Annotated in this window: 46 protein-coding genes, 1 tRNA gene and 1 pseudogene (1 of these 48 only partly in view); 30 read left to right on the top strand and 18 right to left on the bottom strand. The window is 73.0% G+C overall.

Translation table 11 applies throughout. The annotated features are described in order from the left end of the window. Positions 1 to 59: 59 nt before the first annotated feature. The 9 genes from AC07DW_RS08925 (at position 60) to AC07DW_RS08885 (ending at position 6454) form a co-directional block, all read left to right on the top strand. Complete coding sequence (locus AC07DW_RS08925; RefSeq protein ID WP_478856938.1) at positions 60 to 776, top strand: vWA domain-containing protein; 717 nt, start codon at positions 60 to 62, stop codon at positions 774 to 776. A gap of 52 nt (positions 777 to 828) precedes the next feature. Next, positions 829 to 1386 (top strand): HutD/Ves family protein, encoded by a 558-nt coding sequence (locus AC07DW_RS08920; protein WP_478856937.1) that lies wholly within the window; start codon positions 829 to 831, stop codon positions 1384 to 1386. Positions 1387 to 1481: 95 nt separating this feature from the next. Next, positions 1482 to 1916, top strand: coding sequence for a hypothetical protein (locus tag AC07DW_RS08915; RefSeq protein WP_478856936.1), 435 nt, complete (start codon positions 1482 to 1484; stop codon positions 1914 to 1916). Positions 1917 to 2024: 108 nt separating this feature from the next. After that, the gene (locus AC07DW_RS08910; RefSeq protein WP_478856935.1) at positions 2025 to 2504 is read left to right on the top strand and encodes a pyridoxamine 5'-phosphate oxidase family protein; all 480 of its coding nucleotides are present in this window, start codon (positions 2025 to 2027) and stop codon (positions 2502 to 2504) included. 178 nt (positions 2505 to 2682) lie between these two features. Further along, a complete protein-coding gene (locus AC07DW_RS08905) occupies positions 2683 to 2886 on the top strand; it encodes a cold-shock protein (protein WP_005318814.1) in 204 nt (67 codons plus the stop codon). Between the two features lie 104 nt (positions 2887 to 2990). Continuing rightward, positions 2991 to 4622: a DEAD/DEAH box helicase gene (locus AC07DW_RS08900; RefSeq protein WP_478856934.1), complete on the top strand. Its 1632-nt coding sequence runs from the start codon at positions 2991 to 2993 to the stop codon at positions 4620 to 4622. Positions 4623 to 4921: 299 nt separating this feature from the next. Next, positions 4922 to 5683, top strand: a complete 762-nt coding sequence (locus tag AC07DW_RS08895; RefSeq protein WP_478856933.1) for an MBL fold metallo-hydrolase — start codon at positions 4922 to 4924, stop codon at positions 5681 to 5683. 80 nt (positions 5684 to 5763) lie between these two features. Then, the gene (locus tag AC07DW_RS08890) at positions 5764 to 6159 is read left to right on the top strand and encodes a ribonuclease domain-containing protein (protein ID WP_478856932.1); all 396 of its coding nucleotides are present in this window, start codon (positions 5764 to 5766) and stop codon (positions 6157 to 6159) included. A 13-nt stretch (positions 6160 to 6172) separates the two neighbouring features. Then, a complete protein-coding gene (locus AC07DW_RS08885; protein ID WP_478856931.1) occupies positions 6173 to 6454 on the top strand; it encodes a barstar family protein in 282 nt (93 codons plus the stop codon). A gap of 124 nt (positions 6455 to 6578) precedes the next feature. Here the strand turns inward: AC07DW_RS08885 and AC07DW_RS08880 are convergent, their stop codons facing one another. Further along, complete coding sequence (locus tag AC07DW_RS08880) at positions 6579 to 8057, bottom strand: ankyrin repeat domain-containing protein (protein ID WP_478856930.1); 1479 nt, start codon at positions 8055 to 8057, stop codon at positions 6579 to 6581. A 57-nt stretch (positions 8058 to 8114) separates the two neighbouring features. Further along, positions 8115 to 9008: a hypothetical protein gene (locus AC07DW_RS08875; RefSeq protein ID WP_478856929.1), complete on the bottom strand. Its 894-nt coding sequence runs from the start codon at positions 9006 to 9008 to the stop codon at positions 8115 to 8117. Positions 9009 to 9236: 228 nt separating this feature from the next. Here AC07DW_RS08875 and AC07DW_RS08870 point away from each other — a divergent pair, with 228 nt between their 5' ends. Further along, positions 9237 to 10010 carry a S1 family peptidase gene (locus AC07DW_RS08870; RefSeq protein ID WP_478856928.1) on the top strand — a complete coding sequence of 258 codons (774 nt, stop codon included), beginning with the start codon at positions 9237 to 9239 and terminating at the stop codon, positions 10008 to 10010. Between the two features lie 117 nt (positions 10011 to 10127). Here AC07DW_RS08870 and AC07DW_RS08865 read toward each other — a convergent pair whose 3' ends face one another. Beyond that, positions 10128 to 11894 carry a glycoside hydrolase family 35 protein gene (locus tag AC07DW_RS08865; RefSeq protein WP_478856927.1) on the bottom strand — a complete coding sequence of 589 codons (1767 nt, stop codon included), beginning with the start codon at positions 11892 to 11894 and terminating at the stop codon, positions 10128 to 10130. 221 nt (positions 11895 to 12115) lie between these two features. Between AC07DW_RS08865 and AC07DW_RS08860 the strand changes: the two genes are divergently transcribed. From AC07DW_RS08860 to AC07DW_RS08840, 5 genes are all read left to right on the top strand, one after another. Then, entirely contained in the window at positions 12116 to 13003 is an 888-nt protein-coding gene (locus AC07DW_RS08860; protein ID WP_478856926.1) for a helix-turn-helix domain-containing protein, read from the top strand. A gap of 11 nt (positions 13004 to 13014) precedes the next feature. Beyond that, entirely contained in the window at positions 13015 to 13332 is a 318-nt protein-coding gene (locus AC07DW_RS08855; protein WP_478856925.1) for a chorismate mutase, read from the top strand. 207 nt (positions 13333 to 13539) lie between these two features. Further along, complete coding sequence (pepN, locus tag AC07DW_RS08850; protein WP_478856924.1) at positions 13540 to 16023, top strand: aminopeptidase N; 2484 nt, start codon at positions 13540 to 13542, stop codon at positions 16021 to 16023. Between the two features lie 242 nt (positions 16024 to 16265). Next, on the top strand, positions 16266 to 17690 hold the full coding sequence (locus AC07DW_RS08845; protein ID WP_478856923.1) for a pyridoxal phosphate-dependent decarboxylase family protein: 1425 nt from the start codon (positions 16266 to 16268) through the stop codon (positions 17688 to 17690). Then, complete coding sequence (locus AC07DW_RS08840) at positions 17687 to 19102, top strand: lysine N(6)-hydroxylase/L-ornithine N(5)-oxygenase family protein (RefSeq protein WP_478856922.1); 1416 nt, start codon at positions 17687 to 17689, stop codon at positions 19100 to 19102. The genes AC07DW_RS08845 and AC07DW_RS08840 overlap by 4 nt, the downstream gene beginning before the upstream one ends. On the opposite strand, the gene AC07DW_RS08835 is transcribed toward AC07DW_RS08840, so the two are convergent. Next, positions 19099 to 20886 carry a bifunctional metallophosphatase/5'-nucleotidase gene (locus AC07DW_RS08835; RefSeq protein WP_478856921.1) on the bottom strand — a complete coding sequence of 596 codons (1788 nt, stop codon included), beginning with the start codon at positions 20884 to 20886 and terminating at the stop codon, positions 19099 to 19101. The two genes, AC07DW_RS08840 and AC07DW_RS08835, sit on opposite strands and share 4 nt — an antisense overlap. A gap of 134 nt (positions 20887 to 21020) precedes the next feature. Between AC07DW_RS08835 and AC07DW_RS08830 the strand changes: the two genes are divergently transcribed. Both AC07DW_RS08830 and pyk read left to right on the top strand, forming a co-directional pair. Then, positions 21021 to 21716: an SIMPL domain-containing protein gene (locus tag AC07DW_RS08830; protein WP_478856920.1), complete on the top strand. Its 696-nt coding sequence runs from the start codon at positions 21021 to 21023 to the stop codon at positions 21714 to 21716. Positions 21717 to 21835: 119 nt separating this feature from the next. Beyond that, positions 21836 to 23266: a pyruvate kinase gene (pyk, locus tag AC07DW_RS08825; protein ID WP_478856919.1), complete on the top strand. Its 1431-nt coding sequence runs from the start codon at positions 21836 to 21838 to the stop codon at positions 23264 to 23266. A 227-nt stretch (positions 23267 to 23493) separates the two neighbouring features. Here pyk and AC07DW_RS08820 read toward each other — a convergent pair. Continuing rightward, positions 23494 to 23566, bottom strand: a tRNA-Leu gene (locus AC07DW_RS08820). Positions 23567 to 23669: 103 nt separating this feature from the next. Between AC07DW_RS08820 and AC07DW_RS08815 the strand changes: the two genes are divergently transcribed. Then, positions 23670 to 24326, top strand: coding sequence for an ANTAR domain-containing response regulator (locus tag AC07DW_RS08815; protein ID WP_478856918.1), 657 nt, complete (start codon positions 23670 to 23672; stop codon positions 24324 to 24326). 62 nt (positions 24327 to 24388) lie between these two features. Here AC07DW_RS08815 and AC07DW_RS08810 read toward each other — a convergent pair whose 3' ends face one another. From AC07DW_RS08810 to AC07DW_RS08775, 8 genes are all read right to left on the bottom strand, one after another. Next, positions 24389 to 25105, bottom strand: coding sequence for an ABC transporter ATP-binding protein (locus AC07DW_RS08810; RefSeq protein ID WP_478856917.1), 717 nt, complete (start codon positions 25103 to 25105; stop codon positions 24389 to 24391). After that, entirely contained in the window at positions 25102 to 26208 is a 1107-nt protein-coding gene (locus AC07DW_RS08805) for an ABC transporter ATP-binding protein (protein ID WP_478856916.1), read from the bottom strand. Before AC07DW_RS08805 ends, AC07DW_RS08810 begins: the two co-directional genes overlap by 4 nt. A 2-nt stretch (positions 26209 to 26210) precedes the next feature. Then, a complete protein-coding gene (locus AC07DW_RS08800; protein WP_478856915.1) occupies positions 26211 to 28037 on the bottom strand; it encodes a branched-chain amino acid ABC transporter permease in 1827 nt (608 codons plus the stop codon). Positions 28038 to 28044: 7 nt separating this feature from the next. Beyond that, complete coding sequence (locus AC07DW_RS08795) at positions 28045 to 28974, bottom strand: branched-chain amino acid ABC transporter permease (protein ID WP_336318498.1); 930 nt, start codon at positions 28972 to 28974, stop codon at positions 28045 to 28047. Positions 28975 to 29068: 94 nt separating this feature from the next. Further along, positions 29069 to 30301 carry a branched-chain amino acid ABC transporter substrate-binding protein gene (locus AC07DW_RS08790; RefSeq protein ID WP_478856914.1) on the bottom strand — a complete coding sequence of 411 codons (1233 nt, stop codon included), beginning with the start codon at positions 30299 to 30301 and terminating at the stop codon, positions 29069 to 29071. A gap of 434 nt (positions 30302 to 30735) precedes the next feature. Beyond that, positions 30736 to 31131, bottom strand: a complete 396-nt coding sequence (locus AC07DW_RS08785) for a hypothetical protein (RefSeq protein WP_478856913.1) — start codon at positions 31129 to 31131, stop codon at positions 30736 to 30738. A gap of 964 nt (positions 31132 to 32095) precedes the next feature. Next, a complete protein-coding gene (locus AC07DW_RS08780; protein ID WP_478856912.1) occupies positions 32096 to 32602 on the bottom strand; it encodes a PaaI family thioesterase in 507 nt (168 codons plus the stop codon). A 63-nt stretch (positions 32603 to 32665) separates the two neighbouring features. Further along, positions 32666 to 34948, bottom strand: a complete 2283-nt coding sequence (locus tag AC07DW_RS08775) for an FdhF/YdeP family oxidoreductase (protein WP_478856911.1) — start codon at positions 34946 to 34948, stop codon at positions 32666 to 32668. Between the two features lie 198 nt (positions 34949 to 35146). On the opposite strand from AC07DW_RS08775, the gene polA reads away from it, so the two are divergent. Further along, positions 35147 to 37801, top strand: a complete 2655-nt coding sequence (polA, locus tag AC07DW_RS08770; RefSeq protein WP_478857021.1) for a DNA polymerase I — start codon at positions 35147 to 35149, stop codon at positions 37799 to 37801. 64 nt (positions 37802 to 37865) lie between these two features. On the opposite strand, the gene AC07DW_RS08765 is transcribed toward polA, so the two are convergent. Beyond that, positions 37866 to 38675, bottom strand: a complete 810-nt coding sequence (locus AC07DW_RS08765; protein WP_478856910.1) for a DUF4184 family protein — start codon at positions 38673 to 38675, stop codon at positions 37866 to 37868. A gap of 208 nt (positions 38676 to 38883) precedes the next feature. On the opposite strand from AC07DW_RS08765, the gene AC07DW_RS08760 reads away from it, so the two are divergent. Further along, positions 38884 to 40644 carry a lytic transglycosylase domain-containing protein gene (locus AC07DW_RS08760; RefSeq protein ID WP_478856909.1) on the top strand — a complete coding sequence of 587 codons (1761 nt, stop codon included), beginning with the start codon at positions 38884 to 38886 and terminating at the stop codon, positions 40642 to 40644. 136 nt (positions 40645 to 40780) lie between these two features. On the opposite strand, the gene hrpB is transcribed toward AC07DW_RS08760, so the two are convergent. Then, positions 40781 to 43297 (bottom strand): ATP-dependent helicase HrpB, encoded by a 2517-nt coding sequence (gene hrpB, locus AC07DW_RS08755; RefSeq protein ID WP_478856908.1) that lies wholly within the window; start codon positions 43295 to 43297, stop codon positions 40781 to 40783. Beyond that, positions 43297 to 44091 carry a class I SAM-dependent methyltransferase gene (locus AC07DW_RS08750; protein ID WP_478856907.1) on the bottom strand — a complete coding sequence of 265 codons (795 nt, stop codon included), beginning with the start codon at positions 44089 to 44091 and terminating at the stop codon, positions 43297 to 43299. The genes hrpB and AC07DW_RS08750 overlap by 1 nt, the downstream gene beginning before the upstream one ends. A gap of 350 nt (positions 44092 to 44441) precedes the next feature. Between AC07DW_RS08750 and rpsA the strand changes: the two genes are divergently transcribed. Next, positions 44442 to 45944, top strand: coding sequence for a 30S ribosomal protein S1 (gene rpsA, locus AC07DW_RS08745; protein ID WP_478856906.1), 1503 nt, complete (start codon positions 44442 to 44444; stop codon positions 45942 to 45944). 147 nt (positions 45945 to 46091) lie between these two features. Here the strand turns inward: rpsA and AC07DW_RS08740 are convergent. Beyond that, a pseudogene (locus AC07DW_RS08740) lies at positions 46092 to 47086 on the bottom strand (right-handed parallel beta-helix repeat-containing protein). Positions 47087 to 47340: 254 nt separating this feature from the next. Between AC07DW_RS08740 and AC07DW_RS08735 the strand changes: the two are divergent. The 3 genes from AC07DW_RS08735 to AC07DW_RS08725 all read left to right on the top strand — a co-directional run bounded on the left by AC07DW_RS08735 (position 47341) and on the right by AC07DW_RS08725 (position 49490). Continuing rightward, positions 47341 to 48279, top strand: a complete 939-nt coding sequence (locus AC07DW_RS08735) for a PAC2 family protein (RefSeq protein WP_478856905.1) — start codon at positions 47341 to 47343, stop codon at positions 48277 to 48279. Positions 48280 to 48378: 99 nt separating this feature from the next. Next, a complete protein-coding gene (gene coaE, locus AC07DW_RS08730; protein WP_478856904.1) occupies positions 48379 to 49002 on the top strand; it encodes a dephospho-CoA kinase in 624 nt (207 codons plus the stop codon). Between the two features lie 95 nt (positions 49003 to 49097). Continuing rightward, on the top strand, positions 49098 to 49490 hold the full coding sequence (locus tag AC07DW_RS08725) for a tetratricopeptide repeat protein (protein ID WP_478856903.1): 393 nt from the start codon (positions 49098 to 49100) through the stop codon (positions 49488 to 49490). A gap of 103 nt (positions 49491 to 49593) precedes the next feature. Here the strand turns inward: AC07DW_RS08725 and AC07DW_RS08720 are convergent, their stop codons facing one another. Beyond that, positions 49594 to 49866, bottom strand: coding sequence for a DUF6343 family protein (locus AC07DW_RS08720; protein WP_478857020.1), 273 nt, complete (start codon positions 49864 to 49866; stop codon positions 49594 to 49596). A gap of 122 nt (positions 49867 to 49988) precedes the next feature. Here AC07DW_RS08720 and AC07DW_RS08715 point away from each other — a divergent pair, with 122 nt between their 5' ends. The 6 genes from AC07DW_RS08715 to AC07DW_RS08690 all read left to right on the top strand — a co-directional run. Next, positions 49989 to 50684: a class I SAM-dependent methyltransferase gene (locus AC07DW_RS08715; protein WP_478856902.1), complete on the top strand. Its 696-nt coding sequence runs from the start codon at positions 49989 to 49991 to the stop codon at positions 50682 to 50684. Between the two features lie 85 nt (positions 50685 to 50769). Beyond that, the gene (locus AC07DW_RS08710; RefSeq protein WP_478856901.1) at positions 50770 to 51234 is read left to right on the top strand and encodes a DoxX family protein; all 465 of its coding nucleotides are present in this window, start codon (positions 50770 to 50772) and stop codon (positions 51232 to 51234) included. Between the two features lie 188 nt (positions 51235 to 51422). Further along, positions 51423 to 52772, top strand: coding sequence for a carboxylesterase/lipase family protein (locus tag AC07DW_RS08705; protein ID WP_478857019.1), 1350 nt, complete (start codon positions 51423 to 51425; stop codon positions 52770 to 52772). A 92-nt stretch (positions 52773 to 52864) separates the two neighbouring features. Beyond that, positions 52865 to 55747 (top strand): DEAD/DEAH box helicase, encoded by a 2883-nt coding sequence (locus AC07DW_RS08700; protein WP_478856900.1) that lies wholly within the window; start codon positions 52865 to 52867, stop codon positions 55745 to 55747. After that, positions 55744 to 57018 (top strand): SWIM zinc finger family protein, encoded by a 1275-nt coding sequence (locus AC07DW_RS08695; protein ID WP_478856899.1) that lies wholly within the window; start codon positions 55744 to 55746, stop codon positions 57016 to 57018. The genes AC07DW_RS08700 and AC07DW_RS08695 overlap by 4 nt, the downstream gene beginning before the upstream one ends. Positions 57019 to 57187: 169 nt before the next feature. Beyond that, positions 57188 to 57671, top strand: the 5' portion of a protein-coding gene (locus AC07DW_RS08690; RefSeq protein WP_478856898.1) for a chaplin. The gene runs 278 nt beyond the window's last position; 484 of the gene's 762 nt are visible here — the first part of the coding sequence; the start codon lies at positions 57188 to 57190; its stop codon lies beyond the right edge, outside the window.

The raw sequence follows: 57671 nt of genomic DNA, 5'->3' as shown, positions 1-57671 counted from the left end.
CCGGGGGAGCCCCGTCTCCCGCTCGGTGAAGGACCGCGACGGTCGCCTAGGCTCACCGTATGCCGATCAGCCTGGAGAAGCTCGAGGAGACCGCCCCCGCCCTGGTCGATCTCTACAAGAGCGCGGGCGTCTCGCTGCGCAAGCACGGGCTGGACGGCGAGCGGGCCGCCGTGTACCTGGTGATCGACCACTCGGGGTCGATGAAGCCGTACTACAAGGACGGCTCCGTCCAGGCGCTCGCCGACCGGGTGCTGGGCCTGTCGGCGAACCTCGACGACGACGGGCGCGTCCCGGTGGTCCTCTTCTCGACGGACATCGACGCCGAGGCCGAGATCGCGCCGGCGAATCACCGGGGACGGATGGACCGGATCGTGGCGGACCTCGATCACATGGGCCGGACGAACTACCACGTGGCCATGGACGCGGTCGTCGACCACTACCTCGACAGCGGCGCCACCGACCCGGCCTTCGTGGTCTTCCAGACCGACGGGGGTCCGAGCAGCAGGCTCGCCGCCGAGCGCTACTTGTGCAAGGCCGCCAGGCTGCCGCTGTTCTGGCAGTTCATCGGCTTCGGCGACCCGGACAGCCGCCAGTTCGAGTTCCTCCGCAAGCTCGACGAGCTGGCCGTCCCCGCGAAGCGCCCCGTCGACAACGCGGGCTTCTTCCACGCCGGCACCGACCCGCGCCGCGTCCCCGACGCCGAGCTGTACGACCGCCTGGTCGCCGAGTTCCCCGCCTGGCTCGCCGCCGCCCGCGCCCAGGGCATCGTGCGGTGACGTAGGTGACGAACGTGGTGGAGGTGGTGGCGAGGTGGTGGAGGGGACCGGTGTGACGGAGGTGCGCGTGCTGCGGGCGGCCGGACGGACGGCGGTGCCGTGGAAGAACGGTGGCGGCGTCACCCGGCAGATCGCCGCCGGTCCCGAGGGCGCCGGCACGGAGGGCTTCGACTGGCGGGTCAGCCTCGCGGACGTCGGCGCGGACGGGCCGTTCTCCGCGTTCCCCGGTACGGAGCGGATCCTGACGGTCGTCGACGGCACGGGCATGGACCTCGACGTCGGCGGGCGGCACCTGCTCGCCGAGCGATACGTGCCCTGCCCCTTCCCGGGCGACGTCCCGACCGGCGGGCGGCTCCTCGGCGGGCCGGTCGTCAACCTCAACGTGATGCACCGGCGCGGGGTGGTCGCGGCGGCCGTCACGGTGGTACGCGGCGGGCCGGCCGCCACCGCCGCGCCGGACGCGACGGTGCTGGTCGTCGCCCTCGACGGGCCGGCCGAGGCGGCGGGCGTGCGACTGGCGCGGTACGACGCGGTGTTGTGCCCGGCCCCGCGGGCGGCGGTGCGCACCGCCGGGTGGGCGGCGGTCGTCGCGTTCCGCCGAACGGGGTGAGCCGGCCGTGTGATGGTCCCCGTCCCGTCGTGACGGGCCACCACCGGCGGGTAGGGCTGCACCTCGGGGGCGGCCACCGGACAGGAGACACTCATATGCGCCGTGCAGGTTTCACCCTCGCCGCCACGACCGCGTTCACGCTCGCCGCCGCCGGGCAGGGCTGGGCGACCACGACCAGTGGCGACATCACCGCCAGTTGGGGCGACCGCACCCGGATCCAGGTGACCTGGGTCGACCGGAACTCCTTCCGGGACGGCACGCTCGCCGTCGCCGACCAGACCTGCGACGAGCGGACCGTCTACGCCACCCTGACCGTCAGGACGGGCTCCGGCACCACGCTCGCGTCGGACGACAAGCACAACACCCGCGGCTGCGGTACGACGGCCGACTTCCGCGGCTTCCGGGCCACGCACCCCGGCGGCATCAAGAGCGTCACGATGACGCTGTGCCGCCGGACGGCCGGGGCGCCCGACCAGTGCGAGACCCGGTACACCGCCTTCAACCCGTACAACCCCTCCGTCGCGTTCTGAGACCCGCGTCCCGAGACCGCGTCCTGACCCGGGTTCTGGAACCCGCGGTCGGCGATCCGGCGCCGATACCCGACAGACGATGTCGGGTATCGGCGTTCTCATGAGGTCATGACACTTCCCTCATGCGGCTGGGCGGACTTCCGCGCGGCCGAACCGGACTTCGCCGAGACGTCGCGGCAGCGCTTCGAGGCGTACCCCCACCACGTCCTGGCCACCCTGCGCAAGGACGGCTCCCCGCGCCTCACGGGCCTGGAGGTGACGTTCCGCTCCGGCGAGCTGTGGCTCGGCATGATGTCCGGCTCCCGCAAGGCCCGGGACCTGACGCGCGACCCCCGGTTCGCCCTCCATGCCAACCCGGGCAGCGGTACCGGCATGGGAGGCGGTGACGTACGGATCGGTGGCCGGGCCGTCGAGGTGTCCGACCCGGACACGGTGGCGCGCTTCGCGGCGGAGGCGGGCGCGCCGCAGCCGTTCCACCTCTTCCGGGCGGAGCTCACCGAGGTGGTGCGCACCTGCGTCGAGGGTGACCGGCTCGTCATCCGGTCCTGGCGCCCGGGCGGGCCGGTGCGCACCTTCAGCCGCGCGTAGGCCGGCACCGTGGCGAGTCCTGTTGCGCACGGGGCGCGCGGATGGTGTGCTACGGTTGTCCACGTTGCAGTTTTGGTACCCATGAACTTTATGTGCGCCTGACGGGAATGTTCCTCAGGCGCATTATTGTTTTACCGGCTTTCTCCGGATGGGGCCCCGACACCATCAGGAGATAATTATGGCCACCGGTACCGTGAAGTGGTTCAACTCGGAAAAGGGCTTCGGCTTCATCGAGCAGGACGGCGGCGGCGCCGACGTCTTCGCCCACTACTCCAACATCGCCACCTCGGGCTTCCGTGAGCTCCAGGAAGGCCAGAAGGTGACGTTCGACGTCACGCAGGGCCAGAAGGGCCCGCAGGCGGAGAACATCCTCCCCGCCTGATCACCGGTCACGCAGTACCGGTATCCCGCAGCCGGGATCCGCACCATGCAGTCGCAGGTGCGGGTCCCGGCTTGCGCTGTGCTCAGGCCCAAGGAAGGCAATGTATGACGACGACTCGACCCGAACGCCCCGCCCGTAAGCGCCCCCCGAGGACCGGCAACGCGAGTTCCGCGCGATCCGGGAACGGCAACGCGCCCGCCCGTGGCGCGGTCGGCCGCGCCCCCGTCGCGCCCCCGCGCGACTTCGCCCTGCCGGAGAGCGCCACGCCCGCGCTGCCCCCGGTCGCGGCCTTCGACGACCTCGACATGCCGGCCGCCCTCCTCAAGACGCTCACCGCGCAGGGCGTCACCGAGCCGTTCCCGATCCAGGGTGCGACCCTGCCGAACTCCCTCGCCGGCCGCGACATCCTCGGCCGCGGGCGCACCGGCTCGGGCAAGACCCTCGCCTTCGGTCTCGCACTGCTCGCCCGCACGGCCGGCCGGCGCGCCGAGCCGAAGGCCCCGCTCGGGATGGTCCTGGTCCCCACGCGCGAGCTGGCGCAGCAGGTGACCGACGCCCTCACCCCGTACGCGACCTCCGTGCAGCTGCGGATCGCCACCGTCGTCGGCGGCATGTCGATCAGCCGCCAGGCGGGCGCGCTGCGCCGCGGCGCCGAGATCCTCGTCGCCACCCCCGGCCGCCTCAAGGACCTGATCGAGCGCGGCGACTGCCGGCTGGACCAGGTGTCGGTCACCGTCCTGGACGAGGCCGACCAGATGGCCGACATGGGCTTCCTCCCGCAGGTCACCGCGCTGCTGAAGCAGGTCGAGCAGGACGGCCAGCGCATGCTGTTCTCCGCCACGCTCGACAAGAACATCGACCGGCTGGTGCGGATGTTCCTCACGGACCCGGTCGTCCACTCGGTCGACCCGTCGGCCGGCGCGGTCTCCACCATGGAGCACCACCTGCTGTACGTCGCCGACGAGACCGACAAGAAGGCCGTCACCGCCCGCATCGCGGCCCGCGACGGCCGGGTGATCCTCTTCCTGGACACCAAGCGCTCGGTGGACCGGCTGGTCAAGCGGCTCCTCGCCAGCGGGGTGCGCGCCGCCGGCCTGCACGGCGGCCGTTCGCAGCCGCAGCGCAACCGGACCCTGGACCAGTTCAAGACCGGCCAGGTCACCGCGCTGGTGGCGACCAACGTGGCGGCTCGCGGCATCCACGTCGACGACCTCGACCTCGTCGTGAACGTCGACCCGCCCACCGACCACAAGGACTATCTGCACCGCGGTGGCCGCACCGCCCGCGCGGGCGAGTCCGGCAGCGTCGTCACCCTCGTCCTGCCCGAGCAGAAGCGCGAGATGAGCCGGCTGATGTCCCACGCGGGCATCACGCCGCGCAGCGCCCGCGTCAAGTCCTCCGACGAGGAGCTGGCCCGCCTCACCGGTGCCCGCGAGCCGTCCGGCATACCGGTCGTCATCGAGGTCCCGCAGCCGGCCCAGCCCGCCGCGCAGAACGACGGCAAGCCCGGCCGCCGCCGGCGCCCCCGCCGCAGCGGCCAGGGTGGCGGCGCAGGCGCGCCGACCGCGTCCGGAACCGGCAACGGCGCCCAGGCGGGCACTTCCCGCCGTCGGACCCCCGCCGCCGGCGCCACCCGCACGTCCGGCGGCACGGGCCGCTCGGGCGCCACGGGACGCGCCTCCGGCACCGGCCGCCCGGGCGGCTCGGGTCGCGGCGGTCGCCGCACCGCCGCCTAGCGGCAGCACCGCTCGCACGGCAGGGCCCGGAACACCGCGACGCGCGGTGTTCCGGGCCCTCACGCCATCAGGCCGGCCCCCGGCCCCGGACAGCCGCTGCGTTCACCGGCCGTGGCCCCCCGCGTCCACCGGCCCCCGGCCTTGCCCAGCCGCCGCGTTCACCGGCCCCGGCCACCCGCTCCGGCCCCCCCGCCATGGCCCCCCGCGTCCAGCCGCCCCGGACACCCGCTCCGATCGCCCGCGCCCTTGCCGGGCCTGCGCCTCCGGCCGCCGGCGCCCCGGTCCGTATCCTCGGCGCCATGACGATCACGCTCACGGTTCTCGGTACCGCCTCCCCGCACCCCGCTCCCGGGCGCCCGTGTTCCGGGTACCTCGTGTCCGGGGGTGGCGCCCGGGTGTGGGTGGACGCGGGGCCCGGGACGTTCGGCGAGGTCCAGCGGCACACCGACCCGGCGCGGCTCGACGCCATCTGGATCTCCCACCTGCACGCCGACCACAGCGTGGACCTGCTCGCCGCGCTGTACGCCTTCGCCTACGGCGGCCTGACCCCGCCCGCGCCCGTGCCGGTGTACGCACCCGCCGGGTGCGCGCGGCGGATCGCCGCCTTTCTCGGACGCCCGGACCCGGCGCCGCTCGCCGCCGTGTTCGACTTCCGTGACCTGTACGACGGTCACGTCGCCCACCACGGCGGGCTGAGCCTGACCGCCCGGGCCGTGGCACACGACACGGAGGCGTACGGGCTGCGCGTGGAGGCCGGGGGCGCGGCCCTCGCGTACTCCGGCGACAGCGGGCCCTGCCCGGCGCTGGGCGAACTCGCGGCGGGGGCCGGTCTGTTGCTGTGCGAGGCCGATGTCGACCGGCACGGCGCGGAGGGTACGCCGGTCCACCTGACCCCCGAGGACGCCGGCCGGCTCGCGCGGGACGCGGGCGTGGGGCGCCTGCTGGTCACCCACGTCGGACCGGGCCTCACCCGCGAGGCGGCGACGGAACGGGCCGCGGTGGTCTACGGGGGCCGGACGGACACGGCGTACGAGGGAGACGTTCACCGTCTCGCCCCCTGAGTGGCGGACGCGTCAACATCCGGAAAACGTCCGCCACTTGACGTTGACGTGCCCACGTCTACACGCGTCATCATCGGCGTATGCGAATCCCCCCACGCTTCTCCCTGCTCGGCGGCGCCGCCGCGCTGCTGTCCACCCTGTTCGCCGGACCGGCCACCGCCGCCCCGGCCGCCCCGGCGGCCATCACGGCGGTCGGGCACATCTGCTCCTCCGAGCTGCCCGCCCAGGCGCACGACACCCTCGACCTCATCGAGGCCGGCGGCCCCTACCCCTTCCCCCAGGACGGCACCGTCTTCCGGAACCGCGAAGGCATCCTGCCGAGCCGGACGACCGGCTACTACCACGAGTTCACGGTCATCACCCCCGGCTCCGACACCCGCGGCGCCCGCCGCGTCGTCACCGGCGACGCCGACCGGGAGGACTACTACACCGCCGACCACTACGCGTCCTTCGACCTCGTCGACCACGGTTGCTGACCCGGTCGCCGGCATGACGACCGTGTACGTCATCGAGGGCCGCCGGGTCGCCGGACCCGCCGGCTTCTGGCGTGCCGTCGGCGAGGCCGTGAACGGACCCGGCGGCTACTTCGGCGGCAACCGCGACGCGTTCGCGGACTGCCTGAGCGGTGGCTTCGGCACACCGGAGGACGGCGACTTCGTCATCGAATGGCGCGACCACGACGTCTCGCGCCGCGCCCTCGGTCCGGCCTTCTTCGACGAACTCGTGGACATCATCGACGAACGGGCCCCGGGCACACTGCGCCTGCGCTGACCCTGTCGCCGCCCCCGCCCGGTGCTGCCGCCGACCTCGCGTCACCGCACGGCACGCCGCGCCGGGCGGTCACCGGCGGCTGCTCCGGCGGCGATCGCCGCGCGGGCGTCCCGCCGCCGGGCGGTCACCGGCGGCGGGGGAGGGTGTGTTCCAGGCGCCGCCTGTCGCGGGGATCCTCGATGTGGACCAGGGCGGCCTCGGCGATGCCGCGTGCCCGGCTGCCCGGCGCCTCGGCGGCGAGGATGCGCGCCAGCGCCTGCGCGGCACGGTCGTCCCGGCGCTTGGCCAGGCCCCGCGCGGCCTCGGCGGCCGTGTCGGCGTCGGGGTCGTCGAGCCGGGCGGCCAGCGCCTCGCGGAGGGCGGGGGAGTCGTCCGGCACCTCCGCGAGCGCCAGGGTCGCCCAGTCGCGCACCTCCGCGTCCGCGTCGCGGCTCAGCCCGATCAGCGCCTCCACACCCTCCCGGTGGCCGGCGGGCACCAGCCCGGTGAGCGCCACGGCGACCCCGCGCCGTACGCCGGGGTCGGGGTGCGCGGCGTGCCGCAGGACCTCCGGCAGCGCGGCCGGGTCGCCGAGCCGGCCGAGCGCGCCGACCGCCGCCGCCACCGGTCCGGCGTCCCGCGCCGTCCGCGCCAGCTCCCGCAGGACCGGCAGGGTCCGCTCCGCGCCGGCGCCGAGCCCGCCGAGGACGTCCGCCGCCAGCGCCCGGCGCAGCGGGTCGTCGCTCGCCGCCCAGCCGAGCGCGGCGCCGAACGTCTCCTCGTCGCCGCGCCCGCACAGCGCCCGCACCGCCTCGGTCCAGTCGTCCCGCGCCGGGTCGCCGCCGCTCAGGGCCCGCCCCGCCAACTCATCCGGGTCGGTGCGTACGCCCAGCGCGACCTCCAGGAGCGTGGCGATCGCCGCGTGGCCCGTCTGCCGCTCGGCGCCCGCGCCGGGCACGCCGTCGCGCAGCAGCTCGACCACCACGGTCACCCCGCCGTCCTCCGGCACCCGGTGGGTCACCACCTCGTAGCCGTCCGGCCCGTACGCCTCGGCCAGGTCCCGCCGCAGCGCCGACGCCATGTCCGTACCGATCCACCGCCCCGCCTCGCGCAGGGCGTCCCGACGGCCCGGCGCGCCGCGCTCCAGCAGCGCCCGCACCACCGAGGGGGAGCCGCGCCGGGCGGCGGTGACCAGCGGCAGCTCGTGGCCGGGTCCCGGTCCCGGCAGGCCGGGGTCGGCCCCGTACTCGAGCAGGGCCTCCACGGTGTCGGTGAACCCCTGGCCCACCGCCCACCCCAGCGCGGTGAACCCGAACTCCTCGCGCCGGTCCACCTCCGCCCCGGCGGCGAGCAGGGCCCGCACCACCGCGGTGTGCCCGTGGCACGCGGCGCCGCACAGCGGCAGCTCCCCGGCGCCCTCCCCGCTCGCCCGCCCGGGGTCCGCCCCGGCGGCCAGCAGCAGCCGGACGGTCCCCGCGCGGCCGTTCACCGCGGCCGTGTACAGGGCGGTCACCCCCTCGTCGTCGGCCGCCCCGGCCGGGACCCCCGCCCGCAGCAGCCGGACCACCGCGTCCTCGTCGTCGCCGTGCACGGCTTCGAAGAGGTCCTCCATGTCCTTGGTCATGGTCCGACCTTCACCCGCCCGCGCCCGGCCCGCCAAACCGTTTCCGTCCGGCGCGCCTCAGGTGTCGCATTCGAGCACCGTGCGGCACAGCCCGCACCGCGCCCGTACCCGTCCCCGTACCGGGATCCGGATGCGCTGGTGGCAGGTGGGGCACGGGAAGGAGACCCGCAGCCCGGCGTCCGGGCCGCCGCCCTCGAAGGCGTACGGCAGTCCGGTCGCGGACCCGGGGTGCTCCCGCGCCTGGCGGCGGTCCTTGGCGTACCGGTGCCGGCCCGCCCACCCCGCCGCGGTCAGCGGGGGCTGCCGACCGTCGTGCAGCGCCACGTTCCGGCCGTCGGTGTAGGCGGTGTACGCCTGCGCGCTGGTGAACCACGGCGACGGGTCCTCCCCGAACGTCAGCGCCCGCTTGGCCAGGACGTACCCGAACTCCTCCGGAGTGAGGTAGCCCAGTTTCTGGCTCGTCGCCCCGTCCTCGCGGTAGGCGTCCAGCAGCAGCCAGCCGGCCCCGAGGTACGTCGTCACCGTGTCGGTCAGGATCTCGTTGTCCCGCGTCCCGGGGAAGCTCAGCCCGAGCCGGTGCAGCAGCACATGGGTGATCTCGTGCGCGAGGGCCGCCCCGATGTCCCGGCGATGGGTGCGGAAGCGGTCGTTCAGCTCGACGAAGTACTCCGGCCCCGCCGCCAGTTCGACGCTGGCCGCGTGCGTCATCCCCCGGAAGCCCACGATCATCCGGGCGTCCGGCAGCCGCAGTTGCCGGACCAGCGCGTGGGCCACCCGCTGCGCGCCCAGGTGGAGGTCGTCGTCATCGGCGAACGACACGTCGGCGGGGGCGACGCTGGCGTCGTACGCGTACAGCCCGTCCGGGGTCAGCCGCCGGTACAGGGCCGTGATCGCCGCCCGCACGGTGTCGAGGTGCGGGTAGCCGTGCACGACCCCACTGCCGTTCGCCACGTCCCTGCCCCCATGTGCGACGTCGACCTCCCTCCACTGTACGGGCCCGGGCGCGCCGGACGAGGGGGCCGCGGCGGTGGCGGTGATGGCCGAAAACGCTGCCTTGTGGGCCCTCCGTCCGCCTCCGGATAATCCGGGGCACGCCTTGACGGGCTCATGTCAGTGAGCTGCCTTCCGGCAGAGGCCCGTCGTGTGCGCACGGCAGAACCCCCCACGAAAGGCAGACCGTTGAACAAGCTCCTTCGCACCCTCAAGAGATGTGCGGCGGCCGGCGCCGTCGCCCTCGCCGCCGTCAGCCTCCAGCCCGGCAGCGCCTTCGCCGCCCCGACGCCCGTCGTCGGCGGCACGCAGGCCGCACAGGGCGAGTTCCCGTGGATGGTCCGGCTCTCCATGGGCTGCGGCGGCTCCCTGCTCACCCAGCAGATCGTGCTGACCGCCGCCCACTGCGTCAGCGGCTCCGGAAACAACACCAGCATCACCGCCACCGCCGGCGTCGTGGACCTCCAGAGCTCCAGCGCCATCAAGGTCCGCTCCACCAAGGTCCTCCAGGCGCCCGGCTACAACGGCAAGGGCAAGGACTGGGCCCTCATCAAGCTCGCCCAGCCGATCAACCTGCCCACCCTGAACATCGCCACCACCACCGCGTACAACAGCGGCACCTTCACCATCGCCGGCTGGGGCGCCACCCGTGAGGGCGGCTCGCAGCAGCGCTACCTGCGCAAGGCCACCGTGCCGTTCGTCTCGGACGCCTCCTGCCAGCAGTCGTACGGCTCCGACCTGGTCCCCGGCGAGGAGATCTGCGCCGGCTACCCCCAGGGCGGCGTCGACACCTGCCAGGGCGACTCCGGCGGCCCCATGTTCCGCCGTGACAACGCCGGCGCCTGGATTCAGGTCGGCATCGTCAGCTGGGGCCAGGGCTGCGCACGCCCGGACTACCCCGGCGTGTACACCGAGGTGTCCACCTTCGCCTCCGCCATCAAGTCCGCGGCGGCCACCCTGTAGGGAGTGTCCGGAAAGTATCGGCGGCCGCCCGAAGGGCGGGCCGGGCGTCACTTCACGGACACGACCCGGCAGCACCGCCGAGCGCGGGGGCAGGCCCGGCGGGGCCTGCCCCTCCCGCTACGCCAGGCGTACGGACACCCCGGCGCCCTCCAGTTCCAGCACCCACACCTCGTTCGCCCCCTCCCGCAGCACCGGCCCCGGCACGAACAGCGACTCCTGCGGCCCCACCCCCCAGAACCGCCCCAGGCAGAAGCCGTTCACCCACACGAACCCCCGCGTCCAGCCGGGCAGCTCCAGTGCCGCGTCCCCCGCGCCCGCCACCTCCACGAAGCCCCGGTACAGCCCAGGACCGCCCGTTCCCCCCGCCCCCGGCCCCTCCCCACCCGCCACCGGACCGAACGGCACCTTCGCCACCCCGTCCGCCGTGAAGGCGTCCACCCGCAGCCCCCGCGCCCGCACCCCGTGCACGTACTGGCGCTCGTGCAGCACCCCGCCCGTGACGCCCTTGCTCTCCGCCAGCCGCGGCCCGTAGTTGACCCGCCCCAGCGACTCCACCCACAGCTCCACCACCGCCGGCCCCGCCACCGGCTCCGCAAGCACCGCGTCCTCCCCCTCCAGCACACCCGCCCGCACCCCGTCCACGTACACCACCGCCCGGTCCCGCAGGCCCGCCACCCCCAGCGGATACGGCCGCCGCGGCCCCGGCACCTCCAGCCGGTAGCGCACCAGTCCCCGGTCCACCCCGAGCTCCTCGAAGGACGGCGGCACCGGCCCGTCCCGCTCCTCGTCGCCCAGCGCCTCCAGCACGCCGTCCAGCGGCGCCCACTCGCACAGCGCCGCCCCCACCCGGCGCTCCAGCCGCGCCGGCGGCGCCGGAACCGGCGGCAGCGGCCCCTGCGCGTACTCCGCCAGCACCTCCCGGAACGCCCAGAACTTCGCCGTCGGCAGCCCCGCCTCGTCGACCGGCGCGTCGTAGTCGTACGACGTCACCGTCGCCTCCAGCGTCCCGTCGTGCAGCGCGCCGGACCGGTTCGCCCCCGCCCAGCCGCCGAAGTTCGTCCCCCCGTGCGCCATGTAGACGTTGACCGACGCCCCGCACTCCAGCACCTCCGCCAGCGCCGCCGCCGCGTCCCGCGCGCCCCGCACCGCGTGCGCGTCGCCCCAGTGGTCGAACCAGCCGCACCAGAACTCCATGCACATGAGCGGCCCGCGCGCCTGGTGCCGCCGCAGCACCTCGAACGCCGCCCGTGCCCCCGACCCGAAGTTCACCGTGGCCAGCACGCCCGGGATCGAGCCACCCGTCAGCATGTGGTCCTCCGGCCCGTCCGACGTGAACAGCGGCACGCTCACCCCGCACGCCCCCAGCAGGTCCGCGACGTACCGCAGATAGCCCCGGTCCGAGCCGTAACTCCCGTACTCGTTCTCCGCCTGCACCATGATCACCGGGCCGCCCCGGTCGATCTGCCGCGCCACCACCTGCGGCAGCAGCGCGCGGAACCAGCGGGTGACGTGCTCCAGGTACTGCTCGTCCCGCGTCCGCACCCGCCGGCCCACCCGCCCCGTCAGCCAGTGCGGCAGCCCGCCGTTCTCCCACTCCGCGCAGATGTACGGGCCCGGCCGCACGATCGCCCACAGCCCCGCCTCCCGCACCGCGTCGAGGAACCGCCCCAGCGCCCCGACGTCGCGGTAGCACCCGGCCTCGGGCTCGTGCAGGTTCCACGGGACGTACGTCTCCACGCAGTTCAGCCCCATCGCCCGCAGCATCGCCAGCCGGTGGCCCCACTGCTCCTCGTGCACCCGGAAGTAGTGCACCGCCCCCGACAGCAGCCGCACCGGCCTGCCGTCCAGCAGAAACTCCCGATCACCCACAGTGAACTCGGCCACGAACCCGCCCATCTCCCGGTCACGTACTGCGACCCACTGTCGCCCTCTGGCGGCCGGCCGGTCCATGGACAAAGATCAGCGCTGTTTGGACGCGAACGATCCGGAACGACGGCCCGCGACGACGGGCCATCGGCAGCGGATCGCGACAGCGGACCGCGACGATGGCCTGCGGCGTCGGACCGCGACAGCAGGCCCGCGACGACGCGCCGGGGAGGCCGAGGATGTACCACACCTGGATGCGGTTCTTCACGCCCGGACCGCTGCACCGGCGGCTCGGCCTCGTCTGCCTCGGCGTCGGCCTCCAGCACGGCACCCTCCCCACCGTCGGCCCCCGCACCCTCGACCACCACGTGGCCGTGGTGATCAACGCGGGCGGCGGCTGGTACCGGTTCCCCGACGGACGGCGCGCCAGGGTCACCGCGCCCGCCCTCCTCTGGCTCACCCCCGGCGTCCCGCACCACTACGCGCCCGACCCGGCCACCGGCTGGGACGAGGGCTTCGTCGACTTCACCGGACCGGTCACCACCACCTACACCGAACTCGGCTACATCGAACCCGACCGCCCCGTCGTCCCCCTCGCCGACGCGGGCCCCGCCCGCTCCGTCATCGGCCGCATCGCCCGCGCCGCACGGCGCGGCAACCCCCTCCTGGAGGTCGAGACCTCCGCCGCCGTCCACGAACTGCTCGTCGCCCTGCGCCGCGCCCGCGCCGACACCAACGCCGACGGCGACCTCGTCCTGGAGGCCCTCGCCCGCGACGCCTTCCAGCCCCTGACGGTCGCCGAACACGCCGCCAGGCACGGCATGACCCCGGCCGAGCTGCGCTCCGCGGTACGCCGCGGCGCGGGCTGCAGCCCCAAGGACTTCCTGCTCGGCATCCGGATGGGCCGCGCCAAGGAGCTCCTCGCCGGTACCGAGCTGCCGGTCGCCGCCGTCGCGCGCCGCGTCGGCTACGACGACCCCGCGTACTTCTCCCGCCTGTTCACGCGCCGGGTCGGCCTCGCCCCCGTCCGCTTCCGCGAGCAGCAGGGGCGCACCGTACCGGGCGGCTGGAGCACCCGGATCCCGGATGCCGAACACCCACCGACGATCATCACGGGACACGTCTAAGCTCGCTCCTCATGAGCACCAGCGACACCGAGGACTCCGTACGCGCCGAGCTGACGCGGCTGCGCGAAAGCATCGACAACATCGACGCGGCGGTCGTCCACATGCTGGCCGAGCGCTTCAAGTGCACCCAGCAGGTCGGCCACCTCAAGGCGCGCCACCACCTGCCCCCGGCCGACCCGGCCCGCGAGGCCCGCCAGATCGCCCGGCTGCGCCAGCTCGCGGAGAGCGCCAACCTCGACCCGGCGTTCGCCGAGAAGCTGCTGAACTTCATCATCGCCGAGGTGATCCGCCACCACGAGACCATCGCGGGCGGCGCGCGGACCACCTGACCGCCGACCCCGACCGCCGTCCCCGCGCCCGGACCCCCCCGCGCCCCCCGCTTCGGGACCGCTCTCCCCGCGCCCCGACCGCAGCCCGCCCCCCGCCCCGGGACCGCCCCGCCGCGGGCGCGCGGAGCGCGACCGGAACCGCGACTCGATCAGCCCTGAGATGAACCCCCGTGCCCCGCCCCCACCCCATCGGGCAGCATGGCCCCCATGCCCGTACTGACGCGCGACGAAGCGCAGACCCGAGCCCGGCTCCTCGACGTCCACCGGTACACGTTCGGCCTCGACCTGACGACCGGCGAAGAGACCTTCGACTCCACCACCGTCATCCACTTCACCGCCCGCACCGGCGGCACCACCTTCGTCGAGCTGAAGCCGGCCACCCTCCGCTCCGTCACCCTCGACGGCGCGCCCCTCGACCCCGAGACGCTCGCCGGCAACCGGCTGCCCCTCACCCTCACGGAGGGCGAGCACACCCTCCGCGTCGACGCCGCCATGCGCTACTCCCGCACCGGCGAGGGCATGCACCGCTTCACCGACCCCAGCGACGGCGAGACCTACGTCTACACCCAGCTGTTCATGGAGGACGTCCAGCGGGTCTTCGCCGCCTTCGACCAGCCCGACCTCAAGGCCGTCTTCGACGTCTCCGTCACCGCCCCCGAGCGCTGGACCGTCCTCGCCAACGGCATCACCACCCACCGGGGCGACGGCCACTGGCAGGCCGCCCCCACCCCCCTCATCTCCACCTACCTCGTCGCCGTCGCCGCCGGCCCCTGGCACTCCGTCCGCACCGAGCACGCCGGCCTGCCCTTCGGCATCCACTGCCGCCGCTCCCTCGCCCCGTACCTCGACGCCGACGCGGACGAGATCCTCGACGTCACCCGGCAGTGCTACGACCGGTACCACGAGAAGTTCGACGAGCCGTACCCCTTCGACTCCTACGACCAGGCCTTCGTCCCCGAGTTCAACGCCGGCGCCATGGAGAACCCGGGCCTCGTCACCTTCCGCGACGAGTTCGTCTACCGCTCCGCCGTCACCGTCACCGAACGCCAGACCCGCGCCATGGTCATCGCCCACGAGATGGCCCACATGTGGTTCGGCGACCTCGTCACCCTCAAGTGGTGGGACGACATCTGGCTCAACGAGTCCTTCGCCGAGTACATGGGCTACCAGACCATCAACGAGGCCACCAGCCGCTACCCCGACACCTGGATCGACTTCGGCATCGCCCGCAAGGCCTGGGGGTACGACGCCGACCAGCGCCCCTCCACCCATCCGGTCGCCCCCGACCCCGACGCCGTCCCCGACACCGCCTCCGCGATGCTCAACTTCGACGGCATCTCCTACGCCAAGGGCGCCTCAGCCCTCCGCCAGCTCGTCGCCTGGCTCGGCGAGAAGGACTTCCTGGCCGGCATCAACGCCCACTTCGCCCGCCACAAGTTCGCCAACGCCACCCTCGCCGACTTCATCGACAACCTCGCCTCCGCCACCGACCGCGACGTCCACACCTGGGCCGAGCAGTGGCTGCGCACCACCGGCGTCGACACCCTCGCCCCGGCGTACGACCGGGCCACCGGCACCCTCACCGTCAGCCGCACCGGCAGCCGGCCCCACCGCATCACCGCCGGCGTCTACGACCACGACCTCGCCGACGGCAGGCGCCTCGTCCTGCGCGACCGCCTGGAGATCGACGTCCCGCAGGACGCCCCGGCGAACCTCCCCGGCCCCCGTCCGGCCCTCGTCGTCCTCAACGACGGCGACCACACCTACGCCAAGATCCGCCTCGACGAGCACTCCGGGGAGCGCGCCCTGCGCAGCCTCTCCGGCATCCCCGACCCCCTCACCAGGGCCGTCGTGTGGAACTGCCTGCGCGACATGGTCCGCGACGGCGAACTCGAACCCGTCACCTACCTGGAGACCGCCCGCGCACACCTCCCGGAGGAGAGCGACCTCGCGATCGTCCAGGGCGTCCTCGGCTTCGCCTCCGCCCACATCGCCGACCGGTACGTCCCCGCCGAGGAGCGCCCCGCCGCCCTCGCCCTGATCACCGACCTCACCCGCGACCTCGTCCGCCGCACCGAGGACGGCCGGGACCCGGGCCTGCGCCTCACGGCCGTACGCCACTACATCGACGCCACCGACCGGGACGGCACCCTCCACGGCTGGCTGGAGGAGGGCGGCGTGCCCGGCGGCCCGGAACTCGACCCCGAGCTGCGCTGGCGCATCCTGGGCCGGCTCGCCGTCCTGGGCGCCACCGACGAGGCCGCCATCGCCGCCGAACTCGACCGCGACGCCAGCGCCGCCGGCCAGGAGGGCGCCGCCCGCTGCCGCGCCGCCCTGCCCACCGCCGAGGCGAAGGCCGCCGCGTGGGAGCGCATGTTCACCTCCGACAGCCTCTCCAACTACCTGTTCACCGCCACCGCCCAGGGCTTCTGGCAACCAGAACAGGCCGAGCTGGTACGGGAGTACGTGGCCCGCTTCTACCCCGACGCGACCGCCCTCGCCGACCGCCGGGGCCCCGCCATCGCGGAAGCGGCCGGACGGTACGCCTTCCCCGCCCATGCCGTCGACGCCGCGCACCTGCGCCTCGCCGAACAGCACCTGGCGTCCGACGACCTCCTGCCGGCCCTGCGCCGCAAGCTCACCGACCAGGTCGACGACCTCCGCCGCGCCCTGGCGGTCCGCAAGGCCTGACCCCGCGGCCCCGCACACCTCGCCCGCTCCGCCCGCCCCGCACACAGTCGCCCGTCAGCCGCCAGGCGAACGGCGAACGGCCGACGGCCCGGGCGGAGCGTGCGGGGCGCCGTGCCCGCCCCCGCACCGACACCCCGCCCATAGCACGGCCGGCGCGGCCTGCCACCCCCTCATCCCCCTTTCGGGTTGTGATCGCCCCGCAGCGCAACCACGTCCCGTCACACCGGGCCACGCTGGGCGGCATGAGCAGCAGCCCGTGGAGCACCCCGCCGAGCACGCCGTGGAGCACGCCGCCCCTCGCCGGAGGCCCCGGGGGCGCCGACGCCCTGCGGCCCCTCCTCGGCACCGTGCTCGACGCCCTCCGCGACGGCGCCGCCGCCCGCGGCGGGCCACTGCCGCCCGGCGGCCCCCAGGCGGTGGCCGCCCACCTCCGGGAGACCCTCGCGGACGTCCTGCCCGACAAGGGCACCGGCGCCGAGGAGGCCCTCCGCACCCTCGTCACCGCCCTCGCCCACGGCGCCGCCGACCCCGCCCACCCGCACTGCGCCGCCCACCTCCACACCCCGCCGCTCGCCGTCGCCACCGCGGCCGACCTGGCCGCCTCCGCGCTCAACCCGTCCCTCGACTCCTGGGACCAGGCCCCCGCGGCCTCCGCCCTCGAAGCGCTCGTCACCCGCGCCCTCGCCACCGAGACGCACCCCACCGGGCCGGCCCCCGACGCCCTGGTCACCACCGGCGGCACCGAGTCCAACCAACTCGCCCTGCTCCTCGCCCGCGAACACCACGGCCCCACCCTCCAGACGGTCTGCGGCGCCAACGCCCACCACTCCCTGCACCGCGCCGCCTGGCTGCTGGGCCTCCCCGAACCCGTCACCGTCCCCGCCCCCCGCGGCACCGTCGACCTGACCGCCCTCGACGCCGTCCTCACCGACCTGCGCGGTCCCCTCCTCGTCGCCGCCACCGCCGGCACCACCGACACCGGCGGCATCGACCCCCTCCCCGAGATCGCCGACCTGTGCGAACGACACGGCGCCGCCCTCCACATCGACGCCGCGTACGGCGGCCCGCTCCTGTTCAGCGAGACCCGCCGCCACCTCCTCACCGGCCTCGACCGCGCCCGCACCGTCACCCTCGACCTGCACAAACTCGGCTGGCAACCCGTCGCCGCGGGTCTCCTCGCCGTACCCGACACCGCACTCCTCGACGCCCTGAACCACACCGCCCCCTACCTCAACCCCGACGACGACACCCGCGCCGGCCTGCCCGACCTCCTCGGCCGCTCCTACCGCACCAGCCGCCGCCCCGACATCCTCAAGATCGCCGTCACCCTCCGCGCCCTCGGCCGCACCGGTCTCGGCCACCTCGTCGACCAGGTCTGCGCCGCCGCCGGACGACTCGCCGACCTGATCGACAGCGACCCCCGCCTCGACCTCTACGAACGCCCCACCCTCAGCACCGTCCTCTTCCGCCCCACCGGCGCCACCGACCACGCCGTCGCCGCGACCCGCCGTGACCTCCTCACCCGCGGCCACGCCGTCCTCGGCCGCGCCCACGCCGGCGGACGCCTCTGGCTCAAAGCCACCCTCCTCAACCCCCACACCACCCCCGACGACCTCCGAGAACTCCTCGCACTCACCGCACTCGTGGAAGGCAGCACCACCCGATGACCGGCAGCGCACCCCAGTACGACCCCGACCAGCCCAACGACCTGGTGGGCATCGGCATCGGCCCGTTCAACCTCTCCCTCGCCGCCCTCGCCCACGGCGTACCCGGAGGCCTCGCCACCGCCTTCTACGAGCAGCGCCCCGTCTTCCACTGGCACCCCGGCCAGCTCATCGAAGGCACCACCCTCCAAGTCCCCTTCATGGCCGACCTCGTCACCCTCGCCGACCCCACCAGCCCCTGGACGTTCCTCAACTACCTCCGCGGCCGCGACCGCCTCTACCCCTTCTACTTCGCCGAGCGGTTCCACACCCACCGCACCGAGTACGACGCCTACTGCCGCTGGGTCAGCGACCACCTCCCCGGCCTCCACTTCGCCCACCAGGTCGACGCCGTCCGCTGGAACCCCGAACGCGACCTCTTCGAAGTCGACTACACCCGGCTCGACGCCGACGGAGAAGCCGAAGCCCTCGGCCGCACCCACGCCCGCAACATCGCCCTCGGCGTCGGTACCGAACCCCACATCCCCGAACCCCTGCGCCCCCTCACCGAACAGCCCTCCGTCCCCGTCATCCACTCCGCCGACTACCTCCACCACCGTGCACGCCTCCTGGCCGCCGAGCACGTGACCGTCATCGGCTCCGGCCAGTCCGGTGCCGAGATCTTCCTCGACCTCCTGCGCACCCGCCCCGCCGGAGCCGAGAAGATCCACTGGCTCACCCGCACCGAGGCCTTCGCCCCCATGGAGTACTCCAAACTCGGCCTCGAACACTTCACCCCCGACTACACCCGCTACTTCCACGCCCTCCCCGAACAGGTACGCAACGACCTGGTCCCCCGCCAATGGCAGCTCCACAAAGCCATCGACGCCGACACCATCGCCGCCATCCACGACGAGCTCTACCGCCGCACCCTCGACGGCGGCTGGCCCGACGCCGTCCTCACCCCCGGAGTCCGCGTCCGCACCGCCGGCCGCCTCGCCACCACCAAGGTCGAACTCCACCTCGAACACATCCAGCAGGGCACCCGCTCCCGCCTCACCACCGACGCCGTCGTCCTCGCCACCGGCTACCGCGAACGCCCCCTCGGCCGCATCCTCGCCGGACTCGAGCCCTACATGCGCCGCGACTCCCGCGAACGCCCCCGCATCGACGCCCACCACCGGCTCGTCCTCGACCCCTCGGTCACCGGCTCCCTCTACGTGCAGAACGCCGGGACCCACACCCACGGCGTCGGCACCCCCGACCTCGGCCTCGCGGCCTGGCGCAGCGCCACCATCCTCAACCACCTCACCGGCAAGGAGCCCTACCCGCTCCCACGCCGCACCGCCTTCACCACCTTCGGCCTCGAACGCCAGGAGGCGCCCGGCATTCCCCGCCAGACGCCTCCTCCCGTACGAACCGGCCGCACGCGCTAGAACACCGGCACACCGTCCCGGGTCAGCTTCCAGTCCACCGAGGCGAAGCCGGCCGGGTCGACCGTCCCCCGCGCCTTCACCCACTGGATGATGGTGTTCCGGATCTCCTCCGAGTTCGCCCACACCTGCTTCGCCGCCGCCACGTGCGGGAACGCACCGCCACCCGACGCCCGGTAGTTGTTCACCGCCAGCACGAACCGCGCCGCCGGATCCAGCGGCTTCCCCTCGAACGACAGGTTCACGATCCGCGACCCGGCCGGCTTCGCGATGTCGATCTCGTACGACAGCCCGGACACGGCGTCGTAGTTGTAGTCCGGCGTGCCGCCCGCGTTCGTCAGCTTCGCCGTGTCCACCGGCGCACCCGCCGGGGTCTGCGCGTAGTACCGCGCCGAGAACTCCAGATAGTCCTTGAGCTGCGCACCCGTCAACAGGCGCGCCTCCAGTGTGTTCTCGAACGGGTACAACCCCGCCGCGTCCCTGATCGTCACCTGCCCCGCCGGGATCCGCGCCGTACGGGAGAAGCACGACGCCTGCGACAGCACCGGCAGCGACGCGTACTCGCCACCCGCCAGTGCCGCCCGCACCGTCTCGGCCTGCACATGGTTGATCAGGTCGATGATCGGCTCGTCCTTCCACGGCGCGTCCGCCGTGGACATCGCCGCCGTCGACGTACCGATCACCTGGTTGACGTACGCCACGACCTTCTCGTGCTCGTCACCCAGCAGCTCGACGATCTCCGGGTCCTCCTCGACCGTGTTGGAGTTCAGCACCCGCGCGCCGACCTTCTCCACCGTCCAGCGCCCCTTCGACCACACCAGGTCGAAGTCGAACAGCGTCAACCGCTGCCCCCACTTCAGCGGCTCCGACAGCACGACGTCCTTGCCGGTCTGCTTGTTCGTCACCCGGTACTCCGGGATCTCCGTGTGCGCGTGGCCCACCAGGATCGCGTCGATGCCCGGCACCTGCTCCGCCACCAGACCGGCCGCGTTCTCGACGTACGGCAGCTGGTCCCCGTACGACGACGTGCCGCTCGACCCCGAGTGGGCCGACACGACCACCACGTCCGCGCCCATCGACCGCAGCCTCGGCACCCACTTCGCGGCCTGCTCCTCCAGCCCCGGGAACACCATCTTCCCGCTGACGTTCGCCTTGTCCCAGATCGCGATGCCCGGGTTCGTCAGCCCGAGGACCGCCACCCGCACGTCCCGGCCGCACGGCGTACGCAGCCGGTGCATGCTGTACGGCGGGAACGCCGGCCGCAGCGTCTTCGCGTCCAGCGCGTTGGCCCCCAGCAGCGGGAAGTCGCACTGCTCCTGGAACTTCCGCAGCACCGGTATGCCGTAGTTGAACTCGTGGTTCCCCAGTGCCGCCGCGTCGTACCCGATCGCGTTCATCGCCTGCGCCATCGGGTGCACCGGGCCGCGCACGGCCGTGATCGGGTCGACCTTGGCGTAGTAGTACGACAGCTGCGTGCCCTGGATCGTGTCACCCGCGTCGATCAGCAGCGTGTTCCGGCGCCCCTTCTCCTCGCGGACCCGCTCCACCAGCGTGGAGATCTTCGCCAGGCCGACGTCGTTGTGCGCCTTGTCGTCGAACTCCTTGTCCGTGAAGTAGTCCCAGTTGAAGACGTTGCCGTGCAGGTCCGTCGTCCCCATGACGGTGAAGGAGTACCGCTTCGCCCGGGGCGCCGCGGCCGCGGGCGTGCCACCGACCGCCCCGGCGACCGCCACACCGGCACCGGCGACGGCCGACGTGCCCAGGAAAGTCCTACGATTCAGCGGCATGTGATCTCCTTCGCTCTGTGCATGACGCGCGTAGAGTCTGGCGCAGACACGCCCCCCGCAACAGCCCCTCCGGGTTTCGATCCGGTGACCACCTACGGAAGAGTGGGTCCCCCCAGCGAAGGGACCGACCGGCGATGACCCAGCCCAGCGACCTCCCCCACGGCACCCCCCGAGCCCCCCGCGTCGCCGTGCGCGGCGAAGCCCACCTCGAAGTCGACCCCGAGATCGCCCGCATCGGCGTCACCGTCACCGCCCGCGGCACCGACCGCCGCGCGACCCTCGACGACCTCACCCGCCGCAACACCACCGTCCTCGACCTCATCAAGAGCTACGGCGACACCGTCGAGAACCTCCGCACCGGAGCCTTCTCCATCAGCCCCGAACTCGGCCGCCACGGCCGCACCGAACGCGTCCGCGCCTACCACGGCACCGTCCACATCACCGCCGAACTCACCGACTTCACCACCCTCGGCGAACTGGCCACCCGCCTCGCCGACCTCGAACTCACCCGCGTCGACGGCCCCTGGTGGGCCCTGCGCCCCGACTCACCCGCCCACGGCGAAGCCCGCCGCCTCGCCGTCGGGGAAGCCGTCCAGCGCGCCCGCGAATACGCGGAGGCCCTCGGCACCCGCCTCGACGCCCTCGTCGAACTCGCCGACCTGGGAGCCGAGACCCCGACCCCCTACCTCCCGCCCGCCGGCGGCACCCGCATGGCCTTCGCCGCCGCATCCGCGGAATCGGCCCCTCCGCCGCTCGACCTCGAACCCCAGCGGCAGACCGTCACCGCACAGGTCAACGCCCGGTTCACCATGCACCCGCCCCAGCTCTGACGCTCATCGGAGCACGCCCCCGCACAATTCAACACTTGTCAATAGGGCTTCATGCAAAGGTCGTTGAACAGTCACGCGGGACCAAATCTCTACCCACCGGTAAGCCATAGGCTCACCCCATGCGCCGAGCCAAAATCGTCTGCACCCTGGGCCCAGCCACCGACACATACGACCAGATCAAGACCCTGGTCGAAGCCGGAATGGACGTCGCCCGCTTCAATCTCAGCCACGGCACGTACGCCGACCACGAGGAGCGCTACCAGCACGTACGCAAAGCCTCCGACGAAACCGGCCGCAGCGTCGGCGTACTCGCCGACCTTCAAGGCCCGAAGATCCGCCTCGGACGGTTCCGCGAAGGACCCGTACTCCTTGAACGCGGCGACGACTTCACCATCACCGTCGAACCCGGCGTCCAAGGCGACCGCCACACCTGCGGCACCACCTACGACGGCCTCGCCGCCGACGTCACCCCCGGCGAACGCATCCTTGTCGACGACGGCCGCGTCACCCTCGAAGTCACCACCGTCGACGGCCCCCGCGTCCACACCACCGTCATCGAAGGCGGCATGGTCTCCGACAACAAGGGCCTCAACCTCCCCGGCGTCGCCGTCTCCGTCCCCGCCCTCTCCGACAAGGACGTCGAAGACCTCCGCTGGGCCCTGCGCACCGGCGCCGACGTCATCGCCCTCTCCTTCGTGCGCAGCGGACGCGACATCGAAGACGTCCACCGCGTCATGGACGAGGAGGGCCGCCGCGTCCCCGTCATCGCGAAGATCGAGAAGCCCCAGGCCGTCGACAACATCGACGACATCGTCGCCGCCTTCGACGGCATCATGGTCGCCCGCGGCGACCTCGGCGTCGAAATGCCCCTCGAACAGGTCCCCATCGTCCAGAAGCGCGCCATCAAGCTCGCCAAGCGCAACGCCAAACCGGTCATCGTCGCCACCCAGATGCTCGACTCGATGATCGACAACTCCCGCCCCACCCGCGCCGAGGCCAGCGACGTCGCCAACGCCGTCATCGACGGCACGGACGCCGTCATGCTCTCCGGCGAGACCAGCGTCGGCCGCTACCCCGTCGAAACCGTCCGCACCATGAGCCGCATCGTCGAAGCGGCCGAGGGGGACGTCCTCTCCCAGGGCCTCCCTCCCCTCACCGAACGCAACAAACCCCGCACCCAGGGCGGCGCCGTCGCCCGCGCCGCCGCCGACATGGGCGACTTCCTCGGCGCCAAGTACCTCGTCGCCTTCACCCAGTCCGGCGACACCGTCCGCCGCCTCTCCCGCTACCGCTCCCCGATCCCGCTGCTCGCCTTCACCCCCGACCCGGCCACCCGCTCCCAGCTCAACCTCACCTGGGGCGTGGAGACCTTCCTGGGCCCGCACGTCGACTCCACGGACGCGATGGTCGCCCAGGTGGACGAGCACCTGCTGACGATCGGCCGCTGCCGCGAGGGCGACGTCGTCGTCATCACCGCCGGCTCCCCGCCGGGCGTCTCCGGCTCCACCAACCTCGTCCGCGTCCACCACATCGGCGAACCCCTGGCGTGACCCGCCGCTCAGCACTCCGGCCCGACGTGCGCGTCCACCAACCCCCGGACGCGCGTCGGGCGACCGAGACGTCGTACGGATCCCTGTCGCGGGTGCGGCGCGTCCACTCGGCGGCCAACGGCATGGGTGGGCCCGGAACATCCGGGGACGCGGGGAGAGGCGGCCGTCCTGCAGCGGGACGAGTGAAGATCGCCTGAACGGCTGGTGACCTTGCAATCCAAGGTAAGTGCCCCGGGTGGGATTCGAACCCACGCTGTATGGTGTTTGAGACCACTGCCTCTGCCGCTGGGCTACCGGGGCATCCTTCGAAACGAAGGTTTGGGCTCACCCGCCGTGTCCCTACCTTACAGGAGGTGGGTAGGCTCATGGGGAGCTGTACCTGCCCTTGGAACGAGGAGCCCACGTGACCGCCCCCGAGTCGCCCCAGCCCGACGCAGCCGACGACGACAAGTCGCACGTCCCGCCGCTGACGACCCGCGTCGTCATCGCCGAGGACGAGGCCCTCATCCGCCTCGACCTCAAAGAGATGCTCGAGGAAGAGGGCTACTCGGTCGTCGGCGAGGCCGGTGACGGTGCCCGCGCCGTCGAGCTGGCGCGGGAGCACCGGCCGGACCTCGTCATCCTGGACGTGAAGATGCCCGTCCTGGACGGGATCTCCGCCGCCGAGAGGATCGCGGGCGAGTCCATCGCCCCGGTCCTGATGCTGACCGCGTTCTCGCAGCGGGACCTGGTCGAGCGGGCGCGGGACGCCGGAGCCATGGCGTACCTGGTGAAGCCGTTCAGCAAGAGCGACGTGGTGCCGGCGATCGAGATGGCGGTGTCGCGGTTCGCGGAGCTGAAGGCGCTGGAGAAGGAGGTCGCGGACCTCTCGCAGCGGCTGGAGACGCGGAAGCTGGTGGACCGGGCGAAGAGCATCCTGCAGACGCAGTACGGGCTGTCGGAGCCGGCGGCGTTCCGGTGGATCCAGAAGACGTCGATGGACCGGCGCATGTCGATGCAGCAGGTCGCCGAGGCGGTCATCGAGGACGCCGAGGAGAAGAAGGCCGCGAAGGGCCAGTAGTACGAGGACGACGGAGAGGGCCCACCCGGTGCCGGGCGGGCCCTCTCCGTGTGCGTAGGGCGTCAGTCCTCGCCGAGGTAGGCCTTGCGGACGGACTCGTCGTGCAGGAGGTCCCGTCCGGAGCCGGAGAGGACGATCTTGCCGATCTCCATCACGTGGGCCTGGTCGGCGAGGGAGAGCGCCGCCTGGGCGTTCTGCTCGACGAGCAGGATGGTGGTGCCCTGCGCCTTGAGCTCGGCGATGGTCGCCATGATCTTCTGCATCATGATCGGGGAGAGGCCCATGGAGGGCTCGTCGAGCATGAGCAGCTTGGGCTGGGACATCAGGGCGCGTCCCATGGCGAGCATCTGCTGCTCACCGCCCGAGAGGGTGCCGGCGGCCTGCTTGCGGCGTTCCCCGAGGATGGGGAAGAGGTCGTAGGCGCGCTGGATGTCCTTCTCGATACCGGTCCGGTCGCTGCGGAGGAAGGCGCCGAGGCGGAGGTTGTCCTCGATCGCCATGCGCGGGAAGATGTGCCGCCCCTCGGGGGAGTGCGCGAGCCCGAACGAGACGATCTTGTGGGCGGGGTACTTCCTGAGCGGCTTGCCGTCGAACTTCACCTGGCCGCCGACCGGCTTGAGGAGCCCGGACAGGGTGCGCAGGGTGGTGGTCTTGCCGGCACCGTTGGTGCCGATGAGGGTGACGACTTCGCCCGCGTCGACGGTGAAGGAGATGCCCTTGACGGCTTCGATCTTGCCGTAGGCGACGCGCAGGTCCTCGACTTCGAGCAGGGCGGTCATGAGTCGTTCTCCTTGCCGGTACCCGAGGCGCCCGAGGCTTCGGCGGCGGTGGTCGGGGCGGTGGTGCGGTCGGTGTCGCCGTCGGTGACGTCCGAGGGGGCGGCGTCCGTGTCGGCGTCGGCGTCCTCGTCGTCAGGTGCGCCGGCGTCTTCCGTGCCGGCGTCTTCCGTGCCGGCGTCGGCGTCGTCCGCGTTCGGGGCCGTCTCGGTGGCGTCGGCTGCCGGCGCGGCGGCCTCCTCCGCGGCGGCCTCTTCCGCGGCGGCGACTTCCGCCGCCTCCGACTCGCCGGGCTCGCCCTCGAAGGGCTCGCCGAGGTAGGCGGCGATGACGCGCTCGTCGCGCTGGACGGTCTGGCCGTCGCCCTCGACGAGCTTCTGCCCCTGGACGAGCACGGCGACGCGGTCGCAGAGGTTCATGATGAACCGCATGTCGTGCTCGATCACGAGGATGGCGATCCCCATGTCCCGGATGGCGAAGACCAGTTCCTCGGTGGCGCGGGTCTCCTGCGGGTTCATGCCGGCGGTGGGCTCGTCGAGGAGCAGCAGGCCGGGTTCGCTGGCGAGGGCGCGGGCGATCTCGAGCTTGCGCTGCTCGCCGTAGGGGAGGTTGCGCGCGAGGTGGTCGGCCTTGGCGGCCAGGCCGACGAACTCCAGGAGTTCGTGGGCGCGGGCGCGGGAGGCGGCTTCGGCCTTGTGGAAACCGGGACCGCGGAGGAGGGCCGACCAGAGGCCTTCCTTGGTGCGGGTGTGGCGGCCGACGAGGACGTTCTCCAGCACGGTCATGTTGCTGAAGAGCCGGATGTTCTGGAACGTCCGGGCGATGCCGGCGGCGGTCACCTTGAAGGACTTGGGCGGCAGGATCTTGCCCTTGTACCGGACCTCTCCCTCGGTGGGGATGTAGAGGCCGGTGAGGCAGTTGAAGAAGGTGGTCTTACCGGCGCCGTTGGGTCCGATGAGGCCGACGATCTCACCGCTCTTCACCGTGAGGTCGACCGAGCGTACGGCGGTGAGGCCGCCGAAGCGCATGGTGACGCCGCGGGCGTCGAGGACGGTTTCGCCAGGAGCCGGGGCCTTGGCCGTGGTGGCCGTCGTGGTGGTGGTCATGTTCAGGCACCTGCCTTGGTGAGGGTGGCGGGCGCTTCCTCGTTCTCGTGGAATTCGAGCTGGCGGCGGCGGTTGGGGATCATTCCCTCGGGGCGGAAGCGCATCAGCAGGACGAGCGCGACGCCGAAGGCGAAGAGCTGGTAGTCGCCGAGGAACTGCAGCTTGTTGGGGATGAGGAAGAGCAGTGCGCCGCCGACGAGCGGTCCGCTGATGGTGCCCATGCCGCCGAGGACGACGGCGGCCAGCAGGAAGGCCGAGTTGGGCGGGACCACATGGGCGAACTGGTACTGCTCGGGGGTGACGGTGTAGGTGACGTGGGCCTGGACGGCGCCGGCGAGGCCGGCGAGGGTGGCACCGAGGGCGAAGGCGACGAGCTTGACGCGGAAGCCGTTGATGCCCATGGCGAGCGCGGCGGTCTCGTCCTCGCGGATGGCGATCCAGGCGCGGCCGATGCGCGATTCGCTGCTGCGGCGGAACACCACGACAACGATCAGGGTGACCAGCAGCATGAGGAAGAAGTAGTTCGCGAACCGGCCGATGGTGAAGCCGCCGATGGTGTGGACGGCGCCGAAGTCGAAGCCGAACATGTTGAGGTTCGGGATCGAGGAGATGCCGTTGGAGCCGTTGGTGACGTCGGGGCCGGAGGTGCCGTCGAGGTTGAGGACGGTGATACGGAAGATCTCACCGAAGCCGAGGGTGACGATGGCGAGGTAGTCGCCGCGCAGCCGGAGCGTCGGGGCGCCGATGAGGACGCCGAAGATCATGGAGACGGTCGCGCCGACGAGGATGGCCGCCCAGAAGGGCAGGTGCACGTCGTAAGGCGAGGAGGGGGAGCCGGAGACCATGGCGGCGGCGTAGGCGCCGACGCCGAGGAAGGCGACGTAACCCAGGTCGAGGAGACCGGCGAGGCCGACGACGATGTTCAGGCCGAGGGCGACGGTGGCGAAGATGAGGATGTTGACGCCGATGGTGGCGTACTGGTCGTCGCTCTGGGTGAAGGGGAAGGCCGCGGCGGCGACGAAGGCACCGATCATGGCGACGTTGCGGTGCCGTGCGGTGAGCCCCGAGACGCGGGCGATGAGCCCGGCCTTGTTGAGGGCCGCGAGGCCGAAGCCGGCGGTCATCAGGAAGCCGAGGAAGAGTTCGTCGTACTCGGTGCCGATGCCGTACGTGAAGACGGAGAGGCCGAGGGCGAGTACGGCGGTGATGATGAGGATCTCGACGTAGCCGGGCAGCTTGCGGGCCGGGGCGACCGGTCCGGTGGCGAGGGCGGCCTTGACGGTGGCCCACTTGTTGCCGGCGCGGTGCTTGAACTGGTCCCAGCCGCTGTCCTCGGGGTCGGCGGGCAGCAGGTGCGGCCGTTCGAAGGGGAGGGCCAGGGCGCCGATGAGCGCGGCGAGGGTGACCAGGGCCACGACGTAGCCGCCGGGTTCGAGGTTGATCACGCCGCCGAGCTGGACGCTGATGGCGATGACCGTGTACCAGGCGGTGACGAACGCGGCGAGGGCCGACAGCTTGATGGCGGAGTCGGCACCCGCGGGCACGAGCCAGCGGGTGCCCTTGACGCCGTACGAGGCGAGTCCGAAAACGGCGGTCAGGGCGCCGCCGATGAGGACGAGCCACTGGAGGCCGCCTGGGTAGCCGTAGTACGTGAGGTCGCCGGGGAAGGCGGGGGTCCAGGTCCAGGCCAGGAACGCGGAGACGACGGTGAGCGCGCCACCTGCGGTGGCGGTGGCCCGCGCGAGGTGCGGGGGCAGGGCTATGAGCCCGGTGCGCTCGACGGCCGTGGCGGTGTGCGGGGTGTCCGCGGTGGTGGTCTGTGTGGTCATGGTGGTGTCACGCCCTGTCCGCGACGCGCTCGCCCAGGAGGCCCTGGGGCCGGAAGAGGAGCACGAGGATGAGGAGTACGAACGCCCAGACGTCGGCCCAGGACTGGCCGCCGAGCTGCTGCATGCCGGGGATGTCGGCGATGAAGGCGGTGGCGAGGGTTTCGGCGAGGCCGAGGGCGAGCCCGCCGATCATGGCGCCGTAGATGTTGCCGATGCCACCGAGGACGGCCGCGGTGAACGCCTTGAGGCCGAGGATGAAGCCCATGCGGAAGTTGACCTCGCCGTACTTGAGGCCGTAGGCGACGGCTCCGATGGCGGCGAAGGCGGCTCCGAGGGCGAAGGCGACCACGATGATGCGGTCGGTGTTGATGCCCATGAGCTTGGCGGTGTCCGGGTCCTGTGCCGTGGCCTGCATGCCGCGTCCGGTCCGGGTCTTCATGACGAAGTAGCCGAGGACGGCCATGGAGAGGGGCGCGGCGGTCAGGAGGAAGACGTCACCGGTCTGGATGGTGATGCTGCCGAGGTGGAAGGGACCGCCGGGGATCTCGGGGAAGGTGAGGGAGGAGGTGGCTCCCGGGTACCAGGCCCAGACCGCCTGCTGGAGCGCCAGCGAGATGCCGATGGCGGTGATGAGGGGAGCCAGGCGTGGGCCCCCGCGCAGGGGCCGGTAGGCGAAGCGTTCGGTTCCGACCGCGATGGTGACGGCGACGATGATCGCGCCGATGATCATAAGTGGCAGGGCGAGCCACATGGTGGTGCCGCCGGGGAGTATCAGCCAGACCGTGAGTGCGCCGAAGCCACCGGTCATGAAGATCTCGCCGTGGGCGAAGTTGATGAGCTGGACGATGCCGTAGACCATCGTGTAGCCAATGGCGACCAGCCCGTACATCGATCCGAGTAGCAGGCCGTTGACCAGCTGTTGCGGCAGTTCGTTCACCGCAGGTCCTCCGAAGTCTTTCGCCGGATGTGACACCGCGCGGGGCGCTTTGTGCAGCGTCCCGCGCGGCCAGGGATGTGATGCGGAGTCGTGATCAGCCGGTGTAGGTGCCGGACTTCACGGGCTTCCAGGCGCCGCCTTCGTAGCGGTAGACGGTGAGCTGCTTGTTGGTCGCGTCACCGAACTCGTCGAAGGAGACCTTGCCGGTGACACCGTCGAAGGAGACGCTCTTCATGGCCTCGAGGACCTTGCTGCGGGCGTCGTCGGGCAGCTTGCCGCCGTTGTCGTCGACGACCTTCTTGACGGCCTCGATGATCGACCAGGCGGAGTCGTAGGAGTAGCCGCCGTAGGCTTCGAAGGCCTCCGTGTACTTGGCCTTCTTGTAGTTCTCGACGAACTCCTTGGCCGAGGGGAGGGTCTCGACCGGGGCGCCGACGGAGGTGGCGAGGTCGCCCACGCCCTCCTTGCCGGAGAGCTTGATGAACTCGGCGCTGTAGATGCCGTCGCCGCCGACGAGCGGGATCTTGGCGCCGGAGGCCTTGATCTGCTTGCTCAGCGGGCCGGCCGCGGGGTACTCGCCGCCGTAGTAGACGACGTCGGCGCCCGAGTTCTTGATCTTGGTGACGACCGCGGAGAAGTCCTTGGTGTCCGGGTTGACGTGGTCCTCGCCGGCGACCTTGCCACCGAGCTTGGTGAACTCGGCCTTGAAGGTGGCGGCCAGTCCGGCGCCGTAGGTCTTCTTGTCGTCGACCAGGAAGACCTTCTTCTTCTTGGCGTCGTTGAAGAGGTACTGCGCCGCGAAGGGGCCCTGGATGGCGTCCGTGGTCGCGGTGCGGAAGTACGAGGCGTACGGGCGCTTCTTGGTGCCGCCGTTCCAGTCCTGGCCCTGGGTGAGGGCGGGGTTGGTGTTGGCGGGGGAGACCTGGACGAGCTTGGCGTCGTCGAACACCTTCTGCATGGACTCGGCCACGGAGGAGTTCAGCGGGCCGACCACGCCGAGGACGTTCTTGTCGGCGACGAGCTTGGTGGCGTTCTGCTGGCCCGAGGAGGGCTGCGCCTGGTCGTCGAGCGCCTCGATCTTGAAGGTGACGCCGTCGACGTACTTCTTCTCGTTGGCCTGCTTGGCCGCGAGGTCCACCGAGTTCTTGATGCCGAGGCCCAGGGCGGAGAGGTCGCCGGTCAGCGGGGCGTCCACACCGATGACCACGGTGGTGCCGCCACCTCCGGCGGAGTCCCCACTCTTGTCGTCGCGCGAGCCACAGGCGGTGAGGGACAGTGCTCCGGTCGTGAGCACTGCGGTGAGTATGAGCAACGAACGCTGTCGCACGAAGGGGTCCTTTCCCTGGCGCGGTCTCCTCGGGTCGAGGAGCCGTGTCGAGCGCCGGGCCGTACATGGAGTGGTACAGCCGTGCAGTTGACGCGCCCGGCGGCGCGGTGACTGGCCGTGACTCTAAGCGCAGCCGGGGCGGCTCGGGGAGCGCCATCGGCAGGATGTGACTCTCTTGTTATGCCGTGGCCAAACGTTTCGATGCGTGGCGCCTACACCCTTCGGGGACGATCCGGCGTTCCTCTCACATGTCGAGAACGCCCAGTTCCGCTAAGGGGCTTGGGGCGATCTTGGTGCTTACGAACCCCTCGGGCCCCGGCGGTCCGGAAGGGGGTGACGAGGGGGTGTCGCGGCGCCGGAGGTGCCCTTCGGAGCATGATCATGTTTGCGTCCGTATATTACTCAGCGTGACGGAGGGCGGTCGGTCCTCCGGGTCACCGCCAGGGGTGGCCGGTGGGTCCGCCGCTCCTGTGGCGCTCGGCGCACCGCCGGTTCGTCTCCTCCTCGATCACCCTCCGGGCGCCGTCCGCGCCGGTCCGCCCGCGCTCCTCGCGGGCCTCGGCGACGACCGCTTCGAGGATCTCGTTCTGGCCACCGGACAGGCCCTTCTGCATGAAGTCCCCTTTCGCCCGCCCGGCCAGCTCTTCGCGCGCCCAGTGTCCGATGAGAGAGACGCACAGTTCGATAGGTGAAGTAGTGCTCGGTGCGGGCGAGTTGGGACGGTCGTCCCCGTGCGGCCGGGAGTCGCACCCGAGCAGCAGGACGGCACAGGAGAGCAGGGCGAGCGGCAGGGTCCGTCGTCGCCCGCGGTGCGGCGCACCGGGCGTCATGCGGCAGACGTTACGGCGTGCCCGGGGCCGTGGGCCAGGCCCCGGGAGTGCCAACTGTGTGTAAGCGTCGGGGGGTTGGGAGGGGTCCGTGTGAGTGGTGGGCGAGGCGTGAAGCATGTGGGCGCGTGCGGTGGTGACGTCCCGGCCGGATGCCTCCGGCGCGGGGTGCTTTGCCGCGATCGCCCGGATTGGTACCGGGCGGGTGCGGCCGGTCGGCTCCCCCTGGACGCCGTCGCCGGTCCGTCTCGGGCGGGGTCCGCGCCGTGCCCCGTGCGGGCCGCCGCCGACGGACTCGCGCACGGTGGAACCCGGGGAGGCGGCGGGTTCGGCCGTGGGCCCCGTGGCCGCCGCCCGGTGGTGGGTGTTTCCGGGACGGCGACGGACAGCGACGGAGGCGGCAGCCGCGGTGGCGGGCGGGCGCTGGTCCTGCGGCCTGCGGAAACCGTCGCGTGGGCGGCGGCGCGCACCCCGGTGGCGCCGCCGCCGGCAGCCCGTCGGGGCGCCCGCGCGACGACCTGTCGGACCGGGTTCCGGTAAGGGGCGCAGGGGGTGTGCGGGGCTGTGTCGGCGAGGCTTTTCGCCGGCGGGGGACGCCGGGTCGCGCGGCACGGCGGTGCGGAGGGAGGTGTCCAAGGGGTGGACGCTTTTCGCGGCGCGGGTCCGCGCCGGGTGCCGCGCCAGGCGCGTGGACCCGGGAAAACGGCGCCGGAGCGGCCGGGGTGTCGCGCCGGACGGTCCGAAAGGCTGCCGGTTGGGGCGCCGGGCAGCCCCGGGCGTCACCCCGGGGCGGTCCGGCCCTGGGCGGCGGGGTGCCGGCGGAGGTGGTGGGCGGCCGCGGGTGCCGGGCCGGTGGCTGGAGCGGTCCGCAAGGGTGGCGCGGGCCGGCCGGGGCGGTGGGCCGGCCGGGTCGTCGCCCCGCCGACCGGTCGCCCGTCACCGGTGGGCCGGCCCGCGTCGGACCGGGTCAGCCCGTGGTGCCGGGGGCCGTCGCCCCGGGGACGTTGTCCGCGTCCTTGGGGGAGACGTCGCGCAGCAGGCACGTCAGGCGGGCGGTGCAGACCCTCTTGTCCTGCTCGTCGGTGATGACGATCTCGTACGTGGCGGTGGAGCGCCCGCGGTGGACGGGGGTGGCCACGCCGGTCACCAGTCCGCTGCGGACCCCGCGGTGGTGCGTGCAGTTCAGGTCGACGCCCACGGCGATCTTGGAAACGCCGCCGTGGAGCATGGAGCCGACCGAGCCGAGGGTCTCGGCCAGCACGGCGGAGGCGCCGCCGTGCAGCAGCCCGTAGGGCTGGGTGTTGCCCTCGACCGGCATGGTGCCCACGACCCGGTCCGCGGACGCCTCGACGATCTGGACGCCCATGCGGTTGCCGAGGTGCCCGGCGGAGAAGAGGGCGGGCAGGTCCACACCGAGCGAGGCGTACTCGTCGATGACCTCTTGCGGGAACTTCACCTGTGTCTGCTCGCCCATGGGGCCCGGCTCCGATCGTCGTACCGTCGTGTCCCTGCACTGCCGTACTGCCTAAGCGAACGCTCAGGCGGAGGGCGATTGTTCCAGACGCACGACGACGGACTTGCTGGCGGGGGTGTTGCTGACGTCGGCGGTCGAGTCCAGCGGGACCAGGACGTTGGTCTCCGGGTAGTACGCGGCCGCGCACCCGCGCGCGGTCGGATAATGGACGACGCGGAAGCCGGGCGCGCGGCGCTCGGTGCCGTCCTTCCACTCGCTGACCAGGTCGGTGTACGCGCCGTCGGCGAGGCCGAGCTCCCGGGCGTCCTCCGGGTGCACCAGGACCACCCGGCGGCCGCCCTTGATGCCCCGGTAGCGGTCGTCCAGCCCGTAGATCGTGGTGTTGTACTGGTCGTGCGACCGCAGTGTCTGCAGCAGCAGCCGGCCCTCGGGGACCTGGGGGTACTCGACTGGCGCGGCGGTGAAATTCGCCTTGCCGGTCCTCGTCGGGAAGCGCCGCTCGTCCCGGGGGGCGTGCGGCAGGGCGAAGCCGCCGGGGTTCGCCGCCAGCCTGGCGTTGAAGTCCTCGAAACCGGGCACCACGCGCGCGATGCGGTCGCGGATCGTGGCGTAGTCCTTCTCGAACTCCTCCCACGGGGTGGCCGACGCCTCGCCCAGCACGGCCCGCGCCATGCGGGCCACGATCGCCGGTTCGGACAGCAGGTGCGGGCTCGCCGGCGGCAGGTTCCCCCGCGAGGCGTGGACCAGGCCCATCGAGTCCTCGACGGTCACGAACTGCCTGCCGCTCTTCTGCACGTCCTTGTCGGTGCGGCCCAGCGTGGGCAGGATCAACGCCCGTGTGCCGGTGACCGCGTGCGAGCGGTTCAGCTTGGTCGACACGTGCACGGTGAGCCGGGCGCGCCGCACGGCGGCCTCGGTGACCTCGGTGTCGGGTGTCGCACCGACGAAGTTGCCGCCCATGGCGAAGAAGACCTTCGCCTTCCCGTCGCGCAGCGCCTGGATCGCCCGTACGACGTCGAGGCCGTGGTGCCTGGGTGAGGTGATCCGGAACTCCTTGTCGAGCGCGTCCAGGAAGCCGGCCGAGGGGCGCTCGAAGATCCCCATGGTGCGGTCGCCCTGCACGTTGGAGTGGCCGCGCACCGGGCAGACCCCGGAGCCGGGGCGGCCGATGTCGCCCCGCAGCAGGAGGAAGTTGACCACCTCGCGGATGGTGGCCACGGAGTGCTTGTGCTGGGTGAGGCCCATGGCCCAGCAGACGATGGTGCGCCGTGATCCGAGCACCATGCGCAGGGCGCGCTCGATCTCGTCGCGCCGCAGGCCGGTGGCGGCGAGGGTCTCGTCCCAGTCGGCCGCGCGGGCGGTGGCGGCGAACTCCTCGAAGCCGTGCGTGTGCTCGTCGACGAAGCGCCGGTCGACCGCGCCGTCGGTCTCCAGGATCAGCTTGTTGAGCAGCCGGAACAGCGCCTGGTCGCCCCCGATGCGGATCTGGAGGAACAGGTCGGTGAGGGCGGCCCCCTTGATCATGCCCTGCGGGGTCTGCGGGTTCTTGAACCGCTCCAGGCCGGCCTCGGGCAGCGGGTTCACCGAGATGATCCGCGCGCCGGACGCCTTGGCCTTCTCCAGGGCGGACAGCATCCGCGGATGGTTCGTGCCCGGATTCTGGCCGGCCACGATGATCAGGTCGGCCTGGTGCAGGTCCTCCAGCGAGACGCTGCCCTTGCCGATGCCGATCGTCTCCGTGAGTGCCGAGCCGGACGACTCGTGGCACATGTTGGAGCAGTCCGGCAGGTTGTTGGTGCCGAACTCGCGGGCGAAAAGCTGGAGCAGGAAAGCGGCCTCGTTGCTGGTGCGGCCGGAGGTGTAGAAGACGGCCTCGTCGGGGGAGCCGAGCGCCGTCAGCTCCTCCGCGATGATCGCGAAGGCGCGCTCCCAGCTCACCGGCTCGTACCGGTCGGCGCCCTCGGCGGCGTACACGGGCCGGGTGATGCGGCCCTGCTGGCCCAGCCAGTAGCCGCTGCGGCCGGCGAGGTCGGCGATCGGGTGCGCGGCGAAGAAGTCCGGCGTGACGCGGCGCAGCGTCGCCTCCTCGGCGACGGCCTTCGCCCCGTTCTCGCAGAACTCCGCGACGTGCCGCTTGTCGCCCTCCGGCCAGGCGCAGCCGGGGCAGTCGAAGCCGTCCTTCTGGTTGACCTTGAGCAGCGTGCGCGCGGTGCGTCGCACGCCCATCTGCCGCTGGGACATCCTGAGGGTGTGCCCGATGGCGGGGAGGCCCGCGGCGGCGTGCTGCGGCGGCGCGACCTGCGGCGCGTCCTGGACCGGGTCACCTGCGGGCGGCTTGCTGGCCATCGCGCTCTCCCTTGAGCGGTCGTGTCCGTGGGACGTCCTCGACGTACGTCTGTACGTCTCCGATCCTGTCACGTGGCACCGACGGCGGCGGACTCAAGGCTCGCTCGGTCGGGATTGTCAGTGGTCCGTGGCAGGATCGTCCCCGTGGTAGAGACAGCATCGAAGAAGACCGACGACAACCGTCCGCGCCTGCTCCTCATGGACGGGCACTCCCTGGCGTACCGGGCGTTCTTCGCGCTGCCCGCGGAGAACTTCACCACCGCGAGCGGCCAGACGACCAACGCCATCTACGGCTTCGCGTCGATGCTGGCGAACACGCTGCGCGACGAGTCGCCCACGCACTTCGCGGTGGCGTTCGACGTGTCGCGCAAGACCTGGCGCTCGGCGGACTTCCCCGAGTACAAGGCCAACCGCTCCAAGACCCCCGACGAGTTCAAGGGGCAGGTGGAGCTCATCGGTGAGCTGCTCGACACCATGAACGCGGACCGGTTCGCGGTCGAGGGCTTCGAGGCCGACGACATCATCGCCACCCTGGCCACCCAGGCCGAGGCGGCGGGCTTCGAGGTGCTGATCGTCACCGGTGACCGTGACTCGTTCCAGCTGGTCTCCGACCACATCACCGTGCTGTACCCCACCAAGGGCGTCTCGGAGCTGACCCGCTTCACCCCGGAGAAGGTGCGGGAGAAGTACGGACTGACCCCCGCGCAGTACCCGGACTTCGCCGCCCTGCGCGGCGACCCGTCCGACAACCTTCCGGGCATCCCCGGTGTCGGTGAGAAGACCGCCACGAAGTGGATCAGCCAGTTCGGTTCGTTCGCGGAGCTGGTCGAGCGGGCCGACGAGGTCAAGGGCAAGGTCGGCCAGGCGCTGCGCGACCACCTGGAGTCGGTCAAGCTCAACCGTCACCTCACGGAGCTGGTCCGTGACGTGGAGCTGCCCAAGGCCGTCGCGGACCTGGAGCGCAGGCCCTACGACAGGACGGCGCTGAAGGGCTTCCTGGAGCTCCTGGAGATCCGCAACCCCAGCCTGCGGGAGCGTCTCCTCGCCGTCGACCCGGGCGCCGAGGAGGAAGAGGCCCCGGCCCCCGCCGCCGGCGTCGAGCTCGACGGCTCGGTTCTGGGCGCCGGTGAGGTGGCGCCCTGGCTGGAGGAGCACGGCCGGCAGCCGCTCGGTGTGGCCACCGTCGCCACCTGGGCCCTGGGCGTGGGCAATGTCGCCGAGGTCGCGCTGGCGGCCGCCGACGGCCACGCGGCCTGGTTCGACACCACCCAGCTGGACGAGGCCGACGAGAAGGCCTTCGCCGGCTGGCTCGCCGACCCCGACCGACCGAAGATCATGCACAGCGCCAAGGAGGCACTGCGGGTCTTCCCGGAGCACGGCTGGCACATCGAGGGCATCACCATGGACACCGCCCTCGCCGCCTACCTGGTCAAGCCCGGCCGCCGGTCCTTCGCGCTGGACGCCCTGTCCGTCGAGTACCTGCACCGCGAGCTGGCCCCCGCCGCGGCCGACGGACAGCTCGCCTTCGGCGCCGACGAACAGGCCGAGGCCGACGCCCTGATGGCACAGGCCCGCGCGGTCCTCGACCTGGGCGAGGCGTTCGGCGAGAAGCTGACGGAGGTCGGCGCCACCGAGCTGCTGCACGAGGTGGAGCTGCCCACCTCCCTGCTGCTCGCCCGGATGGAGCGGCACGGCATCTCCGCCGACCGCGCCCATCTGGAGGCGATGGAGCAGCAGTTCGCGGGCGCGGTGCAGCAGGCGGTGAAGGAGGCGCACGCCTCCGTGGGGCACGAGTTCAACCTCGGCTCGCCCAAGCAGCTCCAGGAAGTCCTCTTCGGCGAGCTGAACCTGCCCAAGACGAAGAAGACGAAGACCGGTTACACCACGGACGCCGACGCGCTGGCCTGGCTGGCGGCCCAGACCGAGCACGAACTGCCGGTCGTCATGCTGCGCCACCGCGAGCAGGCGCGGCTGCGCTCCACGGTCGAGGGCCTGATCAAGACCATCGCGGCGGACGGCCGTATCCACACCACCTTCAGCCAGACGGTCGCGGCCACCGGCCGCCTCTCCTCGACGGACCCCAACCTGCAGAACGTGCCGGTCCGTACCGACGAGGGCCGCGCGATCCGGCACGGCTTCGTCGTCGGCGAGGGCTTCGAGTCGTTGATGACGGCCGACTACAGCCAGATCGAGCTGCGGGTCATGGCCCACCTGTCCGAGGACGCGGGCCTGATCGAGGCGTTCACCTCCGGCGAGGACCTGCACACGACCGTCGCCTCCCAGGTGTTCTCGGTGGAGCGGTCCGCCGTCGACGCCGAGATGCGCCGCAAGATCAAGGCCATGTCGTACGGCCTGGCGTACGGCCTGTCCGCCTTCGGCCTCTCCCAGCAGCTGAACATCGAGGCGGGCGAGGCGCGTGCCCTGATGGACACGTACTTCGAGCGGTTCGGCGGTGTGCGCGACTACCTGCGCCGGGTCGTCGACGAGGCGCGCGCCACCGGGTACACGGAGACGATGCTCGGTCGCCGCCGGTACCTGCCGGACCTGAACAGCGACAACCGCCAGCGGCGCGAGTCGGCCGAGCGGATGGCGCTCAACGCCCCGATCCAGGGCACCGCCGCCGACATCGTGAAGGTCGCCATGCTCAACGTCGACCGGGCGCTGCGGGAGGCGAACCTGAACACCCGCATGCTGCTCCAGGTGCATGACGAAATCGTGCTGGAGGTCGCCCCGGGCGAGCGTGAGCGCGTCGAGGAGCTCGTCCGCCACGAGATGTCCACCGCGGTCGAACTGCGCGCCCCGCTGGACGTCTCGGTGGGCGTCGGCCCCGACTGGGACTCCGCGGCCCACTGACGCGGCCCCCGCCGCCCCGAACCCCCACGCCGCTACCGGGGGTTCGGGGCGGCGGACCCGCCCCTCAACGCACCGCCCGCAACCGCATGCCCGCGCCGTACAGCAGCAGGCCCGCCGCCAGCCCCGCACCGGCCCCGAAGCACGCGGTCGGGATGATGTCCAGCGGCGTGTCGATCCGGCCCCAGTACGCGTACCACCGCACACACCGGTGCACGACCCCCACCGCCACACACGCCCCGAGCAGGCCCGCGGCCAGCCACCGTCCCCGCCGGTCCAGCACCGGCACCGACGCCGGAGCCCGTCCGGCCGCCTCCGGCGGAACCCTCCGCAGCGCGCCCCCCGTGAACCACACCAGCACCACCAGCGCGACGGCGGAGCCGCCGTACTGCGCGTACAGGTACACGGGGAACCCCGCCACCACCGCCCCGAGCGCCGGGAACACCTCCGTGCCCCACCGGTCCGCGTGGGTGAACAGGTCCCACACCACGTGCGTCATCGCCCCGATCACGGCCGAGGCGTAGAACCGGGCCGCCAGCCAGGCCGGGCGCCGCCCCCGCCAGGACTCTCCCCGCACCACCCTGTGCACCCGCCCCTGCCACCGCCCGGGTACCAGCGCGAGCAGAGGCTCACGCACCATCAGCCACACCGCCACCAGGGCGGCGGTGATCAGGACGTCGACGGTCAGCACCCCCGGCAGGCTGTGTGTGACGTTCCCGAAGAGCATCGCCCCGGGCACCGCGGTGTCCGCGAAGTAGGTCATGTCGGGCGAGAAGGAGCCCATGACCAGTGCCGACGCGACGAAGGGCCCCCGCGCGGTGCCGGACCTCCGTATCCCGGGCAGGACCGCCGCGGCGTGGCTGAGCGTGAATGGCATGGCTGTGGTGCCCCCCGGATGCGTACCGCCGATCAACGGCGCCCAGTATGCGCGACGTCCACGCACCGGGTTTCGGACGACCCGGAGGTGACGAATACGTGAAAAGCGGTCAGGTGGCGGTGTGCAGGATCGACGAGTTGACGTAGGGTCGCCTGAGTCACCGCGCTGGGGAGCGCGAAGGGCCGGCCAACGGGGAGGGACCAGACGTATGGCAGCGCGCATCGGCCGTCGGCTGCGCAAGGGAGCCACCAGCACGGCGGTGGCCGCTGTGGCGGTGGCGGCACTGTCCGCCTCGCAGGGACCCGGGGTGACGGTTCCCGTCGCGGGCGGCGGGGCCGACCAGCCGTCGTCGGACACGACTCCGCCCCCGCCCGGCGGGTCGGCGACCGGCGACTCCTCGTACTACACCGACCTGCCGCCCCTCAACACCCCCGCGCCGCCCGGCGGTTCCACCCAGCCGGCCGTCACGGGCCCCGCGGAGGCGGGCATCCCCGCGACCGTGCTCGCCGCCTACAAGCAGGCCGAGCAGCACCTGAGGACCGACGACCCGGGGTGCAACCTGCCCTGGCAGCTCCTCGCGGGCATCGGCAAGGTCGAGTCGGGACAGGCGCGTGGCGGCCGTGTCGCGGCAGACGGCACCACCCTCACGCCGATCCTCGGGCCGGTGCTCAACGGTGTCGGCTTCGCCAACATCTCCGACACCGACGACGGCGCCTACGACGGCGACTCCACGCACGACCGCGCCGTCGGTCCCATGCAGTTCATCCCCTCCACGTGGGCGACCTGGGGCCAGGACGCCAACGGCGACGGCCGCAAGGACCCCAACAACATCTACGACGCCGCCCGGGCCGCGGGCATGTACCTGTGCGCGAACAACCGCGACCTCGCCGTCAAGGCCGACCTGGACAAGGCGATCCTCAGCTACAACCGCTCGACGGAGTACCTGCGCACGGTGCTCTCCTGGTTCGAGTACTACAAGAACAACAGCCACCAGGTGCCCGACGGCACGGGTGTCCTGCCGGTCGACCTCGGCGACACCGGCGCCGACCCGAGCCCTCTCCCGACGCCCACCCCCACCCCGTCGGTCACGCCCCGGCCCGTCACGCCCGGCCCCTCTCCCTCGCCGGGTTCCGGCGGCGGCACGCCGGCCCCCAAGCCGACGAAGCCGGCCACCCCGGCCCCGAAGCCGCCGACGCCGACGCCGACGCCGACCCCCACGCCCAAGCCGACCCCCACACCGACCCCCACACCCACACCCACGCCGACGCCCACGCCTTCCCCGTCGCCGTCCGCGACGGTCGCTCGCCTCAAGGACGCCGGTACCGGACCGTTGACCGCGACGGCCGGCACCCTGTTCACGGAGCGTCCCGCCGTCATGGCGCTGGACGCGGCGGGCCGGCCGGTGGCCAGGGTCGCGGTGCGGTTCGCGATCACCGGTGACACCGACTCCCGCTTCCCGGACGGCGCCACCACCGTCACCGTGCTCACGGGCGCCGACGGCACCGCCACCGCGCCCGCGCTCCAGGCGGGCGAGCGGACCGGCGCGTTCACCGTCCGGGCCACCGTGGCCGGCCGGACGGTCACCCCCGTCGAGTACGGCGCGACCGTCACCGCCCGGCAGGCCGACGCCCTGGCCAGGACGGACGGCAGGGAACTGACGGCCGCGCCCGACGCGGAGTTCGCGAACCAGGTCCAGGTGAAGGCGACGTACAAGGGGGCCGGCGTCTCCGGTGTCGCCCTGGCCGCCACCATGGTCAAGACGGCCGGGGACGCGACCGCCAACGACCGGGGGCCCTTCTTCAAGGACGGCCTGGGGAACCCGGTCCGCACCCTGGAGGGCCTGACGACCGACGCGGACGGCCTGCTCACGCTCCCGAAGATCTACGCGGACGGCCAGGCCGGCACGTACCTGCTGCGCCTCACCACCGCCGGCGGCGCGACCCTGACCGTCGGGCTCAAGGTCGCCTGACCCGCCAGCCCGCCCGCCTTGCCCGAAGCCGACGCCTCGGCCGGCGCCGGGAAACCGGGGTCCGACGTCCGCCCGGCACCGCCCCGCCCTTCTCCGGTGGGGCGGTGCCGGGCGCGTCCCCGCCGCCGCCCGGACGTCAGCGGCGCGTGTTGGCCCGGCGGGTCGGCGGAGCCGCCGCCGGGTCCTCCGGCCACGGATGCCTCGGGTACCGTCCGCGCAGCTCCGCGCGTACCGAGCGGTACCCGTCGCGCCAGAAGGACGCCAGGTCCGCCGTGACGGCCGCCGGGCGCCCCGCCGGCGACAGCAGGTGCACCAGGACCGGAACGCCCGCCACGGACGGCGTTTCGGTGAGCCCGAACATCTCCTGGAGCTTCACCGCCAGCACGGGCTGCTCACCGCCGTACTCGACGCGGACCCGCGACCCGCTCGGCACCTCGATACGCTCCGGAGCGAGCTCGTCCAGCCGGGCCGCATCACCGGTGGACCAGGGCAGCAGCCTCTGCAGGGCCCGGCCGGCGTCGATCCGGCCCAGGTCGGCCCGGCGCGCGGCCCGGGACAGCTCCGGCTCCAGCCACTCCTCCGTACGCTCCAGCAGCGCGGCGTCCGACACGTCCGGCCACGGCGCGCCCAGCACCCGGTGCAGGAACGCCAGCCGCCGGCGCAGCTCGTCCGCCTCCCGGGACCAGCGCAGCAGCCCCGGCCCCTCGCGCCGCAGCCCCTCCAGCAGCGCCTTCCGTACGAGAGCGGGATCCGGGTCCCTCAGCGGACGTACGGCCGTCTCGACGGCGCCCAGCCGCTCCACCGACCGGGCGACCACGTCCCCGTCCTCCCAGCGCACCTCGTCGCCCGCCACCAGCAGGTGCCGGGCCGCCGCCCGCGCGGTGCCCTCGTCCACCACGGCGGCCAGCCGCACGCGCGCGGAGGCGGCGTGCGAGGGCCGGTCCGCGACGGCGACGGCCAGCCACGCCGAGCCCCGCAGCCGGGACGCCGGGGCGAGTTCCGCCCCCGTCCCTGAGGCCATCAGGAACGCCCCGTCGCCCTTGGCCCGCGCCACCCGCTCAGGGAAGGCGAGCGCGGCCACCAGGCCGGCGGCGGCGTCGTCCCCCGGCGCGACGGCCCGCCCGGGACCCCCGCCCGTCCCCGTCCCGGCACCCGTGTCCGGCGCGTCCAGCTGGCGGGCCAGGCGCCCCGTCTCCTGCCGCCAGCGCGCCCCGTACGCGTCACCGCCCCGCCGTGCCGCACGCCACGCGCCCGCCAGGTCGTCGCCGTACTCGCGCGGCGGCTCCTCGCTCAGCAGCGCCACCACCTCCGCGGCGCGCCGGGCGCCGACCGCGGGCGCCCCGTCCAGCAGCGCCCGCGCCAGGCGCGGGTGCAGGCCCAGGCGGGCCATGGTGTCGCCCCGTCCGGTCACCCGGCCCGCCGCGTCCACCGCTCCGATCGCCGCCAGCACCGACCGCGCGGCGGCCATCGCGCCCGCCGGCGGCGCGTCCAGCAGCGCCAGACCCGCCGCGTCCGGGTCGCCCCAGGCGGCCGCCCGGAGCGCGAACCCCGTCAGATCGGCGACCTGGATCTCGGGCGCCGGGAACCGCGGCAGGCGCCCGTCCTCCGCCTCCGTCCAGCACCGGTACACCACGCCCGGCGCCTCGCGCCCGGCCCGCCCCGCCCGCTGCCGGGCGGCCGCCCGGGACGCCCGTACCGTCGTCAGCGAACCGAGGCCCCGCGCGTGGTCCACCCGTGGCTCACGGGCCAGCCCCGAATCCACCACCACCCGCACACCGGGGACCGTCAGCGACGACTCCGCCACCGACGTCGCCAGGACCACCCGCCGCCCCGCGCCGGGGGAGAGCACCGCTTCCTGGACGCCCGCCGGCGCCCGCCCGTGCACCTGGAGCACCTCCGCGTCCACGGACGACAGGAGCCCGGCCACGCGCGCGATCTCCCCGACACCGGGCAGGAAGCACAGGACGTCCCCCGCCCGCTCCGCCAGCGCCCGCCGCACCACCGAGGCGACGTGCGCCAGCAGCGCCGGGTCCACCCTCATCCCCTGCGGGGGCCGCACCGTCCCGGACGGTGGCGCCCACACCACCTCCACCGGATGGACGACGCCCCGCGCCTCCACCACCGGCGCCCCGCCCAGCAACCGGGCCCAGCCCTCCGCGTCGGTCGTCGCCGAAGCGGCCACCAGACGCAGCTCGGGCCGCAGGGCCGCCCGCACGTCCAGCAGGAACGCGGCGGCGGTGTCGGCGTCCAGGTGCCGCTCATGGCACTCGTCCAGGATCACCACGTCCACCCCGGCCAGTTCCGGGTCCCGCTGGAGCCGCTGGAGCAGCACACCCGTCGTCACCACCTCGACGACCGTTCCGCGCGAGACGACCCGCTCGCCGCGCACCGTGCAGCCGACCCGGCCGCCCACCCGCTCGCCCAGCAGCCACGCCATCCGCCGGGCGGCGGCCCGCGCCGCGATCCGCCGGGGCTCGGCGACCACCACGCGCGCGCCCCCCTCCGCCAGCGCCAGCGGGACCAGGGTGGTCTTGCCCGTCCCCGGCGGGGCGCACAGCACCGCCGACCCGTGCCCGTCCAGCGCCCGCTCCAGGGCGGGCAGGGCGGTACGCACGGGAAGGCCCAGCGCCTCCTCGCGCAGCTCGAGTCGCATCACGCGCGCTCGCACACGAAGATCGCCGTCCCCGGGATCAGGTTGCCGCGCAGCGGGGACCAGCCGCCCCACTCCTGGGTGTTCCAGGCCGGCCACTCCGGCTCGACCAGGTCCACCAGCCGGAACCCGCCCGCCACCACGTCCCGCACCCGGTCACCGAGGGTCCGGTGGTGCTCCACGTAGACGGCCCGTCCTTCGTCGTCCTGTTCCACATAAGGGGTGCGGTCGAAATAGGAGGCCGCAACGGTCAGGCCCTCGGGGCCCGGCTCGTCGGGGAAGGCCCACCGGATGGGGTGGGTCACGGAGAACACCCACCGCCCGCCCGGCCGCAGCACCCTGCGCACCTCGCGGAAGACCCGCACCGGATCCGCCACGAAGGGCACCGCCCCGTACGCCGAGCACGCCAGGTCGAAGGAGCCGTCCCGGAACGGCAGCGCGGCCGCGTCGGCCTCCACCAGGGGCACGTCCTCCCCGATGCGCAGGGCGTGCTGGAGCTGCCGGTGGGACAGGTCCAGGGCCACGGGGCGGGCGCCCCGGGCGGCCAGCCAGCGCGAGCACTGGGCCGCGCCCGCGCCGATCTCCAGGACGTCGAGCCCCGCGACGTCTCCCAGGAGACCCGCTTCGGATTCGTTCAGCCCCTCCGGACCCCAGACGAACCGGTCGTCCCCGAGGAACCCCCCGTGCTCGCTCTGGTACTCGTCCGCGTTCCGGTCCCACCAGCCGCGGCTGGCCCGGCTGCTCTCCTCGTCACCGGCATGGCGCCGAGTGGCTTCAGGCTCGTACTCTTGGATCATCCCGCCGCCCGTTGTAAGTTGCGCACGGCTCCCGCGGAAGCGGCAGCCGCGGCCACGATGGCCTTGGGAAACCTTAAATGTGCCGGGTATGCGACGTTCTGCGCCGGGTGTGCGCCTTCGCGCATTGACCGTGTCCGACCGTCCCCGTATGCTAAAGGTTGCGCTGCGGGCCTGCGCGCCTCAGACGGAGCAGGTCGCGCTCGCATCTGTTGTATGTCCCCTCGGTTGTCGAGGCGCCTCCCCTGGCGGGGACGGGCGCTTCCTTGGCTGTCCGGCTTCTTCAGCTGCGATACGGGCTCTCGGCGTAGCAGTACCTACGACTTTCTGTCCGTACCGGAGCCCTTTCCCACATGACGAGCAGCACCGAGACCACCGCCACCACCCCGCAGGTTGCGGTCAACGACATCGGTAACGAGGAAGCCTTCCTCGCCGCGATCGACGAGACGATCAAGTACTTCAACGACGGCGACATCGTCGACGGCGTCATCGTGAAGGTCGACCGGGACGAGGTCCTGCTCGACATCGGTTACAAGACCGAAGGTGTCATCCCGAGCCGCGAGCTCTCGATCAAGCACGACGTCGACCCGAACGAGGTCGTCAAGGTCGGCGACGAGATCGAGGCCCTTGTTCTCCAGAAGGAGGACAAGGAAGGCCGCCTGATCCTCTCGAAGAAGCGCGCCCAGTACGAGCGTGCCTGGGGCACCATCGAGAAGATCAAGGAAGAGGACGGCATCGTCACCGGCACCGTCATCGAGGTCGTCAAGGGTGGTCTCATCCTCGACATCGGCCTCCGTGGCTTCCTGCCGGCCTCCCTCGTCGAGATGCGCCGTGTCCGCGACCTCCAGCCCTACGTGGGCAAGGAGCTCGAGGCGAAGATCATCGAGCTGGACAAGAACCGCAACAACGTGGTCCTGTCCCGCCGCGCCTGGCTCGAGCAGACCCAGTCCGAGGTTCGCCAGACGTTCCTCACCACCCTGCAGAAGGGTCAGGTCCGCTCCGGCGTCGTCTCCTCGATCGTCAACTTCGGTGCGTTCGTCGACCTGGGCGGCGTGGACGGTCTGGTCCACGTCTCCGAGCTGTCCTGGAAGCACATCGACCACCCGTCCGAGGTCGTCGAGGTCGGCCAGGAGGTCACCGTCGAGGTTCTCGACGTGGACATGGACCGCGAGCGTGTCTCCCTGTCGCTGAAGGCGACGCAGGAGGACCCGTGGCAGCAGTTCGCCCGTACGCACCAGATCGGTCAGGTCGTCCCGGGTAAGGTCACCAAGCTGGTTCCGTTCGGTGCGTTCGTCCGCGTGGACGAGGGCATCGAGGGTCTGGTCCACATCTCCGAGCTGGCCGAGCGCCACGTGGAGATCCCGGAGCAGGTCGTCCAGGTCAACGACGAGATCTTCGTCAAGGTCATCGACATCGACCTCGAGCGTCGTCGCATCAGCCTCTCGCTGAAGCAGGCCAACGAGTCCTTCGGCTCCGACCCGGCCTCGGTCGAGTTCGACCCGACCCTGTACGGCATGGCCGCCTCGTACGACGACCAGGGGAACTACATCTACCCCGAGGGCTTCGACCCGGAGACCAACGACTGGCTGCCGGGCTACGAGACCCAGCGCGAGGCGTGGGAGACCCAGTACGCCGAGGCGCAGCAGCGCTTCGAGCAGCACCAGGCCCAGGTCATCAAGTCCCGCGAGGCCGACGAGGCCGCCGCTGCCGAGGGTGGCGCCGCCGCTCCGGCCGGTGCCCCGGCGGGCGTCTCGGGTGGTTCGTACTCCTCGGAGTCGGACGACAACTCCGGCGCCCTGGCGTCGGACGAGGCCCTGGCCGCCCTGCGCGAGAAGCTGGCCGGCGGCCAGAGCTGAATTCCGGCTCACCGCTGAGCAGTAAGAGCTGAACATCGAGGCCCGTCCCCGGAAGGGGGCGGGCCTCGGTCGTGTTCCCTGGAGGGCGGGCCTCGGTCGTGTTGCCGGAAGGGGCGCGCGTCGGTCGTGTCGCCGGTCCGCTCCCGGTCAGCCGATGGGGACGCCCGGGGTGACCAGGCCGCGTCCGCCGGTGCGGGTGTTGTCCGCGTACACCGTCGTACGGCACGACGACGAGTGGTGCGGGGCGTGGATCGCGTACCGGTCGGGGCCGGTGGCACCGGTCAGGTCGGCCCTGTTGTCGCGGAAGACGGTGCCGCAGCCCCAGCCGGGCTGCTGGGTGTGGGTCTCGAACCCGTTGTTGAGCGTGTCGCGCCCCGTGTTGTCCTCCACCAGGACGTCGTTGCCCTTCACGTCCACCCAGGAGTCGTCGTAGTGGGCGCCGGTCATCCCTCGGCCCTCGAAGGTGTTGCCGATGATCCGCGCGCCCGCGGTGCCTCCTTGATGTCGACGCTCTCGCCCCCGACGTCCGGGCCGATGACGTTGTCGAGGATCCGTACGTTGTCGCTGCGGTCCGACAGGGTGTTCGCCGTTCCGACGTAGACGCCCTCGCCCATGCCGCGCCCGTCGTTCCCGGTGTCGTAGATGCGTGAGCTCTTGATGACGCCGTCCCGGCTGGACCTGCGGAAGTGGACGCCCTCCATGTCGAGGTCGTGGACGGTGACGGAGTCGACGACGACCCCGGGCGCGGCATCGATCATGATGCCCTTCTGGCCGCCGGTGACGGTGATGCCCCTGACGGTCCAGTGCGAGGCGCCGTCGAGGTGGAGGCCGTAGCCGCCGCCCGCCCGGAGGACGGCCCGCGAGGAGCCGGTGAGGGTGATGCGGGCCGAGGCGGCGGCGGGGGTGGTGGCCTTGAAGTTGCCGGTGTAGGTGCCGTCGGCGAGCCGGATGGTGTCGCCGGGGCGGGCGGCGGTGAGGGCCGACTTGAGCTGGGCGGTGGTGGACACGTCGACCACCGCGGCGGCGGTGGCGCCGGGGGCGGTGCCTCCGGTCGCGGGCGGGGCGAGGGCGGTCAGGCCGGCGACGGCGAGCGCGGCGGCCGGCAGTCCGAGGAGGGGGGTGGTGAGCCTTCGGGTGCGCATATGGGGTGCCTTCCCGTGGGGGACACGAGGGGGGGTGTTCGTGTATGTGTACGGCGAGCGGACTGCTGAACGTCCCGTGCTGCCCCGTGACGGTAGGAACAGGTAATGGGCATGTCAAGGTCTGGACCAAGGGGCGACGGTCAGGGGTGCGACGAGCGCCCGCGCGGCCCGGCAGGCCGGAAACGAGCCCTCCTGGGGAATGCCTGTACGCCGAGTGACGTTCTTCCCTACGAACACGAGGAGGAGCGGTAATCGTGCTTGATCCGCAGGATTTGTACGCATGGGACCCCAAGGGCCTGGCCGTCGTCGACGTGGCGCTGGCGCAGGAGTCGGCGGGCCTGGTCATGCTCTACCACTTCGACGGATACATCGACGCGGGCGAGACCGGCGAGCAGATCGTCGACAGCCTGCTGGAGACGCTGCCCCACCAGGTGGTGGCCCGTTTCGACCACGACCGCCTCGTGGACTACCGGGCACGCCGTCCGCTGCTCACCTTCCGGCGTGACCGCTGGACCGGGTACGAGACTCCGGCCATCGAGGTGCGCCTCGTGCAGGACGCCACCGGGGCGCCGTTCCTGCTGCTGTCCGGCCCCGAGCCCGACGTGGAGTGGGAGCGGTTCGCGACGGCCGTACGGCAGATCGTCGAGCGGCTCGGCGTACGGCTTTCGGTCAACTTCCACGGCATCCCCATGGGCGTCCCCCACACCCGGCCCGTCGGCCTCACCCCGCACGGCAACCGCACCGACCTGATGCCGGGGCACCGCAGCCCGTTCGACGAGGCGCAGGTGCCGGGCAGCGCCGAGGCGCTGGTCGAGTACCGGCTGATGGAGGCCGGGCACGACGTCCTCGGTGTCGCGGCCCACGTTCCGCACTACGTGGCCCGGTCGGCCTACCCGGACGCGGCGCTGACCGCCGTGGAGGCCATCACCGCGGCGACCGGCCTGGTCCTGCCCGGCATCGCGCACGCGCTGCGTACGCAGGCCCAGCGGACCCAGACGGAGATCGAGCGCCAGATCGGCGAGGGCGACGAGGAACTGACCGCCCTCGTGCAGGGCCTGGAGCACCAGTACGACGCGATGGCCGGCGCCGAGACCCGCGGCAGCCTGGTCGCCGAACCGGTCGAGCTGCCGTCCGCGGACGAGCTCGGCCGCGAGTTCGAGCGGTTCCTCGCCGAGCGGGAAGGCGACCTCTAGGGAGGTCCGGAACGCATCGGCGTCAGCCCGGAGCGCGGGTGGGGCGATACTTCACGGGCACGATGTGGGGGCCGCGCGACAGCGCCTAGGCTTCGGTGCATGCTGAAGGTTGGGTTGACCGGCGGAATCGGTGCCGGAAAGAGCGAAGTGTCGCGTCTGCTGTCCTCGTACGGGGCGGTTCTCATCGACGCCGACAGGATCGCCCGCGAGGTCGTCGAACCCGGAACCCCCGGGCTCGCGGCCGTCGTGGCGGCGTTCGGACCGGACATCCTCACGGCCGACGGGACCCTGGACCGCCCCCGGCTGGGCTCCATCGTGTTCTCCGACCCCGAGTCGCTGGCCACGCTCAACGGCATCGTCCACCCCCTGGTGGGCGCCCGCTCGGCGGAGCTGGAAGCGGCGGCGGGGCCCGGAGCCGTCGTCGTCCACGACGTACCGCTGCTCACCGAGAACGACCTGGCGCCGCTGTACGACCTGGTCGTGGTGGTCGACGCGTCCGAGGAGACGCGGCTGGAGCGGCTCGTACGGCTGCGCGGGATGACCGAGGCCGAGGCCCGCTCCCGCATGGCCGCGCAGGCGACGCGGGAACAGCGGCTGGCGGTGGCCGACCTGGTCATCGACAACGACGGCCCGCTGGAGGCCCTGGAGCCCCAGGTGCGCGCCGTCTGGGACCGGCTGTCCGAACGGGCCGCCGCCGGTCCGCGGGCCGCCCCGGAGGCATGACGGCGCCGGTACCCGGCGCACCGCGGCCGGGCGGCCGGTGGAATACCGGCCCGGCCGCGCATGTTGAAACGCCGGAGCGAGGGAAGGATCCGAGCGTGCCCGAAACCAACCCGGAGACCCACGTCATCGACTACCGCGCGGCGGAGCGACTGCTCGCGGCCCGGGACCCGCGCGGGGCCGTCAAGCTCCTCGATTCCGTGATCGCGGCCCACCCGGAGAACACCGCCGCCCGCCTGCTGCGCGCCCGCGCCTTCTTCGCGGCCGCCCAGCTGCGACCCGCCGAGCTGGAGTTCGAGCTGGTGCTGGAGCGCGAGCCGGACAACGCGTTCGCCCACTTCGCGCTGGCCCGCACGTTCCAGCGTTCGGGCCGCCCCGAACAGGCGAAACGCCATTTCCGCCTGGCCGCCGCGCTGGACCCCAGGCCGGAGTACCTGGAGGCGGCGCGCTTCCCGGTGGACTTTCCGGCCGACATGCCGCCCGAGGAGTGACGGGCCCTCGCCGCCCCGGGAACCGCCCCGCGTGCGCCGATGGTGTCGGCCGGTGGCCCACCCGCGCCGCCGGCGCCCGTCGCCGGCCGCCCCGAACGGGCCGCTAGCGTCCGCCGGCGGGCCCTTCGTCCGGATCGTACGGGGGCACATCGGGGCCCGGCTGGTAGTGCGGGCCCTGACGGATGTGGCGCAGGACGACCACGAGGTCGACCACGACGACCACGGCCAGCAGCCCGCACGCCGCCGCCCAGCCGGGGCGGCCGGCCAGCGCGAAGGCCGCGGTTCCGGCGCCCGCCCAGATCAGCCCCCACACGCCCAGCCAGAAGCGGATCCGCAGGGGGCTGCGCGCCGTTCTCGGTTCACTGCCGGTACGCATGCGCATGGTGATCGCTCTCCCGCCCGGCGAGTACCCGCCCGGCACCGTTCGATCCCGGCCGAAGCGGAGCACGGGGGAACGGGCCCTCGCGCTCGCCCGTTCAAGGGCACATGAGCCGACGGATGCGTGAGGGCCATGAGGGTTCCGGACCGGGAGCGATCACCCCGGACGGCTGCGCGGTCGACCTGTACGACAGGCTCGTCGCGGGCGCCGAGCCCGACGTCGTCGCCGCCGCGGTGCCGGCGCGGGCGACCCTGCTCGAGCTGGGCAGCGGGGCGGGCCGGCTGACCCGGCCGCTGGTCGAGCGGGGCCTGGTGGTCACCGCCGTGGACGAGTCGGCCGAGATGCTGGCACGGGTCCGCGAACGGGTTCCCGGCATCAGGACCGTACAGAGCCCGATCGAGACCCTGGACCTGGAGGAGCGGTTCGACGCCGTGCTGCTCGCGTCGTTCCTGGTGCACACGGGCGACCGGCGGGTGCGCGACGGGCTGCTCGCGGCCTGCCGGCGGCACGTCGGGGACGACGGGTGCGTACTGATCCAGCGGGAGGGCCTGGACTGGCACACCCGGGTGCCGCGCGAGCGCGAGGACCCCTCCGGCTGCACGGTGCGGATCGTCTCGGCGGAGCCGGTCGGGGACGGGGTGAACTCGGTGGTCTGCGAGTACGTCTTCCCCGACGCCCGCTGGACGCAGACCTTCCTGTCACGCCCGCTGACGAAGGAGGCCTTCGAAGGCTGCCTGGCCGCGGCCGGGCTGGCCGTCGACGCGTATCTGACCGATGACGGGACATGGGCGCGGGCGCGGCCGGCACACCGATGAGTTCCCGGCGGCCCGCCGGTCAACCTCCACGACAGCGACGCACCGCACCGCACCGCCCGGGCAACGCCCGCAGGAGGAGACCGACATGACCGACACCACGCCCGACACCGGAGCCACCACCTCCGGTGCCACCGCCAACGCCACCACCACCGGAGCCGCAGCCCCGTCCCGCCGTGCCGACATCGGCGTATGGGTCCTGCAGATCGTCCTCGCCCTCTTCTTCGCGATCCCGAGTGCCGGGCCCAAGCTGGTCGGGCACTCCTCGGCGGCGGAGTCCTTCGACGCGATCGGCGCCGGCGACTGGCTCATGTACCTGGTCGGTGTCCTGGAGCTGGCCGGTGCCGTCGCGCTGGTGGTACCCGCGCTCTCCGGGGTGGCGGCGATCGCGCTGACCGGTCTGATGGCCGGGGCGCTCGTCACCCAACTGGTCCTCCTCGACGGGAAGTTCTGGTACACGCCGGTGATCTTCGCGGTGCTGCTGGGCGTCGTCGCCCGCGCCCGCGCGGACCGCACCGCCGCCCTGCTTCGCCGGGTCCGCGGCCGGGTGTGAGCCCGCACACGAGTCGCGCGGGACCCTTTACGCCGGGCGGGGCGACACGGTACGAGAGGGGCACACGACGAAGGGACCCCGATGCGACCGGTGTGCATGACCAGGCAGGGCGCGGTACGCGGTGACATCTCGGCCGACGGGACCGCCTCCTTCCTCGGCATCCCGACGCCGCCCCGCCGTTCGGCCCCCTGCGTTTCCGGCCACCGGCCCCACCGCGCGCGTGGCGGGGGACACGGGACGCGACGGCCTACGGGCCCACCCCGCCGAAGGCGCCCTACGCCCCGCCCTTCGACGCCCTGCTCCCGGAGACCACCATCCCGGGGGAGGACTGCCTCAACCTCAACGTGTGGACGCCGTCCCCGGGCCCCGGCGCCCGGCTGCCGGTCATGGTGTGGCTGTACGGCGGGGCGTTCGCCAACGGGACGGCGTCGACGTCCGCGTACGACGGCAGCGCCTTCGCGCGGGACGGCGTCGTGTTCGTGTCCCTCAACTACCGCATCGGAACGGACGGGTTCCTCCACCTGGACGGCGTCCCGGACAACCGGGGCCTGCTCGACCAGATCGCCGGGCTGGAGTGGGTCCGGGACAACATCGCCAACTTCGGCGGCGACCCGGACCGGGTCACCCTCTTCGGCGAGTCGGCCGGAGCGATGAGCATCGGCGTTCTGCTGGGAGACGCGCGGGCACGCGGCCTGTTCCACCGGGCGATCCTGCAGAGCGGGGCGGCACACCACTTCCTCCGCCCCGCGTCGGCCCGGCGGATCACCGCCCGGCTGGCCGAGAAGCTCGCGGTCGCACCGGAGGCGGACGCCTTCGCCGCCGTCCCGCTCGACAGGCTCCTCGCCGCCCAGGCGGAGCTGCGCGGCGAGATCGGCGCCCGCCCCGACCCCGCCGTGTGGGGCGAGGCGGCACTCAACGCCATGCCCTTCGAACCGGTGACCGAGGGCCCGGCCCTGCCGGGACCCGACTGCGGCGTCGACCTGCTGGTGGGCAGCAACCGCGAGGAGTACCGGCTCTTCCTCGTCCCCACCGGCCGGCTGCACCTGCTGCCCGAGACGAAGCTCCGGACCACCGCCGAGGCGTACGGCCTGGACCCGGACGAGGCCCTGCCCGTCTACCGGGACGCGCGGCCCGGCGCGGGGCCCGGGGAAGTCTTCGACGCGCTCGTGACGGACTGGTTCTACCGCATCCCGGCGATCCGGCTGGCCGAGTCGGTCCCGGGGTCGTACGTGTACGAGTTCGCGCGCCGCTCCTCCGCCTACGACGGGCAGCTCGGGGCGTGCCACGCCGGTGAGCTGGCCTACGTCTTCGACCGGCTCGACGACCCCCGGTACGCGCCGGTGATCGGCGCGGACCCGGCCCGGGCGGTGGCCGACGCCATGCACGGGGCGTGGGTGGCGTTCGCGGAGACCGGCGACCCCGGGTGGCCCGCCTACGACCGCGGTGACCGCACGACGATGATCTTCGATGACGCCGGTGCCGGCCCGGTCGACGACCCCCGCGGAGCCGAGCGGGCCCTGTGGGAGGGCGTGCGCTGACGCCGCGCGACGGATGACCGGAGCCGATTGTCAGACCCTCACCGTAAGGTCGTAGATCCACGACACGACCACCGCGAGGGAGGTGACCGGCCATGTCGCAGCGCCCGCTGCACGCCTTCGCCGCCGTCTTCCTCCCCGCCGCGCTGCCGCGCGAGGGCCGGGTCGCCTTCTGGTCCCCGGACGCCGAGCCCCCGCCGCTTCCGGCGAGGGCGGACACCGAGCCCCCGCCTCGGCTCCCACGCGCGGCCGGCGCCGAGCCCCCGCCGCAGGCGGCGAGGGCGGCCGACGCGGCCCGGCCGGGCGCCGGCCACGACACCGTCACGGTCGTGCGGGCGCACGGGAGCGGAGTGCGCGGCCAGGAGGTGCCGGCGCTGCTGCTGCCCGTGGCCGACGCCCTGCCGGTGCTGGTCGCCGCGCGGCACGCCCCGGACGCCCACCCCGCGGCGGCCTGCTGGGGCGCCGCCGCCCTGCACGCCCTCCACCTGGCCGGGCGGGGCCGGCTGCTGCCGGGGCTCACGGCCGGCGACCTGGACGCGTGGCGGGCCGGGCCGCTGGACGCGGACGACATCGCCCACCTGCGGGCGATCGCGGCGGCGATGCCCTACGAGGCGCACGCCGTGCCGATGCCCGGCCCGCGCCCGCTCCGGCTGCCCGAGCCCGAGGCCCTGGTGCGGGCCTTCCTCGACGCGGTCGCCGACACCCTGCCCCGTACACCGGCCGCCGCGCACGCCGCCGGGGCACCGTTCGCGGCCCGCGCCCCGCAGCACCTGCCCCGCGCGCGTGCCTGGGCCGCCGAGGCCGCGGCGGGCATGGACGCCGGCGTCCGCGTCTCGCTGCGCCTCGACCTGTCCGGGTACGAGCTGTTCGACACCGTCGCGGAGGGCGGCGGCGAGCGGGAGGCCGCCGCCGCGCTGATCCAGGTCCACAGCCTCGCCGACCCCACCCTGGTCGTCGACGCGGCCGCGCTGTGGGCGGGGGAGGCCACCGAGCACTTCGGGCCACGGGCCAGGATCGACGCCGTGCTGGCGCTGCGGCGCGCCGCCCGCGTCTGGGCGCCGCTCGCCCGCCTGCTGGAGCGGGACGTCCCCGACGTGCTGTCCCTCACCGAGGACGAGCTGTACGAGCTGCTCGGCCCGGCGGCGGCGCGGCTCGGCGCGGCCGGCGTCACCGTGCACTGGCCCCGGGAGCTGGCGCGGTCGCTCACCGCCGCCGCGGTCGTCCGCCCCGCGCCCGGCTCGGCGACCGACGGCACCGCGTTCTTCGACAGCGCGGAGCTGCTGAGGTTCGACTGGCAGCTGGCGCTGGACGGCGACCCGCTGACCGAGCGGGAGATGGACGCCCTCGCCGAGGCCCACCGCCCCGTCGTACGGCTGCGCGACCAGTGGGTGGTCGTCGACCCCGCGCTCGTACGCAAGGCGCGGAAGCGGGAGCTGGGTCTGCTGGAGCCGGTCGACGCGCTGGCCGTGGCGCTCAGCGGCACCGCCGAGGTGGACGGCGAGACGGTCGAGGCGGTGCCCACCGGCGCGCTCGCGGCGCTGCGCGACCGGTTGGTGGCGGGCCCCGGCACCACCGACCCGCCGCCGGGCCTCGACGCCACCCTGCGCGACTACCAACTGCGCGGCCTGGCCTGGCTGGACCTGATGACGTCCCTGGGCCTCGGCGGCTGCCTCGCCGACGACATGGGCCTCGGCAAGACCGTCACCCTCATCGCCCTGCATCTGCGCCGCGCCCGCCGGGCCCCCACCCTCGTCGTCTGCCCGGCCTCCCTGCTCGGCAACTGGCAGCGCGAGATCGCCCGCTTCGCCCCCGGCGTGCCGGTGCGCCGCTTCCACGGCACCGACCGCACCCTGGACGGCCTCGAAGGGGGCTTCGTGATCACCACGTACGGCACGATGCGCACCAGCGCCGAGCAGTTGGCCGCCCACGAGTGGGGCATGGTCGTCGCCGACGAGGCCCAGCACGTCAAGAACCCGTTCTCCGCGACCGCCAAGGCCCTGCGCACCATCCCCGCGCCCGCACGCGTCGCCCTCACCGGCACCCCCGTCGAGAACAACCTCTCCGAACTGTGGGCGCTGCTCGACTGGACCACGCCCGGCCTCCTCGGCCCGCTCAAGGCGTTCCGCTCGCGCCACGCGCGTGCCGTCGAGAACGACGAGGCGGTCGAGCGCCTCGCCCGGCTCGTCCGCCCCTTCCTGCTGCGCCGCAAGAAGTCCGACCCGGGGATCGTGCCCGAGCTGCCGCCCAAGACGGAGTCCGACCACCCGGTGCCCCTCACCCGCGAACAGGCGTCGCTGTACGAGGCGGTGGTGCGCGAGACGATGGCGCGGATCGAGGGGGCGGAGGGCATCGCCCGCCGCGGGCTGGTGATGAAGCTGCTGACGTCCCTGAAGCAGATCTGCAACCACCCCGCCCAGTACCTGAAGGAGGAGCCCGCCCGGCTGGCCGGACGGTCGGGCAAGCTCGCGCTGCTCGACGAACTCCTCGACACGATCCTGTCCGAGGACGGCTCCGTGCTGGTCTTCACCCAGTACGTGACCATGGCCCGGCTGCTCACCGCGCACCTGGCGGCCCGCGCGGTCCCTTCCCAACTGCTGCACGGCGGGACGCCGGTGGCGGAGCGGGAGCGCATGGTGGACCGGTTCCAGTCCGGCGAGGTGCCGGTGTTCGTCCTGTCGCTGAAGGCCGCCGGCACCGGCCTCAACCTCACCCGGGCCGGCCACGTCGTCCACTACGACCGCTGGTGGAACCCGGCCGTCGAGGAGCAGGCCACCGACCGGGCGTACCGCATCGGCCAGACCCAGCCCGTGCAGGTGCACCGCCTGATCGCCGAGGGGACGGTGGAGGACCGCATCGCGGAGATGCTGCTGGCCAAGCGCGCGCTCGCCGACGCCGTCCTGGGCTCCGGAGAGACCGCCCTGACCGAGCTAACCGACCGCGAGCTGGCCGACCTCGTCTCGCTGAGGAGGCTGTCATGAGCCCGCACCGCCCCGGCCCGCGCCCCGGCGCCCGCCGTGCCCCGCTGCACGACGACCGCCGCCGCACGTTCCCGCAACTCGTCCCCGCGCGGGGCGCCGACGGGAAGTTCGCCGCCACCTGGTGGGGCAACGCCTGGGTGGAGGCCCTGGAGGACACCGCCCTGGACCCGGCGCGCCTGGCACGCGGGCGGGCGTACGCCACCACCGGGCACGTCGACGCGATCACCGTGACACCGGGCAGGGTCACGGCCTACGTCCACGGCAGCCGCCCCCGGCCGTACCGGACGGAGATCCGGCTGCGGGTCCTCGGCGGCGACGACTGGGAGCGCTTCCTGGACGCCGCGGCCGCCCGCCCCGACCACATCGCCGCCCTCCTCGACAAGGACGTGCCGCACGCCCTGGCGGCGGCGGTCGACCTGCTGCCCGGCCCCGGTGACCTGATCCCGGACTGCTCCTGCCCCGACCACGGCTACCCCTGCAAGCACGCCGCCGCCCTGTGCTACCAGGCGGCCCGCCTCCTCGACGAGGACCCGTTCGTGCTGTTCCTGATGCGCGGACGGGGGGAACAGGAGATCCTCGCGGCGCTCAGCCACCGCAACGCCGCTCACGAGGCGGCCGAGGCCGGCGCCGCACCGCCGCCCATGCCCACCGTCACCGCGGGCGAGGCCGTCACCGCCGCGCCCGCCTCCGCCCTGCCGCCCCCGCTGCCGGCCCCCGACCGGCCCGGTCGGCCGCCCCTCTACCCCGAGGACCCGGACGCCCCCGACCCCCTGGCCCTGGAGATGCTGGCCACCGAGGCGGCGGCCCGCGCGCACACCCTCCTGACCACCGGGCAGGACCCGGTCGCCGCCCTCACCCCCTGGCAGGACGCCGTCCGTCTCGCGGCCGCCCACCCCGGCTCCGGCCTCACCGCCTCCACCCGCGCCCTGTACCGCGACCTCGCCGCCGCCCTGGACCGCACACCCGCCGACCTGGCCCGCGCCGTCGCCGCCTGGCGCCAGGGCGGACCGGCGGGGCTCGCCGTCCTGGAGGAGCCCTGGGACCCTCCGGCCGGCCCCTTCGACCGCGCCCGGCCCGCCCTGATCGCCGCCGACCTGCCCCACTTCCGCCCCTGGCGCAACCGCCTCTCCAGCCGCTCACTCCAACTGCGCTACGGCCGCGACGGCCTCTGGTACGGGTACGAATCAGACCCCGACCGCGAGGACTGGTGGCCGAGGGGCACCCCTGACACCGATCCGGTCGGCGCGCTCACCGACCTGCTGGAGAGCTGACGCCACCCGTTGCCCCGCCCGGGGGACAACAGGTGCGGAGCCTGTGAGGGTTCGAATGAGCCACCACTCGATGGGGTGAATGGCGGATGCGTCATAACCCGGCTTGCTCGTATGGCGTTAATTCCGGTGCGGGCGGGTGCCCGTGAAAGTCTCCGGAAGGCAGGAAGCCATGAGGCACACTCGCCGAAATGGTCTGGTCACACTGATGGCCACGGGCGGCGCGCTCGCTCTGGCGGCGGGATATGCGCACGCCGACTCCGACGCGGCCGGCGCCACGGCCGAATCGCCGGGGGTCATCTCCGGCAACACCGTTCAGCTGCCCGTGGACGTCCCGGTCAACGTCTGCGGCAACACCGTCAACGTGGTCGGGCTGCTCAACCCCGCGGCCGGCAACACGTGCCAGAACAAGGGCGGCGGCCACCAGCACAAGGACCGCCCCGGCAGCTCGCACGGCGGCCAGGGCGGCGGGCACGGCAGCACCAACGGCGGCAAGGGCGACGGCGGCGGTGCTTCGGCCGACGGTGCCGCGGTGAAGTCGCCCGGCGTGATCTCCGGCAACGGCATCCAGCTGCCCATCGACCTGCCGGTCAACGTCAGCGGCAACTCCGTCAGCCTGGTGGGCATCCTCAACCCCGCGTTCGGCAACGTTTCCA

It is taken from the genome of Streptomyces sp. NPDC045701 (assembly GCF_056432045.1).
This window is presented reverse-complemented; position numbering and strand designations above follow the sequence as displayed.

What these genes read in the sequence shown, in the direction of transcription:
- AC07DW_RS08925 (WP_478856938.1), top strand. Translation starts at nt 60, where the DNA reads ATGCCGATCAGCCTGGAGAAGCTCGAGGAGACCGCCCCCGCCCTGGTC.
- AC07DW_RS08915 (WP_478856936.1), top strand. Translation starts at nt 1,482, where the DNA reads ATGCGCCGTGCAGGTTTCACCCTCGCCGCCACGACCGCGTTCACGCTC.
- AC07DW_RS08910 (WP_478856935.1), top strand. Translation starts at nt 2,025, where the DNA reads ATGACACTTCCCTCATGCGGCTGGGCGGACTTCCGCGCGGCCGAACCG.
- AC07DW_RS08905 (WP_005318814.1), top strand. Translation starts at nt 2,683, where the DNA reads ATGGCCACCGGTACCGTGAAGTGGTTCAACTCGGAAAAGGGCTTCGGC.
- AC07DW_RS08900 (WP_478856934.1), top strand. Translation starts at nt 2,991, where the DNA reads ATGACGACGACTCGACCCGAACGCCCCGCCCGTAAGCGCCCCCCGAGG.
- AC07DW_RS08895 (WP_478856933.1), top strand. Translation starts at nt 4,922, where the DNA reads ATGACGATCACGCTCACGGTTCTCGGTACCGCCTCCCCGCACCCCGCT.
- AC07DW_RS08890 (WP_478856932.1), top strand. Translation starts at nt 5,764, where the DNA reads ATGCGAATCCCCCCACGCTTCTCCCTGCTCGGCGGCGCCGCCGCGCTG.
- AC07DW_RS08885 (WP_478856931.1), top strand. Translation starts at nt 6,173, where the DNA reads ATGACGACCGTGTACGTCATCGAGGGCCGCCGGGTCGCCGGACCCGCC.
- AC07DW_RS08880 (WP_478856930.1), bottom strand. Translation starts at nt 8,057, where the DNA reads ATGACCAAGGACATGGAGGACCTCTTCGAAGCCGTGCACGGCGACGAC.
- AC07DW_RS08860 (WP_478856926.1), top strand. Translation starts at nt 12,116, where the DNA reads ATGTACCACACCTGGATGCGGTTCTTCACGCCCGGACCGCTGCACCGG.
- AC07DW_RS08855 (WP_478856925.1), top strand. Translation starts at nt 13,015, where the DNA reads ATGAGCACCAGCGACACCGAGGACTCCGTACGCGCCGAGCTGACGCGG.
- pepN (WP_478856924.1), top strand. Translation starts at nt 13,540, where the DNA reads ATGCCCGTACTGACGCGCGACGAAGCGCAGACCCGAGCCCGGCTCCTC.
- AC07DW_RS08845 (WP_478856923.1), top strand. Translation starts at nt 16,266, where the DNA reads ATGAGCAGCAGCCCGTGGAGCACCCCGCCGAGCACGCCGTGGAGCACG.
- AC07DW_RS08840 (WP_478856922.1), top strand. Translation starts at nt 17,687, where the DNA reads ATGACCGGCAGCGCACCCCAGTACGACCCCGACCAGCCCAACGACCTG.
- AC07DW_RS08835 (WP_478856921.1), bottom strand. Translation starts at nt 20,886, where the DNA reads ATGCCGCTGAATCGTAGGACTTTCCTGGGCACGTCGGCCGTCGCCGGT.
- AC07DW_RS08830 (WP_478856920.1), top strand. Translation starts at nt 21,021, where the DNA reads ATGACCCAGCCCAGCGACCTCCCCCACGGCACCCCCCGAGCCCCCCGC.
- pyk (WP_478856919.1), top strand. Translation starts at nt 21,836, where the DNA reads ATGCGCCGAGCCAAAATCGTCTGCACCCTGGGCCCAGCCACCGACACA.
- AC07DW_RS08810 (WP_478856917.1), bottom strand. Translation starts at nt 25,105, where the DNA reads ATGACCGCCCTGCTCGAAGTCGAGGACCTGCGCGTCGCCTACGGCAAG.
- AC07DW_RS08805 (WP_478856916.1), bottom strand. Translation starts at nt 26,208, where the DNA reads ATGACCACCACCACGACGGCCACCACGGCCAAGGCCCCGGCTCCTGGC.
- AC07DW_RS08800 (WP_478856915.1), bottom strand. Translation starts at nt 28,037, where the DNA reads ATGACCACACAGACCACCACCGCGGACACCCCGCACACCGCCACGGCC.
- AC07DW_RS08785 (WP_478856913.1), bottom strand. Translation starts at nt 31,131, where the DNA reads ATGACGCCCGGTGCGCCGCACCGCGGGCGACGACGGACCCTGCCGCTC.
- AC07DW_RS08780 (WP_478856912.1), bottom strand. Translation starts at nt 32,602, where the DNA reads ATGGGCGAGCAGACACAGGTGAAGTTCCCGCAAGAGGTCATCGACGAG.
- AC07DW_RS08775 (WP_478856911.1), bottom strand. Translation starts at nt 34,948, where the DNA reads ATGGCCAGCAAGCCGCCCGCAGGTGACCCGGTCCAGGACGCGCCGCAG.
- polA (WP_478857021.1), top strand. Translation starts at nt 35,147, where the DNA reads ATGGACGGGCACTCCCTGGCGTACCGGGCGTTCTTCGCGCTGCCCGCG.
- AC07DW_RS08765 (WP_478856910.1), bottom strand. Translation starts at nt 38,675, where the DNA reads ATGCCATTCACGCTCAGCCACGCCGCGGCGGTCCTGCCCGGGATACGG.
- AC07DW_RS08760 (WP_478856909.1), top strand. Translation starts at nt 38,884, where the DNA reads ATGGCAGCGCGCATCGGCCGTCGGCTGCGCAAGGGAGCCACCAGCACG.
- hrpB (WP_478856908.1), bottom strand. Translation starts at nt 43,297, where the DNA reads ATGCGACTCGAGCTGCGCGAGGAGGCGCTGGGCCTTCCCGTGCGTACC.
- AC07DW_RS08750 (WP_478856907.1), bottom strand. Translation starts at nt 44,091, where the DNA reads ATGATCCAAGAGTACGAGCCTGAAGCCACTCGGCGCCATGCCGGTGAC.
- rpsA (WP_478856906.1), top strand. Translation starts at nt 44,442, where the DNA reads ATGACGAGCAGCACCGAGACCACCGCCACCACCCCGCAGGTTGCGGTC.
- coaE (WP_478856904.1), top strand. Translation starts at nt 48,379, where the DNA reads ATGCTGAAGGTTGGGTTGACCGGCGGAATCGGTGCCGGAAAGAGCGAA.
- AC07DW_RS08720 (WP_478857020.1), bottom strand. Translation starts at nt 49,866, where the DNA reads ATGCGTACCGGCAGTGAACCGAGAACGGCGCGCAGCCCCCTGCGGATC.
- AC07DW_RS08715 (WP_478856902.1), top strand. Translation starts at nt 49,989, where the DNA reads ATGCGTGAGGGCCATGAGGGTTCCGGACCGGGAGCGATCACCCCGGAC.
- AC07DW_RS08710 (WP_478856901.1), top strand. Translation starts at nt 50,770, where the DNA reads ATGACCGACACCACGCCCGACACCGGAGCCACCACCTCCGGTGCCACC.
- AC07DW_RS08700 (WP_478856900.1), top strand. Translation starts at nt 52,865, where the DNA reads ATGTCGCAGCGCCCGCTGCACGCCTTCGCCGCCGTCTTCCTCCCCGCC.
- AC07DW_RS08695 (WP_478856899.1), top strand. Translation starts at nt 55,744, where the DNA reads ATGAGCCCGCACCGCCCCGGCCCGCGCCCCGGCGCCCGCCGTGCCCCG.